At 58.4% G+C, this 57671-nt stretch carries 50 protein-coding genes (1 of these 50 running past the window's edge); 24 read left to right on the top strand and 26 right to left on the bottom strand.

From position 1 onward, the window contains the following. Nucleotides 1–309: 309 nt before the first annotated feature. Nucleotides 310–621 carry an NGG1p interacting factor NIF3 gene (locus ACN1C3_RS29280; protein WP_419119198.1) on the bottom strand — a complete coding sequence of 104 codons (312 nt, stop codon included), beginning with the start codon at nt 619–621 and terminating at the stop codon, nt 310–312. A gap of 9 nt (nt 622–630) precedes the next feature. Continuing rightward, nucleotides 631–4527: a phosphoribosylformylglycinamidine synthase gene (gene purL / locus ACN1C3_RS29285; protein ID WP_419119199.1), complete on the bottom strand. Its 3897-nt coding sequence runs from the start codon at nt 4525–4527 to the stop codon at nt 631–633. Nucleotides 4528–4813: 286 nt separating this feature from the next. On the opposite strand from purL, the gene mltF reads away from it, so the two are divergent. Continuing rightward, entirely contained in the window at nt 4814–6274 is a 1461-nt protein-coding gene (gene mltF, locus ACN1C3_RS29290) for a membrane-bound lytic murein transglycosylase MltF (RefSeq protein WP_419119200.1), read from the top strand. A 125-nt stretch (nt 6275–6399) separates the two neighbouring features. Here the strand turns inward: mltF and pdxJ are convergent, their stop codons facing one another. The 8 genes from pdxJ to lptF form a co-directional block, all read right to left on the bottom strand. Then, nucleotides 6400–7143, bottom strand: coding sequence for a pyridoxine 5'-phosphate synthase (gene pdxJ, locus ACN1C3_RS29295; protein ID WP_419119201.1), 744 nt, complete (start codon nt 7141–7143; stop codon nt 6400–6402). 49 nt (nt 7144–7192) lie between these two features. After that, nucleotides 7193–7882 (bottom strand): DNA repair protein RecO, encoded by a 690-nt coding sequence (recO, locus tag ACN1C3_RS29300; protein WP_419119202.1) that lies wholly within the window; start codon nt 7880–7882, stop codon nt 7193–7195. Nucleotides 7883–8051: 169 nt separating this feature from the next. Next, the gene (era, locus tag ACN1C3_RS29305; protein ID WP_419119203.1) at nt 8052–8954 is read right to left on the bottom strand and encodes a GTPase Era; all 903 of its coding nucleotides are present in this window, start codon (nt 8952–8954) and stop codon (nt 8052–8054) included. Continuing rightward, nucleotides 8947–9636 (bottom strand): ribonuclease III, encoded by a 690-nt coding sequence (rnc, locus tag ACN1C3_RS29310; RefSeq protein WP_419119204.1) that lies wholly within the window; start codon nt 9634–9636, stop codon nt 8947–8949. The genes era and rnc overlap by 8 nt, the downstream gene beginning before the upstream one ends. 229 nt (nt 9637–9865) lie before the next feature. Continuing rightward, nucleotides 9866–10720: a signal peptidase I gene (gene lepB / locus ACN1C3_RS29315; protein WP_419119205.1), complete on the bottom strand. Its 855-nt coding sequence runs from the start codon at nt 10718–10720 to the stop codon at nt 9866–9868. 5 nt (nt 10721–10725) lie between these two features. After that, entirely contained in the window at nt 10726–12525 is a 1800-nt protein-coding gene (lepA, locus tag ACN1C3_RS29320; protein ID WP_419119206.1) for a translation elongation factor 4, read from the bottom strand. A 170-nt stretch (nt 12526–12695) separates the two neighbouring features. Next, nucleotides 12696–13757, bottom strand: a complete 1062-nt coding sequence (gene lptG, locus ACN1C3_RS29325; protein ID WP_419119207.1) for an LPS export ABC transporter permease LptG — start codon at nt 13755–13757, stop codon at nt 12696–12698. Further along, nucleotides 13750–14871 carry an LPS export ABC transporter permease LptF gene (gene lptF, locus ACN1C3_RS29330; RefSeq protein WP_419119208.1) on the bottom strand — a complete coding sequence of 374 codons (1122 nt, stop codon included), beginning with the start codon at nt 14869–14871 and terminating at the stop codon, nt 13750–13752. The genes lptG and lptF overlap by 8 nt, the downstream gene beginning before the upstream one ends. A 324-nt stretch (nt 14872–15195) precedes the next feature. On the opposite strand from lptF, the gene ACN1C3_RS29335 reads away from it, so the two are divergent. From ACN1C3_RS29335 to rlmF, 5 genes are all read left to right on the top strand, one after another. Continuing rightward, nucleotides 15196–16686, top strand: a complete 1491-nt coding sequence (locus ACN1C3_RS29335; RefSeq protein WP_419119209.1) for a leucyl aminopeptidase — start codon at nt 15196–15198, stop codon at nt 16684–16686. 60 nt (nt 16687–16746) lie between these two features. Beyond that, a complete protein-coding gene (locus tag ACN1C3_RS29340) occupies nt 16747–17175 on the top strand; it encodes a DNA polymerase III subunit chi (protein WP_419119210.1) in 429 nt (142 codons plus the stop codon). A gap of 7 nt (nt 17176–17182) precedes the next feature. Next, a complete protein-coding gene (locus ACN1C3_RS29345) occupies nt 17183–17596 on the top strand; it encodes a DNA polymerase III subunit chi (protein ID WP_419119211.1) in 414 nt (137 codons plus the stop codon). Between the two features lie 176 nt (nt 17597–17772). Then, nucleotides 17773–20619, top strand: coding sequence for a valine--tRNA ligase (locus ACN1C3_RS29350; protein ID WP_419119212.1), 2847 nt, complete (start codon nt 17773–17775; stop codon nt 20617–20619). 266 nt (nt 20620–20885) lie between these two features. Then, nucleotides 20886–21908: a 23S rRNA (adenine(1618)-N(6))-methyltransferase RlmF gene (gene rlmF / locus ACN1C3_RS29355; protein ID WP_419119213.1), complete on the top strand. Its 1023-nt coding sequence runs from the start codon at nt 20886–20888 to the stop codon at nt 21906–21908. 102 nt (nt 21909–22010) lie between these two features. On the opposite strand, the gene ACN1C3_RS29360 is transcribed toward rlmF, so the two are convergent. After that, nucleotides 22011–22292, bottom strand: coding sequence for an HU family DNA-binding protein (locus ACN1C3_RS29360; protein ID WP_003440137.1), 282 nt, complete (start codon nt 22290–22292; stop codon nt 22011–22013). A gap of 395 nt (nt 22293–22687) precedes the next feature. Here ACN1C3_RS29360 and yejK point away from each other — a divergent pair, with 395 nt between their 5' ends. Together yejK and ACN1C3_RS29370 are read left to right on the top strand one after the other, a co-directional pair. Next, the gene (gene yejK, locus ACN1C3_RS29365; protein ID WP_419119214.1) at nt 22688–23692 is read left to right on the top strand and encodes a nucleoid-associated protein YejK; all 1005 of its coding nucleotides are present in this window, start codon (nt 22688–22690) and stop codon (nt 23690–23692) included. After that, the gene (locus ACN1C3_RS29370; protein ID WP_419119215.1) at nt 23692–24039 is read left to right on the top strand and encodes a glutaredoxin family protein; all 348 of its coding nucleotides are present in this window, start codon (nt 23692–23694) and stop codon (nt 24037–24039) included. Before yejK ends, ACN1C3_RS29370 begins: the two co-directional genes overlap by 1 nt. Nucleotides 24040–24137: 98 nt before the next feature. Here ACN1C3_RS29370 and ACN1C3_RS29375 read toward each other — a convergent pair whose 3' ends face one another. From ACN1C3_RS29375 to ACN1C3_RS29395, 5 genes are all read right to left on the bottom strand, one after another. Further along, a complete protein-coding gene (locus ACN1C3_RS29375) occupies nt 24138–25073 on the bottom strand; it encodes a glutathione S-transferase family protein (RefSeq protein WP_419119216.1) in 936 nt (311 codons plus the stop codon). An 87-nt stretch (nt 25074–25160) separates the two neighbouring features. Continuing rightward, a complete protein-coding gene (locus tag ACN1C3_RS29380; RefSeq protein WP_419119217.1) occupies nt 25161–25481 on the bottom strand; it encodes a GIY-YIG nuclease family protein in 321 nt (106 codons plus the stop codon). Nucleotides 25482–25533: 52 nt separating this feature from the next. Next, complete coding sequence (locus ACN1C3_RS29385) at nt 25534–26004, bottom strand: nuclear transport factor 2 family protein (RefSeq protein ID WP_419119218.1); 471 nt, start codon at nt 26002–26004, stop codon at nt 25534–25536. A gap of 100 nt (nt 26005–26104) precedes the next feature. Next, nucleotides 26105–27415, bottom strand: coding sequence for a CynX/NimT family MFS transporter (locus ACN1C3_RS29390; protein ID WP_419119219.1), 1311 nt, complete (start codon nt 27413–27415; stop codon nt 26105–26107). Further along, complete coding sequence (locus ACN1C3_RS29395; RefSeq protein WP_419119220.1) at nt 27405–28064, bottom strand: FadR/GntR family transcriptional regulator; 660 nt, start codon at nt 28062–28064, stop codon at nt 27405–27407. Before ACN1C3_RS29395 ends, ACN1C3_RS29390 begins: the two co-directional genes overlap by 11 nt. Before the next feature lie 165 nt (nt 28065–28229). On the opposite strand from ACN1C3_RS29395, the gene ACN1C3_RS29400 reads away from it, so the two are divergent. Next, nucleotides 28230–28541: a type II toxin-antitoxin system MqsR family toxin gene (locus tag ACN1C3_RS29400; protein ID WP_419119221.1), complete on the top strand. Its 312-nt coding sequence runs from the start codon at nt 28230–28232 to the stop codon at nt 28539–28541. Next, nucleotides 28538–29020 (top strand): type II TA system antitoxin MqsA family protein, encoded by a 483-nt coding sequence (locus ACN1C3_RS29405; protein WP_419119222.1) that lies wholly within the window; start codon nt 28538–28540, stop codon nt 29018–29020. The genes ACN1C3_RS29400 and ACN1C3_RS29405 overlap by 4 nt, the downstream gene beginning before the upstream one ends. A gap of 63 nt (nt 29021–29083) precedes the next feature. On the opposite strand, the gene ACN1C3_RS29410 is transcribed toward ACN1C3_RS29405, so the two are convergent. The 4 genes from ACN1C3_RS29410 to ACN1C3_RS29425 form a co-directional block, all read right to left on the bottom strand. After that, nucleotides 29084–29848 (bottom strand): amino acid ABC transporter ATP-binding protein, encoded by a 765-nt coding sequence (locus tag ACN1C3_RS29410; RefSeq protein WP_419119223.1) that lies wholly within the window; start codon nt 29846–29848, stop codon nt 29084–29086. Between the two features lie 28 nt (nt 29849–29876). After that, on the bottom strand, nt 29877–30974 hold the full coding sequence (locus ACN1C3_RS29415) for an amino acid ABC transporter permease (protein WP_419119224.1): 1098 nt from the start codon (nt 30972–30974) through the stop codon (nt 29877–29879). Between the two features lie 10 nt (nt 30975–30984). After that, nucleotides 30985–32166: an amino acid ABC transporter permease gene (locus ACN1C3_RS29420; protein ID WP_419119225.1), complete on the bottom strand. Its 1182-nt coding sequence runs from the start codon at nt 32164–32166 to the stop codon at nt 30985–30987. 65 nt (nt 32167–32231) lie between these two features. Beyond that, nucleotides 32232–33260, bottom strand: coding sequence for an amino acid ABC transporter substrate-binding protein (locus ACN1C3_RS29425; RefSeq protein WP_419119226.1), 1029 nt, complete (start codon nt 33258–33260; stop codon nt 32232–32234). 468 nt (nt 33261–33728) lie between these two features. On the opposite strand from ACN1C3_RS29425, the gene ACN1C3_RS29430 reads away from it, so the two are divergent. From ACN1C3_RS29430 to ACN1C3_RS29450, 5 genes are all read left to right on the top strand, one after another. Beyond that, on the top strand, nt 33729–34385 hold the full coding sequence (locus tag ACN1C3_RS29430) for an alpha/beta hydrolase (RefSeq protein ID WP_419119227.1): 657 nt from the start codon (nt 33729–33731) through the stop codon (nt 34383–34385). 89 nt (nt 34386–34474) lie between these two features. Further along, complete coding sequence (gene rhlB, locus ACN1C3_RS29435) at nt 34475–35962, top strand: ATP-dependent RNA helicase RhlB (RefSeq protein ID WP_419119228.1); 1488 nt, start codon at nt 34475–34477, stop codon at nt 35960–35962. Nucleotides 35963–36091: 129 nt separating this feature from the next. Continuing rightward, nucleotides 36092–37045, top strand: coding sequence for an ornithine cyclodeaminase family protein (locus tag ACN1C3_RS29440; protein WP_419119229.1), 954 nt, complete (start codon nt 36092–36094; stop codon nt 37043–37045). 155 nt (nt 37046–37200) lie between these two features. After that, nucleotides 37201–38328, top strand: coding sequence for an NAD(P)/FAD-dependent oxidoreductase (locus ACN1C3_RS29445; RefSeq protein WP_419119230.1), 1128 nt, complete (start codon nt 37201–37203; stop codon nt 38326–38328). 89 nt (nt 38329–38417) lie between these two features. Then, entirely contained in the window at nt 38418–39044 is a 627-nt protein-coding gene (locus ACN1C3_RS29450; RefSeq protein ID WP_419119231.1) for a helix-turn-helix transcriptional regulator, read from the top strand. 225 nt (nt 39045–39269) lie between these two features. Here the strand turns inward: ACN1C3_RS29450 and ACN1C3_RS29455 are convergent, their stop codons facing one another. The 6 genes from ACN1C3_RS29455 to ACN1C3_RS29480 form a co-directional block, all read right to left on the bottom strand. Then, nucleotides 39270–40046, bottom strand: coding sequence for an ABC transporter substrate-binding protein (locus tag ACN1C3_RS29455; RefSeq protein WP_419119232.1), 777 nt, complete (start codon nt 40044–40046; stop codon nt 39270–39272). 297 nt (nt 40047–40343) lie between these two features. Next, on the bottom strand, nt 40344–40796 hold the full coding sequence (gene moaE, locus ACN1C3_RS29460) for a molybdopterin synthase catalytic subunit MoaE (protein ID WP_419119233.1): 453 nt from the start codon (nt 40794–40796) through the stop codon (nt 40344–40346). Nucleotides 40797–40799: 3 nt separating this feature from the next. Further along, the gene (locus tag ACN1C3_RS29465; protein ID WP_419119234.1) at nt 40800–41042 is read right to left on the bottom strand and encodes a MoaD/ThiS family protein; all 243 of its coding nucleotides are present in this window, start codon (nt 41040–41042) and stop codon (nt 40800–40802) included. Then, nucleotides 41042–41512, bottom strand: a complete 471-nt coding sequence (gene moaC / locus ACN1C3_RS29470) for a cyclic pyranopterin monophosphate synthase MoaC (RefSeq protein WP_419119235.1) — start codon at nt 41510–41512, stop codon at nt 41042–41044. The genes ACN1C3_RS29465 and moaC overlap by 1 nt, the downstream gene beginning before the upstream one ends. Before the next feature lie 232 nt (nt 41513–41744). Beyond that, nucleotides 41745–43139 (bottom strand): PhoH family protein, encoded by a 1395-nt coding sequence (locus ACN1C3_RS29475; protein ID WP_419119236.1) that lies wholly within the window; start codon nt 43137–43139, stop codon nt 41745–41747. A 360-nt stretch (nt 43140–43499) separates the two neighbouring features. After that, a complete protein-coding gene (locus ACN1C3_RS29480; protein WP_419119237.1) occupies nt 43500–44624 on the bottom strand; it encodes a polysaccharide deacetylase family protein in 1125 nt (374 codons plus the stop codon). Between the two features lie 244 nt (nt 44625–44868). Between ACN1C3_RS29480 and yaaA the strand changes: the two genes are divergently transcribed. The 9 genes from yaaA to ACN1C3_RS29525 form a co-directional block, all read left to right on the top strand. Continuing rightward, nucleotides 44869–45648 carry a peroxide stress protein YaaA gene (gene yaaA, locus ACN1C3_RS29485; RefSeq protein WP_419119238.1) on the top strand — a complete coding sequence of 260 codons (780 nt, stop codon included), beginning with the start codon at nt 44869–44871 and terminating at the stop codon, nt 45646–45648. 812 nt (nt 45649–46460) lie between these two features. Continuing rightward, nucleotides 46461–47777 carry a nucleotide sugar dehydrogenase gene (locus ACN1C3_RS29490; protein WP_419119239.1) on the top strand — a complete coding sequence of 439 codons (1317 nt, stop codon included), beginning with the start codon at nt 46461–46463 and terminating at the stop codon, nt 47775–47777. A 194-nt stretch (nt 47778–47971) separates the two neighbouring features. Next, nucleotides 47972–49453 (top strand): mannuronan synthase, encoded by a 1482-nt coding sequence (gene alg8 / locus ACN1C3_RS29495; protein ID WP_419119240.1) that lies wholly within the window; start codon nt 47972–47974, stop codon nt 49451–49453. Between the two features lie 46 nt (nt 49454–49499). Beyond that, nucleotides 49500–50672: a PilZ domain-containing protein gene (locus ACN1C3_RS29500; RefSeq protein WP_419119258.1), complete on the top strand. Its 1173-nt coding sequence runs from the start codon at nt 49500–49502 to the stop codon at nt 50670–50672. Between the two features lie 9 nt (nt 50673–50681). After that, a complete protein-coding gene (gene algK / locus ACN1C3_RS29505; protein WP_419119241.1) occupies nt 50682–52205 on the top strand; it encodes an alginate biosynthesis TPR repeat lipoprotein AlgK in 1524 nt (507 codons plus the stop codon). Continuing rightward, on the top strand, nt 52202–53689 hold the full coding sequence (locus ACN1C3_RS29510; RefSeq protein WP_419119242.1) for an alginate export family protein: 1488 nt from the start codon (nt 52202–52204) through the stop codon (nt 53687–53689). Before algK ends, ACN1C3_RS29510 begins: the two co-directional genes overlap by 4 nt. Nucleotides 53690–53715: 26 nt before the next feature. Continuing rightward, on the top strand, nt 53716–55308 hold the full coding sequence (gene algG / locus ACN1C3_RS29515) for a mannuronan 5-epimerase AlgG (protein ID WP_419119243.1): 1593 nt from the start codon (nt 53716–53718) through the stop codon (nt 55306–55308). A gap of 11 nt (nt 55309–55319) precedes the next feature. Continuing rightward, nucleotides 55320–56768 (top strand): alginate O-acetyltransferase, encoded by a 1449-nt coding sequence (locus ACN1C3_RS29520; protein WP_419119244.1) that lies wholly within the window; start codon nt 55320–55322, stop codon nt 56766–56768. 8 nt (nt 56769–56776) lie between these two features. Continuing rightward, nucleotides 56777–57671: the 5' portion of a mannuronate-specific alginate lyase gene (locus tag ACN1C3_RS29525; RefSeq protein ID WP_419119245.1), read on the top strand. It continues 242 nt past the right edge of the window; 895 of the gene's 1137 nt are visible here — the first part of the coding sequence; its start codon is at nt 56777–56779; its stop codon lies off the right edge, out of view.

Consider the following 57671-nt stretch of genomic DNA (forward strand, 5'->3'; position numbering starts at 1 on the left):
CGGATACATTAGCGCAAGCTCGATTTACCGTTCATCGTTGCTGGGTGGCAGAAGATGGGCTGACCATACATTTGCTTCCTTTGGGCTGGGCCGGCACTCCGGCGTTTGCCAAAGGGAGGCGCCGTAAGGGCGAAACCATAAGTCGCCGTTACCGCAGAAATGGATATGTACACCAGCAAGAGACAGGCCGGCTGTCAGGCCGCCTCGCGAGCAAGCTCGGCTCCTACATTAGATCTGCATACACCCACACAACAAAAAACCCGCTGAACCGGTAAAGGTCAGCGGGTTTTTCATGTGGCACCGATCAGATCAAAAATCTTCCAACCGCCACACTTCATAAGCCGGCGTCTCATAGGGATGGCTCTGCTTAAGCGCCATCACCACCGCGCGGATCAACTCATTGGCCACCACCAGCTCAACCTTCCACTCCTCAACCTGCTCGACCCGACCGGTTTGCCCGAGAAACGGCCGACTGCCATCCAACGGACGAAACTGGCCTTGGCCCAACACCTGCCATGAACACTGATCATAAGCACCGATCCGTCCGCCACCGGCGGCGAATACAGCGCTTTTAACCACCTCAACATGGCTCGCAGGAACAAAAAAGCTGAGCTTGTACATGACTCGACCTTAGTTCACCCACACCCGAGCATTACGGAACATGCGCATCCATGGCGCGTCTTCGTTCCAGTCTTCCGAGCGCCAGGAGTTCTGCACGGCACGGAACACCCGCTCAGGGTGCGGCATCATGATGGTCACGCGACCGTCGCGGCTGGTCAGCCCGGTGATCCCGCGCGGCGAGCCGTTCGGGTTGGCCGGGTATTTTTCAGTGACCTTGCCGTGGTTGTCGACGAAACGCATCGCTACACAACCGGACAGGTCGGCTTCGAGCAGTGCCTCTTCGCTTGCGAATTCGGCATGGCCTTCGCCGTGGGCGATGGCGATCGGCATACGCGAACCGGCCATGCCTTGCAGGAAGATCGAGTTCGACTCCTGCACCTGAACCATCGCCACGCGGGCTTCGAACTGCTCGGAACGGTTACGCACGAAGTGCGGCCAGAACTCGCTGCCCGGGATCAGTTCGTGCAGGTTGGACATCATCTGGCAACCATTGCACACACCGAGGGTGAAGCTGTCGTTACGCTCGAAGAAGCCCTGGAAGGCGTCCCGTGCGCGGCTGTTGAACAGGGCCGACTTGGCCCAGCCTTCGCCGGCACCGAGAACGTCGCCGTAGGAGAATCCACCGCAGGCCACCAGACCTTTGAACTCGTTCAGGTCGACACGACCGGCGAGGATGTCACTCATGTGCACGTCGATCGCGTTGAAGCCGGCACGGTCGAACGCCGCCGCCATTTCCACCTGACCGTTGACGCCCTGCTCACGCAGTACCGCCACCTGAGGACGAATGCCTTTCTTGATGTAGGGCGCCGCGATGTCCTGGTTCACATCGAAGCTGAGTTTGACGCTCAGGCCCGGATTGTCTTCTTCCAACAGTACGTCGAACTCTTGCTCGGCGCACTCCACGTTGTCGCGCAGACGCTGGATCTGGTAGCTGGTTTCAGCCCACTGACGTTGCAGCAAACGACGCTGACCATTGAACACGGTCTCGCCATTGAAGCTGATGCTGATTTCGCCGTTGTTGAGCGGCTGACCGATGACCGAGACGCAGTCGCCCAGACCGGCAGCGCTGAACTGCGCGAGGATGTCCGGCGTGGAGTCCTGGCGAACCTGGATCACAGCACCCAGCTCTTCGTTGAACAGAATCGCCGCGATATCAGCCGAGGTTTCCGCCAGACCGTCAAGGTTCAGGCTCAGACCGCAATGGCCGGCGAAGGCCATTTCCACGGTGCTGGTCAACAGACCACCATCGGAACGGTCGTGGTAAGCCAGCAGATGACCGTCGGCGTTGAGGCCCTGGATCACTGCGAAGAAAGCTTTCAGATCTTCCGGATCATCGACGTCCGGTGCCTGTTTACCGAGCTTGCCGTGAACCTGCGCGAGAATCGATGCTCCCATGCGGTTCTGGCCACGGCCCAGGTCGATCAGGATCAGGTCGGTGGTGCCTTTGTCCATGCGCAGTTGCGGTGTCAGGGTCTGACGGATGTCAGTCACTGGCGCGAAACCGGTCACGATCAACGACAGCGGCGAGGTCACGCTCTTATCAACGCCCTCTTCGCTCCAGCGGGTGGCCATCGACATCGAGTCTTTACCGACCGGGATGGTGATGCCCAGCTCAGGGCACAGCTCCATACCCACGGCTTTGACCGTGTCGTACAAACGGGCGTCTTCGCCTGGGTGACCGGCAGCGGACATCCAGTTGGCCGACAGTTTGATGTCGGAAATTTTCCCGATGCGCGAAGCAGCGATGTTGGTCAGGGTTTCGCCGATGGCCATACGACCGGAGGCCGGAGCGTCCAGCAGTGCCAGCGGAGTACGCTCGCCCATGGCCATGGCTTCGCCGGTGTAGACGTCGAAACTGGTGGCGGTGACGGCAACGTCAGCCACTGGAACCTGCCACGGGCCGACCATCTGATCACGAGCGACGAGACCGGTAATGGTCCGGTCACCGATGGTAATCAGGAAGCTTTTGCTGGCCACGGCCGGGTGATGCAGAACGCGCTCGACGCATTCAGCAATTTCCAGGGTGCTTGGATCGAAGTCATCGCCCAACTCGCTTTCGCGAACGGCCGAACGGTGCATGCGCGGGGCTTTGCCCAGCAGCACTTCGAGTGGCATGTCGACCGGGCTGTTGCCGAAGTGGCTGTCGGTGACCGTCAGTTGCGGCTCGGCAGTGGCTTCGCCGACGACGGCGAACGGGCAACGCTCGCGTTCGCAGATCGCCTTGAAGCGTTCGAAGTCGGCCGGGCCGACGGCCAGAACGTAGCGCTCCTGGGATTCGTTACTCCAGATTTCGTGCGGGGCCATGCCCGGCTCGTCGTTTGGAATGTTGCGCAGTTCGAAACGGCCACCGCGGTCGCCGTCGTTGACCAGTTCCGGGAAGGCGTTGGACAGACCGCCCGCACCCACATCGTGGATAAAGCTGATCGGGTTGTGTTCACCCAACTGCCAGCAACGGTCGATGACTTCCTGGCAGCGGCGTTCCATTTCCGGGTTTTCACGTTGTACCGAAGCGAAGTCCAGGTCCGCCGAGCTAGTGCCGGTGGCCATGGAGGACGCCGCGCCGCCGCCCAGACCGATGAGCATCGCCGGGCCGCCGAGCACGATCAGCTTGGAGCCAACGAGGATTTCGCCTTTCTGTACGTGTTCTTCACGGATGTTGCCCATGCCGCCGGCCAACATGATCGGCTTGTGGTAACCGCGCACTTCATCGCCACGCGGAGTGGTGATGGATTGTTCGAAGGTACGGAAATAACCGGTCAGCGCCGGACGGCCGAATTCGTTGTTGAATGCGGCGCCGCCCAATGGGCCTTCGATCATGATGTCCAGCGCGGTAACGATGCGCTCGGGTTTACCGTATGGCACTTCCCACGGCTGTTCGAAGCCCGGGATTTGCAGGTTGGACACGGTGAAACCGGTCAGGCCAGCCTTCGGCTTGGCGCCGCGACCGGTGGCGCCTTCGTCACGGATCTCGCCACCGGAACCGGTGGATGCGCCGGGGAACGGAGCAATCGCGGTCGGGTGGTTGTGAGTTTCGACTTTCATCAGGATGTGTACCGGCTCCTGCACCGCACCGTACTGGCGGGTTTCAGGGTCCGGGAAGAAACGGCCGGCCACGTTACCGACGATCACCGAAGCGTTGTCCTTGTAAGCCGACAGAACGCCTTCGCTGTGCATCACGTAAGTGTTCTTGATCATGCCGAACAGGCTTTTTTCCTGGCTTTCGCCGTCGATGTCCCAACTGGCGTTGAAGATCTTGTGACGGCAGTGCTCGGAGTTCGCCTGGGCGAACATCATCAGTTCGATGTCGTGGGGGTTGCGCCCCAGACCAACGAATGCGTCCACCAGGTAGTCGATTTCGTCTTCGGCCAAGGCCAGGCCCAACTCGCTGTTGGCTTTTTCCAGTGCAGCGCGACCGCCACCCAGAACGTCGATGGCCGTCAGTGGCTTGGGTTCGGCATGGCTGAACAGGCCGGCGGCTTGTTCCAGGTTGCCCAGCACCAGCTGAGTCATGCGGTCGTGCAGGCAGCTGCTGATCAGCGCGGCTTCAGCATCGCTGAACTCACCCGCTACATAGAAGGCAATACCGCGCTCCAGACGCTGGATTTTCGCCAGGCCGCAGTTACGAGCGATATCGCTGGCCTTGCTCGACCATGGAGAGATGGTGCCGAACCGCGGCAACACCAGAAACAGTCGGCCGGTCGGCTCTTGTACTGGCACGCTTGGGCCGTACTTCAGAAGGCGCGCAAGCACCTGCTGTTCGTCGCCGGTCAGGACGCCGGTGACTTCGGCGAAGTGAGCGAATTCAGCATACAAGCCACTGACAGCCGGAACGCATCGGCTCAGTTGCTCAAGAAGTTTGCTGTGGCGAAAGGCAGAAAGGGCAGGAGCGCCGCGCAGGATCAACATCTTCGGGACAGCCTCGGGAAGGGGTGTGCTTTGAGGCCGTGCATTCTAGCCTAAACCGCCCGCGACGGCACCCGAAACGGCACGCCAGGCTTTGGCCGAACGTCGGACCGTGGTCCAACGCCTGTAACCCATGGACATCAAGGCTAATGTGACGGGTTATTTTAACCGTCACATGAGTGCCACAGAGCCTGTTCTTGACGCTTTCAGCCGGGTTTTTCAATCACTAGCAGACATGCCCTTCGCTGTCGAGATATGGCGGTCGCGGTCCTTTGCGTATACTGCGCAGATGTTTTCCCAAACGGCTTTCCGTCCGCGCTGTGCTAAATGGCTCATCGCAACCGGACTCTTCCTGATGCTCAGTGCCTGTGTTGATAAACCCAGCACACTGGAGCGCGTAAAGGAGGACGGCGTACTGCGGGTGGTCACCCGTAACAGCCCCGCCACCTACTTTCAGGATCGCAACGGCGAAACCGGCTTCGAATACGAGCTGGTGAAACGTTTCGCCGAGGATCTGGGCGTCAAGCTGAAAATCGAAACCGCTGACAACCTCGACGATCTTTTCAGTCAGGTAGGCAAACCCAACGGCCCGGTGCTGGCGGCTGCCGGCCTGGTCAGCAGCGAGAAACGCAAGAAACAAGTCAGGTTCTCCCACACGTACCTGGAAGTGACTCCGCAGATCATCTACCGCAACGGCCAGTCACGCCCGACCAACGCGGCCGACCTGGTGGGCAAGCACATCATGGTGCTCAAGGGCAGCACCCACGCCGAGCAGCTGGCGGCCCTGAAGCTGAAATATCCGGGTATCACATACGAAGAATCCGACGCCGTTGAAGTCGTCGATCTGCTGCGCATGGTCGATGAAGGCCAGATTGATCTGACACTGGTCGACTCCAACGAAGTGGCGATGAACCAGGTCTACTTCCCCAATGTGCGGGTCGCCTTCGATCTGGGTGATGCCAGCAACCAGAGCTGGGCCGTGGCTGCTGGCGACGACAACAGCCTGCTGAACGAGATCAATTCATTTCTCGACAAGGTGCAGACAAATGGCACCTTGCAACGTCTGAAAGACCGCTATTACGGGCATGTGGACGTGCTCGGCTATGTCGGCGCCTATACCTTCGCCCAGCATTTGCAGCAACGCCTGCCCAAGTACGAGAAGCACTTCAAGGCATCGGCCAAGGACGAAAAAGTCGACTGGCGACTGCTCGCCGCCATTGGTTATCAAGAGTCGTTGTGGCAACCGGCAGTCACCTCCAAAACCGGCGTTCGCGGCTTGATGATGCTGACTCAAAACACCGCCCAGGCCATGGGCGTGTCCAACCGCCTGGACGCCAAACAAAGCATCAGTGGCGGGGCCAAGTACCTGGTGTATATGAAGGACCAGTTGGACGAGAAGATCGAAGAGCCGGATCGCACCTGGTTTGCGTTGGCGGCCTACAACGTCGGTAGCGGCCATCTCGATGACGCGCGAAAACTGGCCGAGAAAGAAGGCCTTAATCCGAACAAATGGCTCGATGTGAAGAAGATGCTGCCGCGTCTGGCGCAGAAACAGTGGTACAGCAAGACCCGCTATGGCTATGCCCGTGGCGGTGAGCCAGTACATTTTGTCGCCAACATCCGTCGTTACTACGACATCCTGACCTGGGTCACACAGCCGCAGCTCGAAGGCAATCAGGTGGCCGAAGGCAATCTGCATGTGCCGGGCGTGGACAAGACCAAGCCGACTGAAGAAACACCGCCGCTTTAATCTGGCTAGCCGAGATCAAATGTGGGAGCGGGCTTGCTCGCGATGCAAGCAGCGCGGTTTGTCTGAATAACCGCGGTGATGCTATCGCGAGCAAGCCCGCTCCCACACTGGATCTGTGTTGATTCTCAGGCCTTGGCAGCCGCCAGAATCAACGCCTTCATCTCCGCCACCGCCGACTTGAATCCAACGAACAGCGCATGGGCCACCAGCGCGTGGCCGATGTTCAGTTCGTTGATGCCTTTGATCGCCGCGACCGCTTCGACGTTGTGGTAATGCAGACCGTGACCGGCGTTGACGATCAGGCCTTGGTTCAGACCGAAAGCCACACCATCCGCCACTCGCTGCAACTCTTCTGCGACTTCAGTCGGTGTCTGCGCATCGGCGTAACGGCCGGTGTGCAACTCAATCGCCGGTGCGCCGATCCGCCTGGACGCCTCGATCTGCCGCTCATCGGCATCGATAAACAGTGAGACCTCACAGCCAATTTTGGCCAGGCGCTCTACCGCAGCCTTAATCCGCGCTTCCTGCCCCGCTACATCAAGACCGCCTTCGGTGGTCAGCTCCTGACGGGTTTCCGGGACCAGGCAGATATGCGCCGGGCGGATGCGCTCGGCAAAGGCCATCATCTCTTCGGTGACGCCCATTTCGAAGTTCATGCGGGTTTGCAGCACATCCTTGAGCAGCAGTACGTCACGCTCCTGGATGTGTCGGCGGTCTTCACGCAAATGCACGGTAATCCCGTCAGCGCCCGCCTCCTCCGCATCCAGCGCCGCCTTGACCGGATCGGGATAACGAGTGCCCCGGGCCTGGCGCAGAGTGGCAACGTGGTCAATGTTCACGCCAAGAAGAATGCGATTGCTGGTGGTCACGGAAGCGCTCCTGAATAGATGAAGATTCGGCGCACAGCATACGGGGAGACTACGGCTTGCGAAACAACTCGCGACTGACCAATGGCCTACCACCCAGGTGCACGGCCAACGCTTGGCGCATTAGACGCTTGGCGGCGGCGAGCGCTCCTGGGGCAGTCCAGTCAGCTTGCGCCATGGCCAGCAGCTCGATGCCGTTGAATAAGCCTGGCTGCAGCAAGTAGACCCGCTCAAGCCCCGCATCGACCTGCAAGCGATACAGGCCGTCCGCCGCGATGGGGTCACCATGAATGTCGGTGTCCAGTGCAAAGCCGTAACCGAGATCATCCAGCAGGCGCCATTCGAACGCCCGCAGCAATGGCTCAAGCGGGCGGCCTTCGGCTAAGGCGAGCAAGGTAGCGGCGTAGTGATCGAAAACGGCCGGGTGGGGATCTTCAGCAGGTAACAGGCGAATCAGTAATTCGTTCAGGTAGAGACCGCTGAACAGCGCCTCACCATTGAGCCAATTTGAAACACCGGCGCTTTCCATCCGTCCGACGTTTTTCAACTCACCGCGACCACGAAACTCAACTTCCAGTGACACGAAGGGTCGAGCCAGAGTCCCGGCTTTGCCCCGCGCGCTACGCAACACCGCCCGCAGCCGCCCTTGGGGCGTGAGGAAGTCCACCAGCGCGCTGTTTTCGCGGTACGCCCGGCTGTGCAGTACGTAAGCGGGTTGGCCGATGGGTTGGGTTGGGGACATGGAAGTCGCAGATCTCAATGAAGGAGCGCAGTTCTACAAACAACCCAAAACCAATGTGGGAGCGAGCCTGTTCGCGAAAGCGGTGTGACAGTCAACATCAATGCTGAATGTTACATCCTCTTCGCGAGCAGGCTCGCTCCCACAATGGATCAATGTGCTGCCAGACGATTTACAGGTCGCCGTAGCCCAGCGAACGCAGGGCGCGTTCGTCGTCGGACCAACCGCCTTTGACCTTGACCCACAGGTTGAGCATGATTTTAGAGTCGAACAGCAGCTCCATATCCTTGCGCGCCTCGGTGCCGATGCGCTTGATCCGCTCGCCCTTCTCACCAATGATGATTTTCTTCTGGCCATCGCGCTCGACGAGGATCAAGGCGTGGATATGCAGGGTTTTACCCTGCTGCTTGAACTCTTCGATTTCCACGGTGATCTGGTACGGCAATTCAGCGCCCATCTGACGCATGATTTTCTCGCGCACCAGTTCCGCGGCGAGGAAACGGCTGCTCCGGTCAGTGATCTGGTCTTCCGGGAAGAAGTGATCGTTTTCCGGCAGGTGGTCGGCGATCACACGCTCCAGAGCTTCGAGGTTGTGACCGTGCTGCGCCGAGATAGGCATGATCTGCGCGTTTGGCAGCTGTTCTTGCAACCAGCTCAGGTGCGGCATCAGTTCAGCTTTGTCTTCGATGCGGTCCGTCTTGTTCAACGCCACGATGACCGGGCCTTGAACGTACTGAACACGCTCGAGCACCATCTGGTCTTCGTCGGTCCAGCGAGTGCGGTCGACCACGAAGATCACCACGTCGACGTCTTTCAACGCCGCCGAAGCGGTCTTGTTCATGTAACGGTTAAGCGCCTTTTCACCACCTTTGTGCATGCCAGGGGTGTCGACGTAGACCGCCTGAATGGCGCCTTCAGTCTTGATTCCGAGCATATTGTGGCGAGTGGTCTGCGGCTTGCGCGAAGTGATCGCCAGCTTTTGCCCGAGAATATGGTTCAGCAGCGTGGATTTGCCCACGTTGGGGCGGCCGACAATGGCGACATAGCCACAGCGAGTTACAGTTGAATCAGTCATGGCCATTCTCCACGCCTAGGGCAATCAGTGCTGCGGCGGCCGCTACCTGTTCGGCAATACGACGACTCACACCCTGACCTCGGCTTTTTTCATTCAATAAGGTGATTTCGCATTCGACGAAGAACGTCCGGCAATGCGGCTCACCCTGGATATCCACCACTTCGTAACGCGGCAGGTCACAGGCACGCGACTGCAGGAACTCTTGCAGTCGGGTCTTTGGATCTTTGTTGGTGTCGACCAGCGTCAGGCCTTCAAACTCCGATGTCAGCCAGGCCAGCACGCGTTCGCGCGCCATATCCATGCCTGCATCCAGGTAGATGGCACCAATCAGCGCTTCCAGCGCATCAGCGAGGATTGACTCGCGGCGGAATCCGCCACTCTTCAACTCACCGGAACCCAGGCGCAGGTACTCGCCCAGATCGAAACCACGGGCCAATACGGCCAGGGTTTCGCCTTTCACCAACCGTGCGCGCAAACGCGACAATTGGCCTTCGCGGGCAAGCGGGAAGCGGTCAAACAGCGCTTCACCGGCGACGAAGTTGAGAATGGCATCACCGAGGAATTCCAGGCGTTCATTGTTGCGCCCGGCAAAACTACGGTGAGTCAGGGCCAGGACCATCAGTTCCTGATCCTTGAAGGTATAGCCGAGCTGATGCTCGAGACGGCTTAAAGAGACGCTCACGGTTTACCCACACTGAATTCGTGGTCGACTATCACCATCATAGGTGCGAGGCACCGGTGGCCCTCGACAATTAACGCTGTGTTCAAATCCACATCCTGAATATCGTTGACTGCATGCTTCGGGCGACATCCTTGTAAAGATCACTGACGGCGGTGAAACCCACCGCCGTGAAGCGTTCTACAAGACCCAGAAAAGCATTCGGCGCTGTGTTCAACAGCGCCGTGTGTGATTACTTGATCAGGCCAACCCGCGAAAAATTCGGCAGGTGACTGAGTTTTGGTTCGGGCCAGCTCATCCAGACCGCGAAAGCCTTGCCGACAATATTCTGGTCGGGAACCATGCCTAGCAGATCCTTGGGAATACTTGGGTCATCCCAATAGCGACTATCGTTCGAGTTGTCGCGGTTGTCGCCCATCATGAAGTAATGCCCGGCGGGTACGGTCCACTGATGGTCTGGTGTCGCACGGTAGCGACTCATCTCTTTGCGGATCAGGTGCTCGGCAGCGCCGAGTTTTTCCTTATAGAGTTCTGCACTGCCCAGCGTGCCCGGCTCGGAGCCCACCAATTGTTCGGCGATCGGTTGGCCATTAACGAACAGATGCTTGTCGGCGGTGTAGCGAATCACGTCACCCGGAAGACCAACCACACGCTTGATGTAGTTGACGTTCGGATCGCTTGGGTAGCGGAACACCATCACATCTCCGCGCTGCGGCTCACCGACTTCGATGACTTTCTTGTCGATCACCGGCAAGCGGATCCCGTAAGAAAACTTGCTCACCAGAATGAAGTCGCCGACATCCAGGGTCGGTTTCATCGAGCCCGATGGAATCTGGAACGGTTCCACCAGGAACGAACGCAGCACCAGCACAATGAACAACACCGGAAAGAACGACTTGCCGTATTCAACCAGCAGCGGCTCTTTGTTCAGCTTCTCGACCACGACCACATCAGGCTGGCTGACGCTGCCCTGATAAGTGGCGATGGCTGCACGCCGGCGTGGCGCCAGGAAGAGCAGATCGAGCAACGCCAACAGACCGCAGACGGCGACAGCGATGACCAGCAACAGCGGGAAATTTAGTGACATAGGACCTAACTATCCAACCTGAGCACAGCAAGGAAGGCTTCTTGTGGAATTTCCACGTTACCCACTTGCTTCATGCGTTTTTTACCGGCCTTTTGCTTTTCCAACAGCTTGCGCTTACGGCTAACGTCACCACCGTAGCATTTGGCCAGTACGTTCTTTCTGAGAGCCTTGACGGAGGTCCGCGCAATAATCTGTCCGCCAATGGCGGCCTGGATTGCGACGTCGAACATCTGACGCGGAATCAGTTCTTTCATCTTCTCGGTCAACTGGCGACCTTTGTAGTGCGCATTGTCTTTGTGCACGATCAGCGCCAGGGCGTCGACTTTGTCACCGTTGATCAACACATCCAGCTTCACCAGATTAGCTGATTGATAACGATCGAAATGATAATCCAGCGAAGCATAGCCGCGACTGGTGGACTTCAGACGGTCAAAGAAGTCGAGGACCACTTCGTTCATCGGCAAGTCGTAGGTCACCTGGACCTGAGTACCGAGGAACAACATGTCGTGCTGCACGCCACGCTTTTCGATACACAGGGTAATGACGTTGCCCAGGTGCTCTTGCGGCACAAGAATATTGGCGCGCACGATTGGCTCGCGCATGTCTTCGATGGCCGACAGGTCTGGTAGCTTGGACGGGTTATCGACGTAGATCGTTTCGCCGTTCTTGAGCAACAGCTCGAAAATCACCGTCGGCGCTGTGGTAATCAGGTCCAGGTCGTACTCGCGCTCCAGGCGCTCCTGGATGATTTCCATGTGCAGCATGCCGAGGAACCCGCAACGGAAGCCGAAGCCCAGCGCGTCGGAGCTTTCCGGCGTGTACTGCAAGGAAGAGTCGTTCAGTGTGAGCTTTTGCAGGGCTTCGCGGAAGTCTTCGAAGTCGTCGGAGCTGACCGGGAACAGACCGGCATACACCTGCGGCTGAATGCGTTTGAAGCCTGGCAGCACGTCGACGTCAGGGGTCGAACTCAAGGTCAGGGTGTCACCTACAGGCGCCCCATGAATGTCCTTGATACCCGCGATAATGAAGCCCACTTCACCGGCTTTCAGGTCAACGGTAGCGGTATGTTTCGGGTTGAATACACCGACGCTGTCCACCAGGTGGATCTTGCCGGTGGACTTGACCAGGATCTTGTCGCCCTTCTTCACACAGCCGTGGCGCACGCGTACCAGGGAAACAACGCCCAGGTAGTTGTCGAACCAGGAGTCGATGATCAACGCTTGCAGCGGATCTTCGATGTTACCGGTCGGCGCAGGAATGGTGCGAACCAGACGCTCAAGCACTTCGTCGACGCCCAGACCGGTCTTGGCACTGCACTCGACGGCATCGGTAGCGTCGATGCCGATGATTTTCTCGATTTCGTCCTTCACCCGGTCTGGATCGGCCTGCGGCAGGTCGATCTTGTTCAACACCGGCATGACTTCAAGGCCCTGCTCGATCGCGGTGTAGCAGTTGGCGACCGACTGGGCTTCTACGCCCTGGCCGGCATCGACCACCAGCAACGCACCTTCACACGCCGCCAGCGACCGGCTGACTTCATAGGTGAAGTCGACGTGGCCCGGGGTGTCAATGAAGTTCAGCTGGTACTTGATACCGTCGCGTGCGGTGTAATAGAGGGTGACGCTATGGGCCTTGATGGTGATCCCGCGTTCACGCTCCAGGTCCATGGAGTCCAGAACCTGGGCTTCCATTTCGCGCTCGGCCAGGCCGCCGCACATCTGGATGAAGCGATCGGCCAGAGTCGACTTGCCATGGTCAATGTGGGCGATGATGGAGAAATTGCGGATATGACTCAAATCACTCACGGATCAACACTCAAAAAGGCTGCAGGCATAGCCCGCCGAAAAATAGCCGGGAATTGTACCTGATACACGGCGCAAGCGTCACGTTCACCTGTCACCACCCGTGAACGCAAAACGCCCCGATCTTTCGACAGGGGCGTTTTTTATCCAGCCAGCGCGGGGTAAAACCGCTATCAGCCGGCTCGTCGCAACAACCAGATCCCGGTCAGCGCACAGATACCTGCCGGCACCAACACCGCAAACAACGGCGAGAAACCGAACACCAGGCTCGAAGGCCCCAGCAAATCCTGGACAATCCGGAAGGTGAAGCCCACCAGTACACCGGTAAATACCCGCTGACCGAGAGTCACCGATCGCAACGGACCGAAAATGAACGAAATAGCGATCAGCACCAGCGCAGCAGTCACCAAGGGTTGCAGCGCCTTGACCCAAAATGCCAGCCAGTAACGGCCGTTGTTCAAACCCTGATCAGCCAGATAATGGATGTAGTTCCACAACCCGCTGATGGACAGCGCTTCTGGCTCCATGACCACCGTATTGAGCAGCTGCGGACTCAAAGCCACCTCCCAACGCTCCACAGGAAGCGTCACGACCTCCGTGCTGCCATCATGGAACAGCGTGGTGGACACATCGCTTAACTGCCAATGATCCTTATCGAATTCCGCACGTTTGGCAAAACTCGAAGTGAGCATATGGCGCTGATCGTCGAAGCGATAACGGGTCACGCCGTACAGCACACCATCGGGTTGTACGGAGTTGACGTGAATGAATTCATCACCCTGACGGTGCCACAAACCATGCTTGGCACTTTGCGCGTCACCGCTGCCTTGAGCCAGGGAACGATTGGCCTGCGCGATATTTTCCGTGGTCGGCGCGACGTACTCGCCGACCAGTACGCCCACCAGCATCAGTACCAGCATCGGTTTCATCACCGCCCAGACGATACGACCGATGGACACGCCAGCGGCGCGCATGATGGTCAGTTCGCTGGCACTGGCCAGGTTGCCTAGCCCAATGAGACAGCCAATCAAGGCCGCCATTGGCAACATGTCATAGACACGACGCGGGGCGGTCAGCAACACGAAGCTCAAGACGTCGACCAGCGTATAGGTATCGCTGACGTCGCTCATCTCGTCGATGAAGGCAAACAATGACGCCAGACCGAGAATAACCCCCAACACCCCCACAATGGCCGTGAACACACTGCTACCGATGTAGCGATCCAGCTTATCCACGGGCCATCTCCAGCACACTGCGGCGACTCGCCATTTTCAAGCGCAACGCCTCCCAGTACAGCAACCCCAGACCAATGACCAGGAAGAGTGCGTGAACCCACCACAAGCCCAGTGCCGGCGGGATCTTGCCTTTTTCCAGAGCGCCACGAGCGGCAATCAGGATGGTCAGATAAGCCATATAAAGAAGAACCGCCGGAAGCAACTTGAGGAAACGACCCTGGCGTGGGTTGACCCGAGACAACGGCACCGCCATCAAGGTCACGATGAACACCAGCAGCGGCAAGGAAAGTCGCCATTGCAACTCGGTGCGAGAACGCATGTCGTCCTTGCCCAACAGATTTTTGGTCGGTATCGCATCGCGATCGGTCACTTCGTCACTGACATCCGGCTTGGGCAGTAGCACACCATAGGTGTCGTACTTGATGGCACGGTAGTCGGCCTGCCCCGGATTACCATCGTAGCGATAGCCGTTGTCGAGGATCAGGTAACGATTACCGTCTGCCTTGATTTCCTGACGACCCTTTTCCGCCACCAGCACGGAAATGCCGCGATCCTTGCTTTTGTCAGCGGAAATACGTTTTTCCGAGATGAATACGCCGCCCAGATTGGCACGATCATCAGACAGTTGCTCTGTGTAAGTCACTCGCGTGCCATCACGCAAGGCTTGAAAGCGACCCGGCACCAGGGTGTCGAACTCGGTCATTGCATCCTGCTTGTTGAGCAGCAACTGGAACTGGTTCGCACCTTGCGGCGCCAGGCTCAGACTCAGCCATGCCACCACCAGCGCGACCAGCGTCGCCGGAAACAGGGTCATGACCAGCAAACGCTGCTGGCTCATGCCGGTAGCCGAGAGCACGGTCATTTCGCTTTCAAGGTAGAGGCGACCGTAAGCCAGCAGGATTCCGAGGAACAGCCCCAAAGGCAGAATCAGTTGCAGGAAACCAGGCAGACGAAACCCCATGATCAGGAACAGCGAACCCGGGTCCAGGGCGCCGGAAGCTGCCTGAGCCAGGAACTTGATGAAACGTCCGCTCATGATGATGACCAACAGCACACCGCTGACGGCGCTCAGGGTCAACAGCACTTCTCGGGACAGATAACGGAAGACGATCAAACCAGACACTCCAGGGTTGTCAGGCTCAGGCGGCCAAACAAGCAAACGTATCGAGCCGGCTCGTGGAGCTGAGCCGCCGAAAAAGATGGCGCATTATCCTGTGATTGAACCCGCCTGTCACTGCGCATGCTCAAGCTAGCGCGTAAAGCGGCGAATGTTCGTTCATGGGAGGGTTGTCAGCCTCGGGCGGCGAGGTTCAAACTGGCGGCTTTGTCGCTGGCACCTACCGGCGCCTTTCTTTTTATAAAACAGGCTTTATATAGAGAAGCCAAGCGCACGCGTTTGAGCGATGCGCATTTTGACCATTTATTCAGGGACCCGGACATGGAACTGGTTGTAAAAAGCGTTAGCCCAGAAACGTTGAAGACCGCCACTCTGGTGGTCGCCATCGGCGAAGGCCGCAAGCTCGGCACCGTTGCCAAACAACTCGACGAACTCAGCGGCGGCGCCATCAGCGCAGTCCTCAAGCGCGGCGACCTGGCCGGTAAAGTAGGCCAAAGTCTGCTGCTGCATAGCCTGCCGAATCTCAAAGCCGAACGCGTGCTGCTGGTCGGCATCGGTAACGACGCAGAACTGGGCGATCGCCCGTTCCGCAAAATCATCAGTGGCGTGCTCAATACCCTAAAAGGTCTGGGCGGCAGCGATGCGGTACTGGCCCTGGACGAAGTGGTCGTCAAAGGCCGTGACAGCTATGGCAAGACGCGCCTTCTGGCCGAAACCCTGGTGGACGGCGAATACTTCTTCGACCAGTTCAAGAGCCAGAAAGCCGAACCGCGCGCCCTGAAAAAAATCACCCTGCTGACCATCAAGGCTGCACAAGCCGAAGTCGAACGCGCCGTGACTCACGCGCAGGCCATCGCCACCGGCATGGCGTTCACCCGCGACCTGGGCAACCTGCCGCCGAACATCTGCCACCCGAGCTTCCTCGCCGAACAGGCGAAAAACCTCGGCAAGGCGCACAAAGGCCTGAAAGTCGAGATTCTCGACGAGAAGAAAATCAAAGAATTGGGCATGGGCGCGTTCTACGCCGTAGGCCAGGGCAGCGATCAACCGCCTCGCCTGATCGTCATGAACTACCAGGGCGGCAAGAAATCCGAGAAGCCGTTCGTACTGGTCGGCAAAGGCATCACTTTCGACACCGGCGGCATCAGCCTCAAGCCTGGCGCCGGCATGGACGAGATGAAGTACGACATGGGCGGCTCGGCCAGCGTGTTCGGCACCCTGCATGCCGTGCTCGAACTCAAGCTGCCCATCAATCTGGTGTGCATCCTGGCCTGCGCCGAGAACATGCCGAGCGGCGGCGCAGCCCGGCCGGGTGACATCGTCACCACCATGAGCGGCCAGACCGTGGAAATCCTCAACACCGACGCCGAAGGCCGTCTGGTGCTGTGCGACGCCCTGACCTATGCCGAGCGCTTCAAACCACAAGCGGTCATCGACATCGCCACCCTGACCGGCGCTTGCGTGGTTGCTCTGGGAGCTCATACGTCCGGCCTGCTGGGCAACAGCGACGAGCTGATCGGCCAACTGCTGAGCGCAGGCGTTCAGGCTGATGACCGTGCATGGCAACTGCCGCTGTTCGATGAGTACCAGGAACAGCTGGACAGCCCGTTCGCCGACATGGCCAACATCGGCGGCCCGAAAGCCGGCACCATCACCGCCGCCTGCTTCCTGTCGCGCTTCACCAAGCAATACAACTGGGCGCACCTGGACATCGCCGGGACTGCCTGGACCAGCGGCGGCAAGGACAAGGGCGCCACTGGCCGTCCGGTTCCTTTGCTGACCCAATACCTGCTGGATCGCGCCAAAGCCTGAAACTGAAGACTCTGCGCGGCGTCATCCACGGATGACGCCGCGCAGGCGTCGGGACCTGCAATGACCAAAGTCGACTTTTACATTCTGCCCAGCGCCGATCCTTCCGCGCGCCTGGACTTCGCCTGCAAACTCACCGAAAAAGCCTGGCGCCTTGGGCACCGGGTCTATCTGCATTGCAGCGACGCGGCCCAGCGTGACGATCTCGACGCTCGCTTGTGGAGCTTCAAAGGCGAAAGCTTTGTGCCCCATGGTCCCGCCGAAAGCGAACCGGACGGCTTGATTGTTCTCGGTCTTGGCGAAGACTGTGGACAACATCAGGATCTGCTGGTCAATCTGGACCTGAAAGTCCCGACATTTGCCCAACGCTTCGCCCGTGTGGCAGAAGTCGTGGTCGAAGACCCTACTATTCGTCAGGCCGCGCGGGAGAGTTTCCGTTTCTACCGCGAACAGGGCTATTCTCTGCAAGATCACCGTCTACAGCGACTCTGAGCACCCGATGGACACTCCAAACCCGCAACAAAAGTCCGCGCACCTGCTGGATGACCTTGAGTCGATCCGCCAACTGCTCGGCGATGACAACCTGCAACCACCGCTGCTGACCGAAACGGTTGCCAGCGATGTGCAAATTCCTCTGCTGTCTGACATGGTCGGTGGCAAGAAGCCAGCCGACACCGCCGAACAGGCCGCAGAGCAACCGACACCAGCGCCAGTCGCAGCGCCTGCTCCGGCGCCAGCACCCGCCGTCAACAAAGGTCCCGATGCGCTCTTGCACCTGGACAGCGAACTGCGCGCCGCCGCACTACTGATCATGCAAGACGTGATCGACGACTTCGCTCCGCACATCGAAACCGAAATCAAACGGCGCCTCGACGCGCGGATGGAACGGTTGTTGAGCCAGTATCAGTTCTGACCCCCTACTGCAATTTTTGTGGTGAGGGAGCAAGCACCCTCACCACAAAAGCCCGGCAGCACAAATTTCGCGAAAGTTTTAGTTCGCCCACCGTCACCTCGCTCTACGCCCAACCGAACATCCCCGCTATACTTGCCGGCTTTTCCTGAATAAATGCCAATAGGGTCCCGCCGCGCATGGATAAGACCTACCAGCCGCACGCCATTGAAACTTCCTGGTACAACACCTGGGAGTCCGAGAATTATTTCGCTCCGCAAGGCGCGGGCGATTCCTACACCATCATGATTCCGCCCCCGAACGTCACTGGCAGCCTGCACATGGGCCATGGCTTCAACAACGCAATCATGGATGCGCTGATCCGCTTCCGCCGCATGCAGGGTCGCAACACCCTGTGGCAGCCGGGCACCGACCATGCCGGTATCGCCACGCAAATGCTGGTGGAGCGTCAGCTCGAAGCCCAAGGCCAGAACCGCCATGACCTGGGCCGCGAAAAATTCCTCGAGAAAGTCTGGGAATGGAAGGATCAGTCCGGCGGCAACATCAGCCGCCAGATCCGTCGCCTCGGCTCGTCCGTGGACTGGAGCCGTGAGCGCTTCACCATGGACGACGGTCTTTCGGAAGCCGTAAAAGAAGCCTTTGTGCGCTTGCACGAAGACGGCCTGATCTACCGCGGCAAGCGTCTGGTCAACTGGGATACCAAACTGCACACAGCGATCTCTGACCTCGAAGTGGAAAACCATGACGAGAAAGGCTCCCTGTGGAACCTGCGTTACCCGTTGGCCGACGGTGCCAAGACCGCTGAAGGTCTGGATTACCTGATCGTCGCCACCACTCGCCCGGAAACCATGCTCGGCGACGCCGCTGTCGCGGTGAACCCGGACGATGAGCGTTATAAAGCCCTGATCGGCAAGTTTGTCGACTTGCCGCTGGTTGGCCGTCGCATCCCGATCATCGCCGACGATTACTGCGATCCTGAATTCGGCACCGGCTGCGTGAAAATCACCCCGGCCCACGATTTCAACGATTATGAAGTCGGCAAACGCCACAACCTGCCGCTGCTGAACATTTTCGACAAGAACGCCGATGTATTGCCGGCCGCTCAGGTGTTCAACCTTGACGGCACGCTCAACGAGCAGATCGACGGCACACTGCCCGCCCAATACGCCGGTCTCAACCGCTTCCAGGCACGCAAGGAAATCGTTGCCGACTTCGAAGCTGCGGGCCTGCTGGTCAGCGTCGACGATCACGCCCTGAAAGTGCCGAAAGGCGACCGTTCCGGGACCATCATCGAGCCGTGGCTGACCGACCAGTGGTACGTCTCCACCAAGCCTCTGGCCGAACCTGCGATTGCCGCCGTTGAAGACGGCCGGATTGCCTTCGTGCCCAAGCAGTACGAAAACATGTACTTCTCGTGGATGCGCGATATCCAGGATTGGTGCATCAGCCGTCAGCTGTGGTGGGGCCACCGGATTCCGGCCTGGTACGACGAGTCGGGCAAAGTGTATGTAGGTCGCGACGAAGCTGAAGTGCGTGCCAAAAACAACCTTGGCCCGGACGTAGCGCTGCAACAGGACAACGACGTTCTCGACACCTGGTTCAGCTCAGGCCTGTGGACCTTCTCCACCCTGGGTTGGCCGCAGCAGACCGAGTTCCTGAAGAAGTTCCACTCCACCGACGTTCTGGTGACGGGTTTCGACATCATTTTCTTCTGGGTCGCCCGGATGATCATGCTCACCATGCACCTGGTGAAAAACGAAGACGGCACACCGCAAGTTCCGTTCAAGACCGTCTATGTGCACGGCCTGGTCCGCGATGGCCAGGGCCAGAAGATGTCCAAGTCCAAGGGCAACGTCCTGGACCCGCTGGACATCATCGACGGTATCGAACTCGAAGCACTGGTCGAGAAACGCACCACCGGTCTAATGCAGCCAAAACTGCTGAAGAAAATCGAAAAGCAGACCCGTGATGAGTTTGCTGACGGTATCGCCAGCTACGGCACCGACGCCCTGCGCTTCACGTTCTGCTCGCTGGCCTCCACCGGCCGCGACATCAAGTTCGACATGGGCCGCGTCGAAGGCTATCGCAACTTCTGCAACAAGATCTGGAACGCAGCGCGCTACGTGCTCGATAAAGGCGAGGACTGCGGTCAGAACGGCGAAGAAGTCGAACTGTCCCTGGCCGATCGCTGGATCATTTCGCAGCTGCAGCGCACCGAAGCTGAAGTGACCCGCCAACTCGACCAGTTCCGTTTCGACCTGGCTGCTCAGGCGCTGTACGAGTTCATCTGGAACCAGTATTGCGACTGGTACCTGGAACTGTCCAAACCTGTGCTGTGGGACGAGAACGCGCCGATCGAACGTCAGCGCGGCACTCGTCGCACGCTGGTTCGCGTGCTGGAAGTTGCCCTGCGCCTGGCGCACCCGTTCATGCCGTTTATCACCGAAGAAATCTGGCAGCGCCTGGCGCCGCTGGCCGGTATCGAAGGCAAGACCATCATGCTGCAACCGTGGCCGGTGGCGAACGAAGCGCGCATTGATCCGGCCGCTGAAGACGATATCGAATGGCTCAAGGGCCTGATGCTCGCCACGCGCAACATCCGCGCAGAGATGAATATCGGCCCGGGCAAGCCATTGCAGCTGTTCCTGAGAAACGTCAGCAGCGAAGATCAGCGTCGTCTGACCGAAAACGATGCATTGCTCAAGAAGCTGGCCAAGCTTGAATCGATCACGATTCTCGCCCCAGGCGCCGAAGCACCGCTGTCCGCTACCGCCCTGGTCGGCGAGATGGAAGTGCTGGTGCCAATGGCCGGCCTGATCGACAAGGCAGCCGAACTTGCGCGCCTGGACAAGGAAATCCAGCGCCTGCAAGGCGAAGTACAGCGTGTCGGCGGCAAGCTGTCCAACGCGGCGTTCGTTGACAAGGCTCCGGCCGAAGTCATCGACAAAGAGCGCGCCAAACTGGCCGAAGCCGAACAGGCTCTGGGCAAGCTGGCCGAGCAGCATGCGCGGATTGCCAGTTTGTAACGGCAAATCACAAAGAAAAAAGGGAGGCCCATGTGGCCTCCCTTTTTTTGCCTGCCGCTTTGTCCCAAACACCGAAAAACTAATGTGGGAGCGGGCTTGCTCGCGAAAGCGATGTGCCAGTCGATATCAATGTTGAATATTAAACCGCCTTCGCGAGCAAGCCCGCTCCCACATTTAATCGGTGTTGTCCGCACTTTTGTCATCAATACCGGGCTGATGTGGGACAATACCCGCCACTTTTAGCCATACCCGAATCGATCACGCCCATGAACGCCCCCCGCACACCAAAACCTGCGCGTAAAAAGCCTGAATCCGCGACCCCGGCCAAGGCCGTAGAGCCGCGCGAGAAGGCCAGCCTGCATCCGCGCAATCGCCATCAGGGTCGTTACGACTTCCCGGCGCTGATCAAAACCACGCCTGAACTGGCGCAGTTCGTGATCATCAACCCGTACGGCAAGGAAAGCATCGACTTCGCCAGCCCCGACGCGGTTCGGGTGTTCAACCGGGCGCTGCTCAAGTCGTTCTACGGTATTGCCCATTGGGATATCCCGGCCGACTATCTGTGCCCACCGGTGCCGGGTCGTGCGGACTACGTGCACTTTCTGGCCGATCTGCTGGCCAGTGTCAACGACGGCGAGATCCCTCGTGGCGCGCCGGTCAAGGTGCTCGATATCGGCATGGGCGCCAACTGCGTCTACCCGTTGATCGGCTACAGCGACTACCGCTGGCACTTCCTTGGCTCGGAAATCGACCCGACGGCCGTGGCCGCCGCCAAAGCCATCGTGCAGTCCAACGGGCTAAACAAAGCCATCCAGTTGCGCCTGCAAAGCAATCCCAAGCACATTCTGCTGGGCCTGCTCGAACCCGGCGAACGCTTTGACCTGACCATGTGCAACCCGCCGTTCCACGCCTCGATGGACGAGGCCACCAAGGGCAGCGAGCGTAAATGGCGGGCGCTGGGTCGCGCCGACCCGAAACGCAAACTGCCGGTGCTGAACTTTGGCGGTCAATCGGCAGAACTGTGGTGTGAAGGTGGCGAAGCACGGTTTGTGACGCAACTGATCGCCGAGAGCGCACACTTTCAGCACAAAGTGCTGTGGTTCAGCACCCTGGTTTCGAAAGCCTCAAACCTGCCTGCGATCCAGACGGCGCTGAAAAAGGCCGGCGTACTGGAAAGCCAGGTCGTGGAGATGTCCCAAGGGCAGAAGCAAAGCCGCTTCGTCGCCTGGACCTTCCAGACTAAATCCGAGCAGCAGGTCTGGCGCGAACGTTGGGTTCGCAAGGGCTGAGTCGCGGCTGAAACAGCGATTGCCCCCCAGGTCAATCGCTTGAATCGCAGGCACAAAAAAACCGTGCCCGGAATGTTCCGGAGCACGGTTTTTTACTGCGTCTTACTTGTTAACAGCGTCAGTCAGGCCTTTAGCCACGACCAGCTTGATAACTTTCTTGGCAGCGATTTCGATGGCAGCGCCAGTCGATGGGTTACGGCCAGTACGGGCAGGACGCTCGGTCACTTTCAGTTTGCCAATACCTGGCAGAGTGATTTCGCCGCCATTTTCCAATTGATCAGCAACGATTTGGGCCAGCTGGTCCAGAGCGTTACGCGCGGTGGTTTTAGGCGCGTCGATGGCTTCAGCGATATCAGCGATCAGTTGGTCTTTAGTAATAGCCATTGTGGTGTTCCTTCCCTATCAAATTCATTTGGATTGCAGAGTGCAGTGTCAGCCATCGATCCAGATCTTCAGGATCTGGCCCCCCGGCCACAACCACGACGGATCGGGGTTATAGATACCAAAATCGGGGTTTGGTTCGACCTGACAAATGCTGAATGCACGCTTAACGCCATTACTGCGCGTAAGACGGGGCAAAACTAGCACAGAGACGGGGAAATATCCGCCTCTACCTACCCATTTGGTCAGCTTTATCGCACTAAAACCGTAAAAAATTGCATAACGCCGGTCCGACAGCCTCGAAACGGCCGCCGGACAACGCCAAAACCAGCAGGTGCGGTACACTGGGCACTTTTTTGGGGAGCTCGCCCTCCCCCATCCAACCAGCCGAGAAGCCCATGCCGATCCGTCATTGCATCGTCCACCTGATCGACAAAAAACCCGACGGCACACCTGCAGTTCTCCACGCTCGTGACTCTGAACTGGCTGAGTCTGCGGCCATCGAGAACATGCTCGCCGACCTCAATGAGAGCTACAACGCCAAGCAAGGCAAGGCCTGGGGTTTTTTCCATGCTGAGTCCGGGGCACACCCTTTCAGCGGCTGGCTGAAGGAATACCTCGACGGCGGCAAGGATTTCACCGCCTTTAGCCGTGTCGCAGTCGAACACCTGCAAAAGTTGATGGAAGAATCCAACCTCTCGGTCGGCGGCCACGTGCTGTTTGCTCATTACCAGCAAGGCATGACCGATTACCTGGCCATCGCCCTGTTGCACCACAGCGAAGGCGTAGCGGTGAACGCCGAGCTGGACGTGACCCCGTCCCGCCACCTTGATCTGGGCCAGTTGCACCTGGCAGCGCGAATCAACGTCTCCGAGTGGCAGAACAACAAGCAGTCCAAGCAATACATCTCCTTTATCAAAGGCAAGAACGGCAAAAAGGTCTCGGAGTACTTCCGCGACTTCATCGGCTGCCAGGAAGGTGTCGATGGCCCCGGTGAGACTCGCACACTGCTCAAGGCCTTCAGCGACTTCGTCGAAAGCGAAGACCTGCCGGAAGAGTCCGCACGGGAGAAGACCAAGACCCTGGTGGACTACGCCAGCAGTCAGGCCAAAATGGGCGAGCCGATGGGCCTGGAAGAGTTGTCCGAACTGATCGACGAAGAGCGCCCGAAAGCGTTCTACGACCACATCCGCAACAAGGACTACGGCCTGTCGCCGGAAATCCCGGCAGATAAACGCACCCTCAACCAGTTCCGCCGCTTCACCGGTCGCGCCGAGGGTTTGTCCATCAGCTTCGAAGCGCACCTGCTGGGATCGAAGATCGAATACGACGAAGAAGCCGGCACGCTGATCATCAAGGGCTTGCCGACCCAATTGACCGACCAGCTCAAGCGTCGTAACTGATGTTGAACGGGATGCTGAAGAAATTCCTGCTGATAGTGCTGGTGGTCGTGGTTTACCAGAACTGGGGCAAGATCGAGCGGGTGTTCAACCCTCGAGCGGCCGTGTCCGAGCAGACCCAGACCAATGCCAAGGTCGTGCTCTACGCCACCGACTGGTGTGGCTACTGCAAGCTGACCCGGCGTTTCCTTGACCAGAAAGGCATCCCGTACAAGGAGTTCGACATCGAGAAGAATGCCGAGGCACGCAAAGCCTACGAAGCCCTCGGACGAGGGATTCCGCTGCTGGATGTGAACGGGACGTTGATTCGCGGGTATGACCCGGATGAGATTCTTGCCGCTTTGAAATAACGGTGGGAGCGAGCCTGCTCGCGATTGCAGCAGCACATTCAGCATCAATGTGAATGACACACCGCTATCGCGAGCAGGCTCGCTCCCACATTTGTACGTCAGCGTGCTTCGATGCGAAAGCCAAACCGCGGGAAGTGCACATGCACCACACCGCCCCGTTCATCCTCGCGGCGCAGGATCAGCTCTTCGCTGCCGGCAAACAGCAACTCGCCGGCCACCGGATCAACGCCATAGTCTGTTGCGGCGATTACCACTTGTTGACCAGCCTTGAAGCCATTCGGATCTACGAACTGCTCATCCGGCAAAGCGGCCGGCGTGGCCTGGCGTGCAATCTCCAGAGCCTCGGTCGAACTCATCTCGTTTGACGCTCCATGACCAAAACTCAATACGCGACCAAGCCAGGCAGAGACCGCCGGATATTTGTCGACATAGGGTGCGGTCACCGGCGTGGCTTTGAGAAACCACAATGTGTGCGCCAGGGCAAAGTCGGCAATCGACGGTTCACCGAACAGGAAGTCGCCCTCCTCTCTCTGCAACTGCTGCTCGAACCGCCCCATGATCGTCGGCCATTGATGCTTGGCCAGCTCTGCTGATAATCGGGTAGCACTGCCGCCTGCGAACAAACCGGCACGGTCAGCGACAAAGTATTTGATCTCTTCGGGCGCCATCCTGGAGAAACGCACCGCTATCGATTCCGGCTGAAAAACCAGGCTCACCGCATGCTGGAAAACTACCGAATCAGCCCAGGCAGCGAATGCCGAGACAACCAGTTCCTTTCCTTCCGGGAACAGGGTCGGCGAGGATTTTTCCTGCTCGAGGCGACGGGCGATCAGCGCGGTATCACAGTAGATGTCGGCGCCGACTTGCAGCACCGGGGTCTTGCGATAGCCGCCTGTCAATGCAGTCAGATCCGGCTTTGGCATCACTGGGGAGATATTGACCGAGCGCCAGGACAGCCCCTTGAACCCCAGCAAGAGACGGGCTTTTTCCGCAAAGAGAGACGTGGAGTAATGATGAAGAATCAACTCTGACATGCTGGAGTCCGCCGGACGAGTAGGAACGAGCAGCTTAGCGCGCAAATGGAAAGCAGCCTACCCATCAGCCTGATGGGCGCATATCAGTCAGATTGATAAGTCCTTCGAGGCGCTCGCCACCAGACATTCCTTGGCGCTTTTTTTGAGTTTTTTGATCAAGCGTTCCTGACGCAGGGCTTCACCCTTGTCGCGGCAGACTTCGGTGTAGACCAATGCCACCGCCGGGCTGGAAAGAAAGAAGCGCGCGCCCTTGCCGCTTTGATGGGTCGCGAAACGTCGCACGGGATCATCACTGACCCCGCAATACAGCGAGCCATTGGCCGCGCGAACCAGATAGACGAACCACGGTTTGCTGACCGAGGTCTCTGGTTCGACGCTGATACTGGGGGATTCGACGCTACTGTTCACGTGACGATCAAGGCTTGTGCAAATGAGCGGCGATCTTATCAGAGGTCTGCCATTAACGACTGGTCTGGAACGCCCTCAACCCTTTCAAGGCCTGGGCCCGGACGGCGTTTCTCACCAAGGGTGTCCAGCCCAGCAACAGGCCTTTAGTGCCCAACGCCTGCCGCGACCAGCGCCACAGATCGAAGTGGTCGTGATGCTCGCAGATCTTGCCGTCGCGAAAAACAAAGCGCGCCTGAATATCGTTGACCACAATGTTGCCGGTCTGACTGAGCAGGTAAGTCGCCACCCAATGGGCGCCGCCGGTGCGCTCATCGCTACGGACATTATCGAAGGTCAGGGAGAAGTCCTTGGCCCGAGTGGTCAGCATGCGCCACATGTCGCCGGCATCGCGGCCGCGCAACTCGCCAAACGCAGGGTCACTGAACACCACGTCCTCGGTGTAGCAGGCGCTCATGGCCTCGGCATCCAGCCGCTGGAAAGCTTTATAGAACTCAGTGATCAATGCGCTGTGGGCATCACTCATGGAGAGGCTCCGAAGAATCGAAAGGATGCCTGCACGATAATCTGCAAACGCGGTGAAAACTATCGGCATTCGTGGCAGGAATACCGACAGTGCGTTTGTTTTAGACCTTCTCGCTGACGACGTGAACGTACAGCGAACGCCCGGCGCCGAGGCCGGCCAGGATCGCGGCGATACCCACCCCACCGAAGATCCAGCCCAGCGCCGTCCAGCCGCCAGTCAGGTCATGCACCAGGCCAACCGCGAACGGCCCCATGGAGGCCAGGGTGTAACCGATGCCTTGGGCCATGCCTGACAGATTGGCCGCCACATGAGCATCGCGCGAGCGCAAAACGATCAGGGTCAGCGCCAGGCTGAACGACCCGCCCTGCCCCAGACCAAGCAGAATCGCCCAACCCCACAAGCCTTCGAGCGGCGCATATAAACAGCCAAACAAACCCGCCATCACCAGTGCCATTACCACCACTATTGCCAGACGCTGATCCTTGCCACGGGTTGCCAGCCAAGGTGCAGCCAGCGAACTGGCCAATTGGACGATGACCGAGCCGGACAACACCAGACCCGCCTGCGTCGGCGTCAGGCCACGACCGATCAGGATCGAGGGCAACCAGCCGAAGACGATATACGCCAGCGAGGATTGCAGGCCCATGTACAGAGTCACTTGCCAGGCCAACGGATCACGCAGTAAACCGCGCACTCGATAGGCCACATGGTGCGCACCGTGTTTGTGCCCGACTTGTGGCAACCAGAACACCGCCGCAACCAGCGCAGGCAGGATCCAGAAACCCAGGCCCATGGCCCAGCTGCCCTCGAAATGCTGACTGAGGGGCACCGTCGCCCCCGCAGCCATGGCCGCGCCCAGGCACAGCGCCATCGTATAAACACCGGTCATCGTCCCGGCATGTTTGGCGAAGTCGCGCTTGACGATACCCGGCAGCAACACGCCGATCACACCGATACTGGCACCGGCCAGAATGCTGCCGGCAAACAAGCCGGTCTCACCAAACGAACTGCGCAGAATGATCCCGCAGGCCAAGGTCAGCAGGATGCCCAGCACCACCCGCTCGGCCCCAAAACGCCGCGCCAGAATCGGCGCCAGTGGAGCGAACAGGCCAAGGCAGAGCACCGGCAACGTAGTCAGCAGACCCGCTTGCGCTGCCGACAGGCCAAGGCTTTTGGAGACTTCGCTGAGCAACGGCGCCATGCTCGACAGCGCTGGACGCAGGTTCAATGCGACCAGAATCAATCCCAGTAGCAACAGCCATGGGCGGCGCAGGACGGGATGGCTGTGCTGGACCTGTTCGTCATCGGCCTCGGCATCGATCAGCAGCTCTTCTAACTCCGCCGTGCGTTTAGGCGTTGTGATGTTGCCGGCCTGCGGGCCGGACATGGGGTTCTCGGTTTCAAGGTTCATTGATCAGCTTCCGGCAAATGGCTTTGGCCCGTTCCGGGTCTCGTTTCTCGACGGCGTTAAGCAGTTCGATGTGCAAGTCGAACACCTCCTGGCGCCGCGGTGTGATGCTCAGGGTCTGGCGCAAGTGCGCGCCGACAATGCTGGAAAAGTAGCGGTACAGTTCGCTCAAGGTCGGGTTGTGCGCGGCATCCACCAGGCGTCGGTGAAACACCAGATCGCACGCGATGTAGCTGTCGAGGTCGCCGTGGTAGTGACTGCCACTGACGCCAAGCGCTTCATGCAGCGCTTTGAGGTCTTCATCCGTGCGCCGCAACGCCGCCAGGCCGATGGCCTCGACTTCAAGAATGTGCCGGGTCTCACGGGCCTGCTCATGGGAGCAACGCGACAACGCCTTCATGGTGTCCAGCGGATCGACCACCGCCCGCAGGTAACTGCCGTCGCCCTGGCGAATCTCGATCAGTCCGGAAAACGCCAACACCCGCATGGCCTCACGCACAGTGTTGCGGCTGATGCCCAGCTCGAGCGCCAGCTCTGGTTCGGTGGGTAAACGCTGGCCGACCGTCCAGGTGCCTTCATTGATGCGCAGGCGTAACTGTTCCAGAGCCTGGTCGACCAGAGAACGCTTAATTAATGGAGAAATATCTGACATAGAACTCGCCCTTTCATCCAATCATAGGATGAATTTTCTGACATGTTAGTCAGCTTCGTCCGAGGCGGCAACCGCCTACGGTTAGAGGGCAGGAAAAGGAGCGGGATTTTCGATTGTTAAAATTACCCTTTAAGGGTAATTTTTATTGTAGGGTTGAAGTGTCTTATGGAAAAGAACACACCTCATTACGACCTGGCTGTGGTCAAGGCCGATGTCATGCGGCTTGGTGAGCTCGCATTTACCAGTACCGCAAAAAGCAGCGGCTGGAGACTCGGCTTAACCCTCACAGAGATGCAAGAGGTCATTTTCGGACTGCAAGGAAAGACGCTCTACAAGTCGATGACCACCTATGCCGATCATCGAGTATGGCAAGACGTTTACCACATCAATTCACACGGCCTGGAGATTTACATCAAGGTGACTTATCGCCCCGGCGGAGGCCCTCCGGTAATCTCCTTCAAGGAGAAAGACCTATGAAAACACGGCAATGCTTCACTTGTGGCGCCCCTGAGGGAATGCGCTATTTCAAGGGGCGTAGCGAAACCCTGGAGGTTAAAAACCTCCAACGTCGAGTAGACGATCTCTCTGGATGGGAGTGTCAAGCATGCGGGGAAGTCGAATTCGATCCCAACTGCTCCAGGCGCTATGCGGACGCAGGCGATGAGCTGGTCATCGCTGCCAGACAGATGATCGGTGCCGAAATGAAGCGCATCCGCAGAAAATTGCACCTTTCACAAAAAGAGACGATACAACTGCTGTCCGGTGGCGGGCACAACGCGCTTTCCCGTTACGAGCGGGGCGAAATACTCCCGCCAAAGGCGTTGATGCTGCTGATGCGACTGCTTGATCGTTATCCGCATTTGCTCATCGATGCAAAAACCTTGGGTGAAGGTACGGACCTAAGACAATTCAAAACGACTGTGCATAAAGAGCACGAAACCCTTACGGCTTCCTGAGCACCCAATGCAGGAAAAAATAAACCCGGAACAGGTCCGGGTTTATTCAACGCTTGGGCTGGATCAATGCAGAATCTGGCTCAAGAACAGCTTGGTCCGTTCATTCTGCGGGTTGTCGAAGAAGTCGTTCGGTGCGGCCTGTTCGACGATTTCGCCTTTGTCCATGAAGATCACCCGGTTGGCCACGGTACGGGCGAAGCCCATTTCGTGTGTCACGCAGAGCATGGTCATGCCGTCTTCGGCCAAGCCGATCATGGTGTCCAGAACCTCTTTCACCATCTCCGGATCGAGCGCCGAGGTCGGCTCATCGAACAGCATGATTTTCGGCTTCATGCACAAGGCACGGGCAATCGCCACACGCTGCTGCTGACCGCCGGAAAGCTGCCCCGGGAATTTGTGCGCCTGCTCTGGAATACGCACGCGCTCCAGGTAATGCATGGCTATTTCTTCGGCCTTGCGCTTGGGCAGCTTGCGCACCCACATCGGCGCCAGCGTGCAGTTCTGCAGGATGGTCAGGTGTGGAAACAGGTTGAAGTGCTGGAACACCATGCCGACTTCACGACGGATCGCTTCGATCTGCTTGAGGTCGTTGGTCAGCTCCACGCCATCAACCACGATGCGGCCCTGCTGGTGTTCTTCCAGACGATTAAGGCAACGAATGGTGGTCGATTTACCGGAACCCGACGGGCCGCACAGGACGATACGCTCGCCCTGTTTGACGTTCAGGTTGATGTCTTTCAATACGTGGAACTGGCCGTACCACTTGTTCACGCCCTGCATCTGAATAATGCCTTCAGGGCTCATCGGCTGTTTGATCGCTTCACTCATCACAAAACTTCCTAAATTAGGTAGCGATTTAGCGCTTGTGGCCTGTGTCCAGCTTACGTTCCAAATGCATGGAATAGCGGGACATACCAAAACAGAAAATCCAGAACACCAGGGCTGCGAACACATAGCCTTCGGTGGCCATGCCCAGCCATTTCGGGTCGGCGGCGGCTTGCTTGACGCTGTTGAGCAGGTCGAACAGGCCGATGATGATCACCAGGCTCGTGTCCTTGAACAGCGCAATAAAAGTGTTAACGATGCCCGGAATTACCAGTTTCAAGGCTTGCGGCAGAATCACCAGGCCCATGCTGCGCCAGTAACCGAGACCCATCGCTGCAGCGGCTTCATACTGACCTTTGGGAATCGCTTGCAGGCCACCGCGCACCACCTCGGCCACATAGGCCGACTGGAACAGAATCACCCCGATCAAGGCCCGCAGCAGCTTGTCGAAGTTCATGCCTTCAGGCAGGAACAGCGGCAGCATCACCGAGGACATGAACAGCACGGTGATCAACGGCACCCCACGCCAGAACTCGATAAAGGTCACGCAGACCACACGAATCGCCGGCATGTTCGAGCGGCGACCCAGCGCCAGCACAATCCCCAGTGGCAAGGCACCGGCGATCCCGACAGTGGCGATCACCAGGGTCAGCATCAGGCCGCCCCATTGGCTGGTTGCTATGTTGGTCAGGCCAAAAATACCGCCATGCAGCAGGAAGTAGGCAATGATCGGATAGAGCACCAGAAAGCTCAGGCCGTAAATCGCCTTGTGCCGGACACGCGCGATGAACAATGGCGCCACGCCAATCACTGCCAGCCACACGGTCAGGTCCACACGCCAACGCAAGTCAGTCGGGTAGTAGCCGTACATGAACTGGCCGAAGCGCTGTTGGATGAACACCCAGCAGGCGCCGCCCTTGGTGCAATCGGCTCGGGTAGTGCCGACCCAGTTGGCGTCGAGAATCGCCCAATGGAGGATCGGCGGAACTACCAGATAAATCAGGTAGAACGCGAACAGCGTCAGCAGGGTGTTGATCCAGCTGGAAAACATGTGCGTGCGCATCCACGCCACGATACCGATGCTACTGCTCGGTGCTGGCATGTCAGGTTTGAAAATATGAATCGTCATGTGCGCTTCCTCACCGCTCGATCAGCGCAATGCGCTTGTTGTACCAGTTCATCAGCAGGGAAATGCTGATGCTGATCGCCAGGTACACGCTCATGGTGATGGCGATAACCTCGATCGCCTGCCCGGTCTGGTTCAGCACCGTACCGGCAAACAGCGAGACCATTTCCGGATAACCGATACCGGCGGCCAGCGAGGAGTTCTTCGCCAGGTTCAGGTATTGGCTGGTCAGCGGCGGAATGATCACACGCAACGCTTGCGGGATGATCACCTTACGCAAGGTCGGACCATTGCGCAGGCCCAGGGAACGGGCTGCTTCGGTCTGGCCATGGCTGACCGACTTGATGCCCGAGCGCACGATCTCGGCAATAAATGCCGCCGTGTACACCGTCAGGGCCAGGGTCAAGGCCAGCAGTTCCGGGATCAACACCCAGCCACCGACGAAGTTGAAGCCTTGCAGCTGGGGCATTTCCCAATGCAGAGGAGCGCCGAAGATCAGCGCGCACAACGCAGGAATCACCAGAAACATTGCAAGGCCGGTCCAGAACTTGTGGAACGGCACGCCGGTCGCTTCGAATCGCTTGTTGGCCCAGCGGCACATCAGCACGATGGCGACGATGGCCACCACGACGCTGACCACGAACGGCCAGAAACCGTGGGAGATCAGGGCTGCCGGCATGTTCAAGCCACGACTGCTGACGAAGAAGGTGTCGCCGAAGTTATGACTGTTGCGCGGCCCTGGCATAGTCAGGAACACCGCGAAGTACCAGAACAGAATCTGCAGCAGCGGCGGAATGTTACGGAAGACCTCGACGTAGACGGTCGCCAATTTGCTGATGATCCAGTTCTGCGACAGCCGGGAAACGCCGACGATGAAGCCCAGGATCGTCGCCAGGATGACGCCAATGAAGGTCACCAACAGGGTATTGAGCAGACCGATGACAAACACTCGGGCATAGGTGTCCGATTCGGTGTAGTCGATCAGGTGCTGAGCAATACCGAAACCGGCGCTGCGCTCAAGAAAGCTGAAACCCGAGGTGATGCCCCGGTGCTGAAGGTTGGTCTGCGTGTTATCGAACAGATACCAGCCCATCGAGACCACCGCCACAATGGTGATGATCTGAAATAGCCACGCACGCACTTTTGGATCGCTGAGGCTGAGCCTCTGCTTTGGTGCGCCGATTGAATTTTGCATGAAGTGCCCCAGAAATAATGGAACAGAACATCACCCGGTGGTTGGCCCACCGGGTGATAGAACCATCAGCGCACTGGTGGTGCGTATTGAATGCCGCCGTTGTTCCACAGGGCGTTCAGCCCGCGGTCGATGGCCAGCGGAGTGCTTTTGCCCAGGTTGCGCTCGAACACTTCGCCGTAGTTGCCCACTTGCTTGACGATCTGCACAACCCAGTCTTTGCGTACTTTCAGGTCCTTGCCGTATTCGCCGTCAGTGCCCAACAGACGTGCAACGTCCGGGTTCTTGGTAGCTTTGGCTTCATCTTCGACGTTTTTCTGCGTGATACCCATTTCTTCAGCATTGAGCATGGCGAACAGGGTCCACTTGACGATACTGAACCACTCTTCGTCGCCCTTACGCACGACCGGGCCCAGAGGCTCCTTGGAGATGGTTTCCGGCAGAACGACGTAGTCGCCCGGGGTCGCCAGCTTGCTGCGCTGTGCGTAGAGCTGGGATTTGTCGGAGGTCAGTACGTCGCAACGACCGGATTCCAGCGACTTGGCGCTTTCATCGGAAGTGTCGAAAGTGATCGGGGTGTACTTCAGACCATTACCGCGGAAGAAGTCGGAAACGTTCAGCTCGGTAGTAGTACCGGCTTGAATACAGATGGTTGCACCGTCGAGTTCTTTAGCGCTCTTGACGCCCAGCTTCTTGTTGACCAAAAAGCCGATGCCGTCGTAGTAAGTCACGCCAGCAAACACCAGACCCATGCCCGAATCGCGGGAGCTGGTCCAGGTGGTGTTACGCGACAGCACGTCGATTTCGCCGGATTGCAGCGCGGTGAAACGCTCCTTGGCGTTCAACTGGCTGAATTTGACCTTGGTCGCGTCGCCGAATACGGCAGCGGCCACAGCGCGGCAGACGTCAGCGTCAATCCCAAGGATTTTGCCGGTTGCGTCCGGTACCGAGAAACCCGGCAGACCGTCACTCACGCCACACTGTACGAAGCCTTTTTTCTGCACTGCATCCAGGGTTGCACCCGCCTGAGCGAACCCACTGACACCGAGCACTGCGGCCGCAGTCACGATGGCCAGGGTGGATTTCAACATCTTCATTCAAACCTCCAGTTTTGCTCTTGTTGTGTCGGAGCTTGAGCCTTGCCGCACCCTTATGAGGCGCTGTTGACCCGTATTGGCTTTTTTTAGGGTCAAGCGGCGTAAGACCTTCGCTATGAGTCTAGTAGGAGAAATCCACAGAATGGAAAACTCACTTCTCACCAATCGGCCGAACGGGCTGTAGCCCTTTCATGTTCGCGAAGCCCGTAGCGGCCCTTGGCGAACGTCCATCACCGGATTTTTCTGCTATCCCACAACCGAAGGTAGACTGATAGTGTTACCGCTCGGCGCAGGATTGCTTGCACAGCTTTTCACATAGCAAAGCCCGTACCACACCGGCCGCTAAAGCGTTTCAGCGGCAGGTCAATAGCAAAACGTTCAGCCTTGCGACATATTCTTAACTGATCAACCAGAAGCGCACGCCGACCGAGCACACAATGAGCGCGCGCGCACAATAATGGAGCAGACATGACCCAGACCTTGATTCTTCAGCCCAGCAAGCCCGTTGACGCCTGCGTGATCTGGCTGCACGGCCTGGGCGCCGACCGCTACGATTTCCTGCCAGTGGCCGAAGCGCTACAAGAAAGCCTGCTGACCACTCGCTTTGTTTTGCCCCAGGCGCCGACACGCGCCGTAACCATCAACGGCGGATATGAGATGCCGAGCTGGTACGACATACTGGCCATGAACCCGGCGCGGGCAATCAATCGCGAGCAGCTGGATGAGTCCGCGCAAACGCTCACCACATTGATCGAAGAGCAGCGAGCCAGCGGAGTAGACGCCTCGCGGATTTTTCTTGCCGGTTTTTCCCAGGGTGGCGCGGTGGTTTTGCACACGGCCTTTTTGAAGTGGCAGGGCCCCTTGGGTGGCGTACTTGCCCTCTCCACTTACGCCCCGACATTCAGTGACGAACTGCAGCTATCGGCGAGCCAACAGCGGATTCCGGTGTATTGCCTGCACGGGCACTACGATGAGGTCGTACAAAACGCCATGGGCCGAACCGCCTACGAGCATTTGAAGCGACTTGATGTCACCGTGACATGGCAGGAATACCCAATGGGCCACGAAGTGTTACCCGAAGAAATTCGCGACATTGGCGTGTGGTTGGCTGATCGCTTGCGCTGAAAACGAAACTTCCTGTAGCCGGGTGACCAATGCACTACGCCGCGCCCGATTCTTGCATTACACTGCCCGGCACTTAACCAATTGATGAGATGACCGTGCTCAAAGCACTCAAGAAAATGTTCGGTAAAAGCGAGGCTGAGCAGCTCGCGCCTGGCTCCATTGCACCTTCCCACACGCCCGGCCACCGCACCGACGATCATCAGCCGGGTCGCGCAGTGTCTGGCGCCGCACCTAACAAAGAGCCGGTGAGTACAGCTGTCGCCCAACCTGTTGCGGCGCCTGCCTCAGAGCAACCGCGCAGCGAGACGCCCAAACCTGTGCAACCTCGCCGCGAACGCGCGCCGAAACCGCCAGTCACCCCCTGGAAACTCGAAGACTTCGTCGTCGAACCCCAGGAAGGCAAAACCCGCTTCCACGATTTCAAGCTGTCTCCAGAATTGATGCACGCGATCCAGGACCTGGGTTTCCCGTACTGCACGCCGATCCAGGCGCAAGTGCTGGGCTTCACCCTCAAAGGTATGGACGCCATCGGTCGCGCCCAGACCGGCACCGGCAAAACCGCCGCGTTCCTGATATCGATCATCACCCAGTTGCTGCAAACCCCGCCGCCCAAAGAGCGTTACATGGGTGAGCCACGGGCACTGATCATCGCCCCGACCCGCGAACTGGTCGTCCAGATCGCCAAGGACGCCGCCGACCTGACCAAATACACCGGCCTGAACGTCATGACGTTCGTCGGCGGCATGGACTTCGACAAACAGCTCAAACACCTCGAAGCCCGCCACTGCGACATCCTCGTGGCCACCCCCGGCCGCCTGCTGGACTTCAACCAGCGTGGTGACGTCCACCTCGACATGGTCGAAGTGATGGTGCTCGACGAAGCCGACCGCATGCTCGACATGGGATTCATCCCACAAGTACGCCAGATCATTCGCCAGACCCCGCCGAAAAACGAGCGTCAGACGCTGCTGTTCTCCGCCACCTTCACCGAAGACGTGATGAACCTGGCCAAGCAGTGGACCACCGACCCCGCCATCGTCGAAATCGAATCGATCAACGTCGCCAGTGACATGGTCGAGCAACACATCTATGCCGTCGCCGGCAGCGATAAATACAAGCTGCTCTACAACCTGGTGAACGACAACGGTTGGGAACGGGTGATGGTCTTCGCTAATCGCAAGGATGAAGTGCGGCGCATCGAAGAACGCCTGGTGCGTGACGGCGTCAACGCCGCGCAGCTCTCCGGCGACGTACCGCAGCACAAGCGCATCAAGACCCTGGAAGGCTTTCGCGAAGGCAAGATCCGCGTACTGGTCGCCACCGATGTCGCCGGCCGCGGGATTCACATCGACGGCATCAGCCACGTGATCAACTTCACCCTGCCGGAAATGCCGGACGATTATGTCCACCGCATCGGCCGTACCGGTCGGGCTGGCGCCAGCGGTGTCTCGATCAGCTTTGCCGGTGAGGATGACTCCTACCAGCTACCGTCTATCGAAGCGCTGCTGGGTCGCAAGATCAGTTGCGAAACGCCACCGACGCATCTACTGCGCGCAGTAGAGCGCAAGCGCCCGTAAAACCCGGCGCAACAAAAGAGACGCAGCCCGGAAACGGTCTGCGTTTTTTTTCGCCTGGATATTGCCAGCTAGAACTAAAAGTCCATAATGGACAAATTAGTTTACATCCACCTTCACGGGAGCATCAGCATGTCCAGCACGCCTTATGTGATCGCCAAAGCCCAAGCCCGCCAGCTACTCGAACACGTCGACGTGCCGCAGATTCTGCGCAAGCTGTTCGGTGACCTGGCTGCCGGGCAAGCCGTGCAACCGGCCCAGCAACTGGTGGAATTCCCTCAGGGCGCCGGCGATTTCATCAACTACCTCGGCGTGTTGGCTGAAGACCGCGTGTACGGCGTGAAAACGTCGCCCTACATCGTGCGCAGCGAAGGAGCATTGGTGACGGCCTGGACACTGCTGATGTCGATGGAAACCGGTCAGCCGCTGTTGCTTTGCGACGCTGGCGAACTGACGGTCGCCCGCACCGCCGCCGCCACTGCTGTGGCCATCGATGCTCTGGCTGAACCGACCGCCAAGCGTCTTGCGATCATCGGCAGCGGTCCAGTGGCCCTGGCTCACCTGCGCTATGTGAAGACGCTGCGCGACTGGCAGAGCATCAGCCTCTACTCGCCGGCCCTGGCTGGCAAAAGCCCCGAGGAGCTGACGCCAATCAGCGCCCTTGACCCGCGCCTGCAGATTGTTGCCAGCCGCGAGCAAGCGCTCGAGGACGCCGACGTGATCATGCTTTGCACCTCTTCTGCCGGTCCCGTGATCGACCCGCGCACACTGAGCAAACCGGCACTGATCACCTCGATCAGCACCAACGCGCCACGGGCTCACGAAGTGCCGCCGCAAGCGCTGACTGAAATGCAGGTCTATTGCGACTATCGTCAAACCACCCCAGGTTCAGCTGGAGAAATGTTGATTGCCAGCGAGCAGCACGGCTGGGACAGAAGCGCCATTCGAGGCGACCTGCCGGAGCTGGTCAGCGGGAAAGCACCACGCCCGGACTACGACCGCCATGTATTTTTCCGCTCTATCGGCCTGGGTCTCGAAGACATCGCGCTGGCCAATGCTATCTACCATTTGCAGCGCAATAGCTAACAGCACGGTCTCCTGTGGGAGCGGGCTTGCCCGCGAAGAACGATTACGCGGTTTATCAGAAAAACCGCAGTGACTTTTTCGCGAGCAAGCCCGCTCCCACACAAGCCTCGCACCAGCCTCCAACACCAGCCTTGCGCCACCGCAGGAGAGATTTAATGACCCAGGCAGATTTCATCATCATCGGCGGCGGTATCGCCGGTGCGTCCACCGGTTACTGGCTGTCGCGCCACGCTCGGGTGATTGTGCTGGAGCGTGAATCGCATCCGGCCTATCACTCCACCGGGCGCTCCGCCGCTTTATACACCGCCGCGTATGGCACACCTCAAGTCCGCGCATTGACCCTGGCCAGCCGGGACTTCTTCAATGCGCCTCCGGCCGGTTTCTGCGAGCACCCGCTGCTGACGCCGCGCGGGGAAATGACCGTGGATTTCACCGGTGACCTGCAAGAACTGAATACTCAATACCTGAGCGCCAAAGCCAGCGTGCCGGAGATGCAATTGCTCAGCGCCGATGAAGCCTGCGCGCGGCTGCCGATCCTGCGCCGGGAGAAAGTGCATGGTGCGATTTTCGACCCGAGCGCCAGCGATATCGACACCGACGCCCTGCATCAGGGCTATTTGCGCGGTATCCGACGCAATCAGGGTGAAGTGCATACCGATACTGTCGTCCAGAGCCTGAGCCGTGACGCCCAAGGTCACTGGCAGGTTAAAACCGCCAAACAGACCTTCAGCGCTCCGGTGGTGATCAATGCCGCAGGGGCCTGGGCCGATAAAATCGGCGAGATGGCCGGGGCCAGACCGCTCGGCCTGCAACCCAAGCGTCGTGCGGCGTTTATCTTCGCAGGTCCCGAAGGCGTGGATATCCATGACTGGCCGATGCTGGTCAGTCTCGACGAGTCGTTCTACATGAAACCGGATGCCGGGATGTTCCTCGGCTCCCCGGCCAACGCCGACCCGGTCGAACCCCACGACGTGCAGCCCGAAGAGTTGGACATCGCCATGGGCATTTACCAGATCGAAGAAGCCACCACGCTGACCATTCGCCGTCCGACCCGAACCTGGGCCGGGCTGCGAAGCTTTGTCAGCGACGGCGATCTTCTGTGCGGTTTCGATCAGCAGGTACCAGGCTTGTTCTGGGTCGCGGCCCAGGGCGGTTACGGCATCCAGACCTCGCCCGCCATGGGTCAGGCCAGCGCGGCTCTGGTACGCGGCGAAACCTTGCCTGAGCAACTGACACGCTTTGGTCTGAGCGCCGATATGCTCTCCCCTGCGCGCTTGGGCTAAAGCGCCCCGAGGTGACGCCCCGCCTCGATTGCGGCAAACTCGCAGCGCCCTTTTCGATAGGGCGCTGACGCTGCCTGGAGCAACACCCTATGACACCACCTCGACAAGATCCCACCCTGGATAACTTCCGGGCGATTGCCGACGCCATTGCCACGTTGCTTTACCCCCACGCCGAGGTGGTGCTGCACGATTTGCGCACGCAAAAGATCGACTACATCGCCAACAACCTGTCCAAGCGCGAAATCGGCGACGATGCCGCGCTGGAAGACATGCTCAGCGAAGAGGTCAGCGAACGGAATATTGGTCCCTACGAAAAGCTCAACTGGGACGGTCAGAAAATCCGCAGTCTGAGCAGCGTGCTGCGCGACAGTAACGGCCAGCCACTGGCTGTGCTGTGCATCAACCTGAATATCTCGCTGTTCGAAAATGCCAAAGCGGCGCTGGATTTGTTCCTGTCGCCGAGCAAGCTGATTGCCCAACCGGACTCACTGTTCCGTGACGACTGGCAGGAGCGAATCAATACCTTCCTGCACGCGTGGCTGCGCGAACGCCAGTTGAGCCTCAACCTGCTGACTCGCGAGCATAAACGCGAGCTGGTGCTGGCCCTGCACGCTGAAGGCGCCTTCAAGGGCAAAAGCGCCTCCAACTATGTGGCGAATGTGCTGAATATGGGTCGGGCGACGGTGTACAAGCATTTGAAGGAATTGAAGGGGTGAAGGAGTTGAAGGACTGACCTGTGGGAGCAGCCGGTCGACGCTCGATTGCTCGCGATTGGGGTTTAACATTCAACATTCATGTCGACTGTCCCGCCGCTATCGCGAGCAAGCCCGCTCCCACATTGAATTTTCAGCGTGCCGCCAAATGTGCAGCACAACACATATCTAATGTGGGAGCGGGCTTGCTCGCGATAGCGATGTGTCAGGCGGTACAAATCCCCCTGATCAATCCCCGTAAATATCCGACTTGAAGTACTTGGACTCAATCTTCTGATATTCGCCATTGGCGCGAATGTCGTCGATGGCCTTGTTCAGCTGGCTCACCAGTTCGATATTGCCCTTGCGTACAGCAATCCCGGCGCCCTCACCCACGTATTTCGGGTCTTTGAGTTCCGGGCCGACAAAGGCATAACCGGCGCCACGAGGCATCGACAGGAAGTCGTCCAGCGGAATGCTGTCGGCAAAGATGCCGTCCAGACGCCCGGCCGCCAGGTCCATGTAGATCTCTTCGTTGTTGCTGTAGCGCACCACCTTGATGCCTTTGGGCTCGAAGACCTCTGTGGCGTAACGGTCGGTGGTAGTGGAGCGCTGCACACCGATGGTCTTGCCCTTGAGGCTGGCGTACTGGTCATCGACCACGGCGCCTTTCTTCATCACCAGACGCGACGAAGTGAAGTAGTACTTGTGGGTAAAGTCGACCGAGTTTTTACGCTCTGCAGTGATGGTCATCGAAGACAGTGCGGCATCGATTTTCTTCACCTTCAGGGACGGAATCAGGCCGTCGAACTCGCCCTCGATCCACTCGCACTTGACCTGCATCTGCGCGCACAGCGCATTGCCGATGTCGTAATCGAAGCCGCTGATTTTTCCTTCTTCCGCCTTGAACGCAAACGGCGGATACGCCGCTTCAATGCCAATACGCAGGGTTTTCTCGGCGGCGAACAGACTGCTGCACGCTAACAGACTGAGGGCCAGACCACCGATGAGGGTGAATTTCTTCATGTTCGTTCTCTCGCGGGTTGTTGTTGGTTTTGCAAGACAGAAGGAAAAGTGAAACGTGAAACGCTTTTTTTGTACTTATAATTCCATACTGGACTTTTATGTATTAGTCGTCAATCGACTGTCCACACTTTGCCCTTCCTTTGGTCGCGAGGATGAATTAGGGGTGAGTCAGGAAGATAGAGGGTGTGGCTGATGACTCCTTCGCGGGCAAGCCCGCTCCCACAGGGTTCGCGCATATCCTGTGGGAGCGGGCTTGCCCGCGAAGACGGACTCATAGCCAATAGAGAACGAAGGGGATTACTCTTTCCAGCGCTCCACCGCCGCATGGTCGCTGTCCTTCCCTTCCACCCACCGAGGCCCATCGCTGGTGCTTTCTTTCTTCCAGAACGGCGCGCGGGTTTTCAGGTAGTCCATGACAAAGGCACAAGCGTCGAAGGCCGCCTGGCGGTGGGCGCTGGCAGCGCCAACGAAAACAATCGGCTCGCCTGGTTCCAAAGCGCCGATCCGGTGCAGCACTTCAAGCTTGAGCAGCGGCCAGCGCTGTTCGGCTTCGATCGCGATCTTGCCGAGAGCCTTTTCGGTCATGCCGGGATAGTGCTCTAGAAACATTCCGGCAACGTCGAGCCCATCGTTGAAGTCACGCACGTAACCGACAAAACTCACCACCGCACCGACACCCACATTGGCTGCGTGCATCGCGTTGACTTCGCAGCCTGGGTCGAACGCCGTGGATTGCACGCGAATCGCCATGGTTCAGCCTCCGGTCACGGTGGGAAAGAATGCCACTTCATCGCCGTCGGTCAGTGGTTCGTCGAGTTGGCACAGATCTTCATTACGGGCACACATTAGATTCTGTTCGCTCAGCACCTCGGCACCGTCGCGCTGCGCCAGAAGCACACGCACATCTTCAACCGAGGCGAAATCGCCTTCGACGTTCAGCGAATCCACACCCAGCGCCTCACGGTAGCGGGCAAAAAACTTCACTGTCACTTTCATTATTCGGACACCTGATAGTGGCCGCTCTTGCCGCCCAGCTTCTCCAGCAAGCGCACGCTTTCGATGGTCATGCCACGGTCCACGGCCTTGCACATGTCATAGATAGTCAGCGCGGCGATGCTGGCCGCCGTCAGCGCTTCCATCTCGACACCGGTCTGCCCGGCCAGCTTGCAGCGGGCGACGATGCGCACCGCGTCCTCGCCTTCGGCGCTGAGCTCGACCTTGACGCTGGTGAGCATCAGCGGATGGCACAACGGAATCAAATCGGAGGTTTTCTTCGCCGCCTGAATGCCGGCGATTCGCGCCACGGCGAACACATCACCCTTGGGGTGACCGCCGCTGACAATCATCTGCAGGGTTTCGGGGAGCATGCGCACAAACGCTTCGGCCACGGCTTCACGTGACGTCACGGCTTTTTCGGTGACGTCGACCATATTGGCGCGACCTTGGGAATCGAGATGAGTCAGCACAGGGTTACTCCTGATCAGGAGCGTCGATTGTAAACCTGCGGGTCAATTTTTCGCACGTTTGATTATCGGATCACCACAATCCCCCGTGGGAGCGAGCCTGCTCGCGATGGCGGCGTGACAGTCGACATCAATGCTGAATGTCAGACCGCTATCGCGAGCAGGCTCGCTCCCACAAGGGTTATTCGTCGAGCATAAAAAACCGGGCGGCTTTGGGCCGCCCGGTTCAGAGGTTTTACAGATGAGATTCGGCGTATTCGGCCAGAATCGAACGTGGCACCCCTTGCAGGGTGATGTGCACACCGTTGGGGAAGTCTTTGAAACGTTCAGTCAGGTAGGTCAGCCCGGAACTGGTCGCGGACAGGTAAGGGGTGTCGATCTGCGCCAGGTTGCCCAGGCACACCACTTTGGAACCGGCACCAGCACGGGTGATGATGGTTTTCATCTGGTGCGGGGTGAGGTTCTGGCATTCATCGATCAGGATCAGGCTCTGCTGGAAGCTGCGGCCTCGAATGTAATTGAGGGATTTGAACTGCAACGGCACTTTGCTGAGGATGTAATCCACGCTGCCATGGGTGCTCTCGTCATCCATGTGCAAGGCTTCGAGGTTGTCGGTAATGGCGCCCAGCCAAGGCTCCATTTTTTCCGCTTCGGTACCCGGCAGGAAGCCGATTTCCTGGTCCAGCCCCTGCACGCTACGGGTGGCGATGATGCGCCGGTAGCGCTTGCTGACCATGGTCTGCTCGATGGCGGCGGCCAATGCCAGGATGGTTTTCCCGGAACCGGCAGCACCCGACAGATTGACCAGGTGGATGTCCGGATCGAGCAAGGCGAACAGCGCCAGACTCTGATAGACATCACGCGGTTTCAGACCCCAGGCTTCCTGGTGCATCAGCGGTTCCTGATGCAGGTCCAGAATCAGCAGCACATCAGCCCTGATCTCTTTGATCCAGCCGACAAACCCTTGCTCGTCGATGATGAACTCGTTGATATGCACGGCAGGCAGGTTGTCGATGAGCTGGACCTGATGCCAGGTACGACCGTGATCCTGACGGGTCTCGACCTTGCTGACACGGTCCCAGAACGAACCCGTCATGTTGTGATAACCACGGGACAGCAAAGACACGTCGTCGACCAGTTGGTCGGTACTGTAGTCCTCGGCCGCGATCCCACAGGCTCGCGCTTTGAGGCGCATGTTGATGTCTTTGGTCACCAGTACCAGACGCAGGTCCTTGTCGCGTGCGTGCAGGTCGATCAATTGGTTGATGATGATGTTGTCGTTCAGATTCTCGGGCAACAGGCTGTTGGGCTCTTTGCGTTTGTTCATCAGAATCGACAGCAAGCCTTTTGGCCCACTCTTGCCACGCTGGATAGGTACACCCAGTTCAACGTCTTCCGGGGTCGCATCGCCCAGGGTCTTGTCGATCAGTCGGATCGCCTGCCGACATTCGGCCGCGACGCTGTGAGCCCCGCTCTTGAGCTTGTCGAGCTCCTCAAGGACGATCATCGGGATGGCAACGTGGTGTTCTTCGAAGTTCAGAAGTGCGTTTGGATCGTGAATCAATACGTTGGTATCGAGTACATAAAGGATTGGCTGGTTGGAGGAAGAACTACGTCCGTGATCATCCATACTCGGTCACCTTTGTGGGAGCCAGTCGACGCAATACCGTTACAGTGCTGCGCCTCGAAGTGGCCACCGAATTCACCCCGCAGTCCTCAAAACAACAGGACTCAAGTGAACTGCACACGCTGGGTCTTGGAAGACGCCACCTGTGTTGCAGGTTTCGGCGGTCTGTCTTCGTAATACTCCAAAACCTGTGACAGGAAAAAGCACTTTGACGTTTTTTTGAAGTTTATTTTTCAAAGTGACCAATAGCCCTTGGCGGACGGTCATCACCCCGTTAAAGTCGGAAGTCCGCCTGCATCGAAATCTCGCTGAAAATTTCCCCGTTCTACCTTTCCCCCCAATGATTGCTGGCCTTTTGCCTTTTCAGCGAAAAGCGTCCTGACAATCCTCCCAGCCGATCCCGCTTTGCGCGGTTTGCGTGACCAGCCAGGGCATCGCCGTTTTTACCGCGTCCTGTTTGACATTGAAGTTGATCACCCCTCGTCGCCACAGCAGCATCAGCGTCAATACCCGCTGACCGCTCTCTTGAGCCTTGAGTTTGCCGCCGGCGTCCTGAGGGTCGATGTCCCACAAGGCGACCTGCAATCCCTGAGCCTTGAAAAACCCTTCGCCGTCAGCGCGACGCTGGCCGTAGGGCGGGCGAAACAGCGGCACGTAGTTTTCCGGCAATTTACCCTTCACCAGGTCAATGCTGCGCTCGACCGAGTACTGCCAATCCTGCCAATGACTGTGGGAGCGGTATTCCCAACCCTGCACGCCGACGCACTGCTTTGAATACAAGGCCTGTAAATCAGCCACCGAGTGTTGGGCCAAGCGTGCCTGGATATCGTTTCCCAGTACAAAGAAGGTCCCGTTCATGTTCGACTTGCGCAGGTAATCGGTAAGCCACGCGGTGTTATCCGGCGAGGCTGCGGCGGCGCTGTCGAAGGTCAGCAAAAACAACCGGTCATTGAGCTCATCGCCATTGCGCTCGTAGTCGCCGAAACGATCGATTTCGCTGCTGGTTTGTGGAAACAGAGCGGCCTTGCGCAGTTGCTCGTTCAGATAGCGCTCATGGAAGCTGCGGCTCGGCTCCGCCCAGCGCCTGTAGTAGGAATCGGCCGCGACCTGAAATTTTCCGGCCTGCGCGCGCAGGCTGTCCATGTCTTCGACCAGATAACAGAAGGAGGCGTCCTGATCGCAACTTTGCTGGGCGAAGTTGTAGTTGGTGAGCAAACGCTGCCACATCCGCTGGCGAACGCGATTGATCGACTCCAGATTGATCATCCGCAGCCCCAGTCGCTGCTTTAATGCAGCCTCGTCCAGCGCCTCGCTGGCGAGCAAGGCGCGAGCGAAAGTGAGGATCTCCGCCCGTGACGCCACATCGAACAGGGTTGGGCTGGTCAGCTGCTCAGGCCAGGTGCTGCGGTCCAGCGTGGCGACATCATTAGACGCGGCGATGGCGCCGAGACTGAACAACCAGACCGAGAAAAGAAAAGCGATACGCAATGGGATGTCTCCATAACAAAACCCGCGCGGCACTATAGCTGATCTGGTGAGCGGTTCCCTGTGGGAGCGGGTTTGCCCGCGAAGAACGATGGCGCGTAATGCCTGAGAAAACTGCGGTGTTCGCTTCGCGGGCAAGCCCGCTCCCACAGGACTGCGATCGCCATCGATCCCTCTATAACCTCCATAACTGGAGTCAAATCGGTCAACCCCCTAGAATCCCCCCACGATTTCAGGAGACGACTTCATGCTGATGGTGATTTCCCCAGCCAAGACCCTCGATTACCAAACCCCGCCGGTGACCCAGCGCTTCACCCAGCCGCAGTACCTCGATCACTCTCAGGAATTGATCCTGCAGTTACGCGAGCTGAGCCCGGCGCAGATCAGTGAACTGATGCATGTATCCGACAAGATCGGCGGCCTCAACGCCGCACGTTTCGGTAGCTGGACGCCGGCCTTCACCCAGGCCAACGCCAAACAGGCGTTGCTGGCCTTTAAAGGCGACGTTTATACCGGCATGAATGCCGAAACCTTCAGCGAGGCGGATTTCGATTACGCCCAGCAACACTTGCGCCTGCTGTCTGGCCTATATGGCCTCCTGCGCCCGCTGGACTTGATGCAACCTTATAGGCTGGAGATGGGCACTAAACTGGCCAATGCCCGTGGTAAGGACCTGTACGCCTTCTGGGGCACCCGGATCAGCGAATGGCTGAACGAAGCCTTGGCTGATCAGGGCGATGATGTGCTGCTCAACCTGGCCTCCAACGAATATTTCTCGGCGGTCAAACGCTCGGCCCTGAACGCGCGGATCATTAATACCGAGTTCAAAGACCTGAAAAACGGTCAGTACAAAATCATCAGCTTCTACGCGAAAAAGGCCCGCGGCATGATGAGCCGCTTCGTTATTTCCGGGCGCATCAACGACCCCGCCGCACTCAAGCAATTTGATGCGCAGGGTTACCGCTTCAGTGTTGAACAGTCCAAACCCGACACGCTGGTTTTTCTGCGCGACCACGCCCCCGAATAAAGCGCTCTTTCGGTGCACGTCAGGAATCAGGCACGTGCGCCGAACGGTGATTTCCCTCAGTATTTCCCCGCCCTAAACGTCATTAATTTGGCGTCAAAAATACCTATTATTCTTTTATGACTTTTCTTTCACTCGACATAAGTCATTTTTTTCAGTAGTGGCACTTATTTTTTTTGTGAGTAGTGGCACATACCCATCTAACCCGATTAACTCCCCGTATATACGGGGCCATATGGCAATTGCTATCAATTTGAAAGCAGTGCCATCTTTGGTGATATTTCAAGAAATTTCAACATTCACGAAAGGCCGACTGGAACTATGTTCCCATCCGCCGCTCATACCATCCGTAACGATTATCTTGAGGCGTGCACGAGATAACTTACGCAGGTAATTGGCCATGTAGCGAAGTTGTCATACTTATGCCGATACTGTGACCTCTACTATTGAATGAATGTGAAGGACAGGAGATAACGCACCATAACTATCCCCTACAAGGCCAAGGCCGCGCCCCTATAACTGCGCTCACCTGAGTGCATAACCACTTGATTTTAATTACTTTAAGTCAACTATCGAGTGCGAGACAACCTTTGCACGAATGTCTTCCCAGGGAAGACCGGCTGCATATCAGGGCAGGTCATTACAATAAGGCCACGTTACGCACACCTTGAGTGCATCCTTTAGACACTCGGAACTTAACATGCCTGCACACGGCATTGTGTGCGTCTGCACCGCACACTTGCGAGTGCACTATGACCGTTGAACATCATTAATTCCGGCCATTTAATGGCGTCATAAATACAGAGGTAAATGCGATGCGCATTAGCATATTTGGTTTGGGTTACGTCGGTGCAGTATGTGCCGGTTGCCTGTCTGCACGGGGCCATGAAGTCGTTGGCGTAGATATCTCCAAAGACAAGATCGACCTGATCAACGCCGGCAAATCGCCGATCGTCGAACCGGGCCTGGGCGAGTTGCTGACCCAGGGTATTCAAACCGGTCGTCTGCGCGGCACGACCAATTTCGCCGAAGCCATTCGTGATACCGACCTGTCGATGATCTGCGTCGGTACCCCGAGCAAAAAGAATGGCGATCTGGAACTCAACTACATCGAGTCGGTGTGCCGCGAAATCGGTTTTGTCCTGCGTGACAAGACCACCCGCCACACCATCGTCGTGCGCAGCACCGTGTTGCCAGGCACCGTGAAAAACATCGTGATCCCGATCCTTGAAGACTGCTCCGGCAAGAAAGCCGGCGTCGACTTCGGTGTCGCGGTCAACCCTGAATTCCTGCGTGAAAGCACCGCGATCGCAGACTACGACCTGCCACCGATGACCGTGATCGGTGAGTTCGACAAAGCTTCCGGTGATGTTCTGCAATCGCTGTACGAAGAGCTCGACGCCCCGATCATCCGCAAGGACATCGAAGTCGCCGAGATGATCAAGTACACCTGCAACGTCTGGCATGCGACCAAAGTGACCTTCGCCAACGAGATCGGCAATATTGCCAAAGCGGTCGGCGTCGATGGTCGTGAAGTGATGGAAGTGGTCTGCCAGGACAAGACCCTCAACCTGTCCCAGTACTACATGCGCCCGGGCTTTGCTTTCGGCGGCTCTTGCCTGCCAAAAGACGTCCGCGCCCTGACCTATCGCGCCGGCACCCTGGACGTCGATGCGCCGCTGCTCAACTCGCTGATGCGCAGCAACGTGTCTCAGGTGCAGAACGCCTTCGACATCGTCTCCAGCCACGACAAACGCAAAGTCGCCCTGCTGGGCTTGAGCTTCAAGGCCGGTACCGATGACCTGCGCGAAAGCCCGCTGGTAGAGCTGGCGGAAATGCTGATCGGCAAAGGCTACGACCTGAGCATCTACGACAGCAACGTCGAATACGCCCGCGTTCACGGTGCGAACAAGGACTACATCGAGTCGAAGATCCCTCACGTCTCGTCCTTGCTCAACTCGGACTTTGACGCAGTGATCGGCAACTCCGACGTGATCATCCTCGGCAACCGCGACGAGAAGTTCCGCGCGCTGGCCGAGAACGCCCCCGCCGGCAAACAGGTCGTCGACCTGGTCGGGTTCATGTCTCAAGCCACCAGCGTTAAAGATCGCACCGAAGGCATTTGCTGGTAACACGTCTGTAGGAGCTGTCGAGTGAAACGAGGCTGCGATCTTTCCAGATCCACTTGAGTCCCAAGCGAAATCAAAAGATCGCAGCCTTCGGCAGCTCCTACAGGTTCACCGGTGACATTACAGTTTTCGTGAGCCTGCCTTAACCCCATCGGGCCACCCTACTGGCTCGCCCGAGATCGAGACGGATGCAGATTATGCACAGGCTAAAGCACGGCCTACTTCAGGCCGCAGGTTGGCTGTTTTACCTAAGTTTATTGATGGGCATCGCTGCTGCGTTGCCTACGTCCACATTCGACTCCGAGTCGAAGGACTTCATCTTCCTGGTGGGCGCCGTGGGCATCTGGCGCTACTCCATGGGTGCCACGCACTTTCTGCGCGGCATGCTGTTTCTGTACGTGGTCTACCCGCACCTGCGGCGCAAAGTGCGCAAGCTCGGTAAAGCGGCTGACCCGTCCCACGTGTTCCTGATGGTCACCAGCTTTCGTATCGATGCGCTGACCACCGCTCAGGTCTACAGCTCGGTGATTCGCGAAGCCATGGAATGCGGCTTCCCGACCACCGTGGTCTGTTCACTGGTGGAAATGTCCGATGAGCTGCTGGTGAAAAGCCTTTGGGCAAAAATGAACCCGCCGGCTCATGTGAAGCTCGACTTCGTGCGCATCGCCGGTACCGGCAAACGTGACGGCCTGGCCTTCGGTTTCCGTGCCATCTCCCGCCACCTGCCGGATGACCGTGCAGTGGTTGCGGTGATCGACGGTGACACCGTGCTGGCCCCGGGCGTGGTACGCAAAACCGTGCCGTGGTTCCAGCTGTTCGGCAATGTCGGCGGCCTGACCACCAATGAGTTCTGCGAAGTGCGCGGCGGCTACATCATGAGCGAGTGGCACAAACTGCGCTTCGCCCAACGCCACATCAACATGTGTTCGATGGCGCTGTCCAAGCGCGTGCTGACCATGACCGGGCGCATGTCGGTATTCCGCGCCACCGTGGTCACCGACCCGGACTTCATCGCCGACGTCGAAAGCGACTCGCTGCAACATTGGCGTCTGGGCCGCTTCAAATTCCTCACCGGTGACGATAAGTCCAGCTGGTTCAGCTTGATGCGTCTGGGTTACGACACGTTCTACGTGCCGGACGCAGCGATCAACACCGTTGAGCACCCGCCGGAAAAGAGCTTCATCAAGGCCAGTCGCAAGCTGATGTTCCGCTGGTACGGCAACAACCTGCGGCAGAACTCCCGCGCATTGGGTCTGGGCATGCGACGTCTGGGTTTGTTCACCAGCGTGGTGCTGTTCGACCAACGCGTGTCGATGTGGACCTCGCTGCTCGGACTGACCGTAGCGATCATCGCCAGCTTCAAATACGGCATGGCGTTCATCCTGGTGTACCTGCTGTGGATCGGCATCACGCGGTTGATTCTGACCCTGTTGCTGTCCTGCTCGGGGCACAAGATCGGCCCGGCCTATCCAATGATTCTCTATTACAACCAGATCGTCGGCGCGCTGGTGAAAATCTACGTGTTCTTCCGCCTCGATCAACAGTCCTGGACTCGCCAGGACACCAAACTGACCCGTGATCTCGCCAGCTTTCAACGTTGGTTCAATACCTGGTCGTCTCGGACCATGACCTTCGCCGCCGGCAGCGTGTTCGTCGCCGTGCTGCTGACGATGGTCTGACCTGCCTCGCCTGAATTAACTAGGAACTACATCGATGAACAAGCCAATGAATACCGCTGCAAACGCCAACGTGGTGCATGAATCCGAAGCCCAGCGCCAACACGCACGGGTCAAAATCCCGGCCCGGCTGCGCTTTGTCGACGCCAGCGGCACCCCTCTGATTGCGCGGGTCGAAGACCTTTCCGCCGGTGGCCTGAGCTTCAACGCAGGGCCGCAAAAGGCCCTCACTGTCGGCGAAGTACACCAGGCTCGCCTGCAATTCGTCATCGACAACCTGGGTCTTGCCATGGACGTCGAGCTGATGGTCCGCTCTTACGACCGCCAGACCGGCCGCACCGGTTGCCAGTTCCAGAACCTGGATCAACAAGACATCTCGACCCTGCGTCACTTGATCACCTCGCACCTGAGCGGTGACATCGTCACCATGGGTGAAGTACTCGCCACCCTGCAGCGCGACAACTTCACCAAGGCGCGCAAGGTCAAGGACGGTGGCAGCGGCATGACCGCCTTCGGTCGCCTGCGTGCAATGACCTTCAGCTTTGCAATTTTCCTCGTTGGCCTCGTAGCCTTCGGTTTCATCTTCAAGTCGGTGTACGGCATGTACTTCGTCAGCCACGCCCAGGCCGGTCTGGTCAGCGTGTCCGGCATGAATGTCACCATGCCCCGCGACGGTACGGTGCAAAGCCTGATCAAACCTGACGGCATCGCCGCCAAAGGCGCACCACTGGCGACCTTCAGCACCAGCATGCTCGACGTGCTCAAGGGTCATCTGGACGAAGACCAGTTGCAACCGGCCAAGGTTGAAGAACTGTTCGGCAAGCAAATGACCGGCACCATGACCTCGCCATGCGATTGCACCGTGGCCCAGCAATTGGTCGCCGACGGCCAGTACGCCAGCAAAGGTGACGTGATCTTCGAACTGGTCCCGAAGGGCAGCGAAGCCAACGTTGAAGCACGCTTCTCCTATCGCCAGTTCGGCGACGTGCGTCCGGGTACGTCGGTGAACTTCCAGATTGCCGGCGAAGACCAGATTCGCACCGGCAAGATCGTCAGCAGCACCAGCCTGAAAAGCAGCGATCTGTCGTCCGACATCCGCGTGCAAATCAAGCCTGATGCACCGCTGGACAGCTCCTTCGCCGGTCGCCCAGCGGAAGTGACCAGCAATCGCGGTCCATCCCTGAGCTGGCTGATCAACAAAGCCATGGCCGCTGGTCTTTAAGCGGAGGACATGCCTGTGACGACTCCACCAATCCTCAGAACACCGCAAACCCTGTGGGAGCGAGCTTGCTCGCGATGGGATCAGCGAGATCTGTCTGATGCACCGAGCCGCCTGCATCGCGAGCAAGTCGGATCGCCGCACCGTCGCTCCCACACGGGTTATGTGTTCTGCACATTAGCTTTGGCCATCAGCCTGGCCGGTTGCGCCGGTCTGCCCGACCAGCGTCTGGCCAATGAAGCCCTCAAGCGCGGCGACACGGCAATGGCGGCGCAAAATTACAAGCAGCTGGCGAACCTGGGCTACAGCGAAGCACAGGTCGGTCTGGCTGATATCCAGGTGGAGACCCGCGACCCGGTTCAGATGAAACAGGCCGAAGCGACTTACCGCGCGGCCGTCGACACCTCGCCACGGGCTCAGGCTCGTCTGGGGCGTCTGCTGGTGGCCAAACCCGGCGCAACCGAAGCCGAACAGCACGAAGCCGAAGGCCTGTTGAAAAAAGCCTTCGCCAATGGTGAAGGCAACACCCTGATCCCGCTGGCGATGCTCTACCTGCAATACCCCCACAGTTTCCCGAACGTCAACGCCCAGCAAGAAATCAGCAAATGGCGCGCTGCCGGTTACCCCGAAGCCGGCCTGGCACAAGTGCTGCTCTATCGCACCCAAGGCACCTACGACCAGCATCTGGGCGAGGTCGAAAGCATCTGCAAAGCGGCGCTCAAGACCACCGACATCTGCTATGTCGAACTGGCCACCGTCTACCAGAAACGCGCCCAGCCTGAGAAACAGGCTGAGCTGCTCAAGCAGCTGCAAGCCGCCCACAGCCTTGGCACGGTTTCCGCTCAACGGGTGGACAGCGTCGCTCGCGTTCTCGGCGATGCCACGCTCGGCAAGACTGACGAAAAAACCGCGCAGACCATGCTCGAACAAATCGCTCCCGGCTACCCCGCCTCATGGGTCAGCCTGGCGCAATTGCTCTACGACTTCCCCGAGTTGGGCGACGTCGACAAGATGATGAAGTATCTGGATAACGGCCGCGCTGCTGACCAGCCGCGGGCCGAACTGCTGCTGGGCAAGCTCTACTACGAAGGCAAATGGGTGCCGGCCGACGCCAAACAGGCTGAAGCGCATTTCCAGAAAGCCCTCGGCAAAGAAGTCGCCGCCGATTACTACCTCGGCCAGATCTACCGCCGTGGTTACCTCGGCAAGGTCTATCCGCAGAAGGCCCTGGATCACCTGTTGACCGCTGCCCGCAACGGCCAGAACAGTGCTGACTTCGCCATCGCCCAGCTGTTTTCCCAAGGCAAGGGCACCAAGCCCGACCCGGTCAATGCCTATGTCTTCAGCCAACTGGCCAAGGCCCAGGACACCCCGCAAGCCAATGAGCTTGCACAAACACTCGAAGCCCAACTGCCGCCTGCTCAGCACGCTGAGGCCCAGCGCCGCTTGCAACAAGAACAGGCCATGCGTGGCGCCTTGAGCAAGAACCCGCAAGAACTGCACGCCCTGCAAGAAGACGGCGAGGAATCCCTATGAAGTTGAATCCATTCGTTCAGGCCGGCATTGGCCTGACATTCGCACTGTTGTGGTCTTGCCCGACATTGGCAGCCCTGACCGACACCAAAAACTATGGCCTGGAAGTGAAAGCCACCGGCGAATCGGAAGCTGACACTGATCTGGGCACCCGTCCCGGAGGCGACGTCAACGGTATCGGCCTCGACCTGCGCCCGTGGGTCTATGGCGAAAGCGGCAACTGGAGCGCCTATGCCATGGGCCAGGCCGTGACATCGACCGACATCGTCGAGACCGACACCCTGCAACAGTCTGATAGCAGCGGCACGCAGAGCAACAGTGACAATGGTCGCACCAGTAAAAAGAATTACCTGGCGATGCGCGAGTTCTGGGTCGGCTACAGCGGCCTGACGCCCTACCCCGGCGAGCAACTGAAACTCGGTCGCCAACGCCTGCACAACGACGACGGCCAATGGCGCGACACCAACATCGAAGCCCTGAACTGGACCTTCGACACCACCTTGCTGCGGGCCAACGTCGGCGTCGCCGAACGCTTCAGCGAATACCGTACCGACCTCACCGAGCTGGCGCCCAAGGACAAGGATCGCCTGCATATCTACGGCGATGTCTCCACCCAGTGGACACCCGGCAATTGGGTCGGCGTGCGCGCTCATCACACTCACGATGACGGCAAGCTCGACTTTCCCGTGCCCGGTGAAGCGCCCGACTCGCTCGACAAGAAACAGAACGGCGACCTGACCTGGATCGGTCTGGAAGCCAACAGCGATGCTTACAACTATCGCAACACCAACACCGTCAATTACTGGGGCAGCGTTACGGGCCTGAGCGGTAAACGCGACACCGTCAACCCGCTGACCGCCCAAGGCACCCCTCCGGTCGACGCCAAAAACAGCGCCAGCGTCAACGGCTGGGCCACCGACCTGGGTATCCGCCTGCGTCTCGATCCGAACTGGCAAGTCGGTGGGGCCTACGCCCGTGCCAGTGCCGATTACGAGCAGAACGGTCTGGAAAGCAACCGCTCGAACTACACCGGTACTCGCTCGCGGGTTCACCGTTTCGGCGAAGCGTTCCGCGGCGAAATGAGCAACATGCAGACCGCCACTCTGTTCGGCTCCTGGATGCTGCGCGATGACTATGACGCCAGCCTGATCTACCACAAGTTCTGGCGCGTCGATGGCAGCAAGCCGATCGGCAACAACGGTATCAACGCTGTCGAAAACACCACTGACAACACCACCGATGCTGTGATCTCCAGCACATCGCTGCCGCTCGCAGACGGCAAGACAGACCTGGGTCAGGAAATGGACCTGGTGGTCACCAAGTACTTCAAGCAAGGCCTGCTGCCGGCCGCGTTGAGCCAGTCCATCGATGAACCTTCGGCACTGGTGCGTTTGCGCGGCGGTGTGTTCAAGCCCGGCGACGCTTATGGCAAAGAAGTCGACTCGTACATGCATCGCGCCTTTATCGATGTCATCTGGAAGTTCTGATGAGAGCTGCCAAGGGAGTGCGTGAGATGAACAGTCAAGCCATCAAGGGCTCGATCAGCCTGTTGGCCGGCGCGCTGCTGCTGGCCAGCACGACCGCGTTCGCCAGCGTCGAACCCGGTGTTTCAAACGACCAGAGCAAACCGGCGACTGTGGCCAAGGGACTGCATCAGGCAAAAACTTACACCGTCACCAGCGCACCGATCGCCTCACTGGAACTGGCCAAACCGAAACTGCCAGACATCTCCGGCTACACCGCCGAAGCGGCTGCGGCAAAAATCGTGCGCAGCAAACCCGGCAAGGTCAGCGTGCGGCGAATGATGCAGGAAGACGCGCTGAAGGACTTCATCGGCGGCGATAACAAGATGGCCGAATGGGTGGTGCGTCAGCATGGTATTCCCCAGGCGATCTTTATCGACGACGGTTACATGAACCTCAAGGACCTGACCAAGCACTTGCCCAAGCAGTACATCAGCGAGACTTCGCCCGGTGTGTTCCTGGCCAAATTGCCGATCGTGGTCGGCCGTAAAGGCATCCTCGAAATCGACAAACAGACCCAAGAGCTGCGCCTGTCCCAGGAAGCCGGTTCGTTCATGGTCAACGATGGTCAGCTGTTCGTGCGTGACACCAAAATCACCGGCTGGCGCGAAAAGGAAAACGGCCCGGCGACCTTCCAGTCACCGAAAGAATTCCGTCCGTTCCTGTTGGCCTGGGGGGGTACCGAGACCTACATCGTCAACAGCAAAATGGCCAGCTTCGGTTACTCCAACAGTAAGTCCTACGGTGTGAGTATTTCCCAATACACGCCGAACATGGCCAAGGTGCTCAAGCGCCCGGAACCCACCGGCTGGATCATCGGCTCAGAGTTCTCGGACATGTGGTACGGGTTCTACTGCTATGAGACCCGCGACTTTGTGGTCAAGGGCAATACCTACCACGACAACATCGTCTACGGCATCGATCCCCATGACCGTTCCCACGGTCTGATCATTGCTGATAACACGGTGCACGGGACCAAAAAAAAGCACGGGATCATCATTTCCCGTGAGGTCAACGACAGCTTCATCTTCAATAACCGCAGCTACGACAACAACCTGTCGGGCCTGGTGATCGACCGTAACAGCGTCAACAACCTGATCGCCTACAACGAGATCTACAAGAACCACACCGACGGCATCACGCTCTACGAGAGCGCTAACAACCTGCTGTGGGGCAACAGGGTGATCAGCAACCGACGTCACGGCATCCGCGTTCGTAACAGCGTGAATATTCGCCTCTACGAAAACCTCGCCATGAACAATGGCCTGACCGGTGTCTACGGCCACATCAAGGACCTCACCGACACTGATCGTGACATCAAGCTCGACCCGTTCGATGCCCAGGTCTCGCTGATCGTGGTCGGTGGCGAACTGGCCGCCAACGGCAGCGGGCCGTTGTCCATCGACTCGCCGCTCAGCGTCGAGTTGTACCGGGTATCGATGCTCGCTCCGACCAAATCCAGCGGCATCAGCTTCTCGGGGATTCTCGGCGAGCGCCAGGATGAAATTCTCGACCTGCTGGTGCGCCAGCAGAAAGCCGTGCTCATCGACCCTGTCGAACGCCAGACCGAAATGCGGGACTGAGGATGACCTTTATGCACCCACACATGATCAAACTACTCAGCCTCTCGGGCCTGACCGTGGCCATTCTTGCCGCCAGCGGCGGCGCACGTGCCGACGACGCCCAGAAGCCGAACTTCAGCGCCGAACCATGCTGCAACCTGTGCCCCGAAGCCCACGACGCGAAGAACTACACCACTCGCTATCAGCAGAACTTCACCACGCTGATACAAGCCCAGGGCGACTGGCTGTTCCGGACTCAGGAAGATTTGCGCACCGAGTTCGACACCTCGCCTGCAGGCTACAGACGCATGAAAGAACTGCACGACGCGTTCAAAAGCAAAGGCGTGGAACTGGTGGTGGTTTACCAACCGACCCGTGGCCTGGTGAACCGCAACAAACTGAACCCGGAAGACAAAGCCAAATTCGATTTCGACAAAGCGCTGAGCAACTACAAAACCATGCTCGGGCGTTTCGCCGCCATGGGTTATGTGGTGCCAGATCTGTCGCCGTTGACCAATGAGCAATTGGGCGACGAACTGCCGGCCCACGATTTCTACTTCCGCGGTGACCAGCACTGGACCCCTTACGGCGCCCAGCGCACAGCGAAAATCGTCGGCGAAAAAATCAAGCAAATCCCGGCCTTCGCTGATATTCCCAAGCGTGAATTCGAGTCCCATAAGTCAGGTCGCATGGGCAAGACCGGAACGTTGCACAACATGGCGGGTCAACTCTGTGGCACTAGCTACGCGATCCAGTACATGGATCAGTTCACCACCGAGCCAAAAGGCGAGGCGGCGGACGGTGATCTGTTCGGTGAATCCGGGAATCCGGAAATTACCTTGGTCGGCACCAGCCACAGCGGCAAGAACTACAACTTCGCCGGCTTCCTGGAAGAAGCCATCGGCGCTGACATCCTCAACGTCGCCTTCCCCGGCGGTGGTCTGGAAGGCTCGATGCTGCAGTACCTGGGCAGCGAAGAGTTCCAGAAAAAACCACCGAAGATTCTTATCTGGGAATTCTCACCCCTGTATCGCCTCGATCAGGAAACCATTTACCGGCAGATGATGGCGCTACTCGACAACGGTTGCGAAGGCAAAGATGCACAGATGACCGGCAGCGCCACCCTCAAGACCGGCAAGAACGAGCTGATGGTCAACAGTAAAAACATGGACCTGCGCAACAGCAGTCATCAGGTCGACATCCGCTTCGCCGACCCATCGGTGAAAACCTTGCACGCCACCCTCTGGTACATGAACGGTCGCCACGAGGACATCAAGATCGACAAACCGACAACATCCGACACCGACGGGCGTTTCGCCTTTGAACTGCGCACTGACGAAGACTGGGCCTCGCAAAATCTGTTGGCCGTTGAAGTCGAGGGCCCGGAAGCCGGCGCCGCTGCGCAGAAAGTCGAAGCAAAAGTATGCAAACGCAACGTTTTCCCAGGCGCTGAGCAACGTACCGCTCAGACCGGGCAATGAGGTTACCTATGCACGCTAGAACTCGAACACTGACAATGAAAAAACTGCTGGCGCCGACCCTGCTGGGCCTGGCCATTTTCGCAGGCACCGCACAGGCCGCAGCGCCATTGCGCCCGCCTCAGGGTTACTTCGCGCCGATAGAAAAAATCAAGACCGGTGAAAACGCCGAGGGCTGCGACACGATGCCCGCGCCGTACACCCAGAAACTGCAATTTCGCAGCAAATACGAAGGCTCCGACAAGTCCCGTTCGACCCTCAACGAGGCGTCGGAAAAAGCCTTCCGCGATGCCACCGCCGACATCACCAAACTGGAGCGTGGCACCAGCAAACGGGTGATGCAGTTCATGCGTGACGGTCGTCCGGAACAGCTCGAGTGCACCCTGAGCTGGCTGACCGCCTGGGCCAAAGCCGATGCGCTGATGTCCAAGGACTTCAACCATACCGGCAAGTCCATGCGCAAATGGGCGTTGGGTAGCATGGCTTCGTCCTACATCCGCTTGAAGTTCTCCGACTCGCACCCGTTGGCGACCCACCAGCAAGAGTCGCAATTGATCGAAGCCTGGTTCAGCAAAATGGCCGACCAGGTAGTCAGCGATTGGGACAACCTGCCGCTGGAACAAACCAACAACCACTCGTACTGGGCTGCGTGGTCAGTCATGGCCACCGCCGTGGCAACCGATCGTCGTGACCTGTTCGACTGGTCAGTGAAGGAATACAAAGTCGGCGCCAATCAAATCGACGCTCAGGGCTTCTTGCCGAATGAGCTGAAGCGCCAGCAACGGGCCCTCGCCTACCACAACTATGCCCTGCCGCCGCTGGCGATGATCGCCAGTTTCGCTCAGGTCAACGGTGTGGACTTGCGTCCGGAAAACAACGGTGCCCTGAAACGTCTGGGTGACCGAG

This window comes from Pseudomonas sp. H11T01 (genome assembly GCF_048515765.1).
GTDB lineage: Bacteria > Pseudomonadota > Gammaproteobacteria > Pseudomonadales > Pseudomonadaceae > Aquipseudomonas.

What these genes read in the sequence shown, in the direction of transcription:
- ACN1C3_RS29280 (WP_419119198.1), bottom strand. Translation starts at nt 621, where the DNA reads ATGTACAAGCTCAGCTTTTTTGTTCCTGCGAGCCATGTTGAGGTGGTT.
- purL (WP_419119199.1), bottom strand. Translation starts at nt 4,527, where the DNA reads ATGTTGATCCTGCGCGGCGCTCCTGCCCTTTCTGCCTTTCGCCACAGC.
- mltF (WP_419119200.1), top strand. Translation starts at nt 4,814, where the DNA reads ATGTTTTCCCAAACGGCTTTCCGTCCGCGCTGTGCTAAATGGCTCATC.
- recO (WP_419119202.1), bottom strand. Translation starts at nt 7,882, where the DNA reads ATGTCCCCAACCCAACCCATCGGCCAACCCGCTTACGTACTGCACAGC.
- era (WP_419119203.1), bottom strand. Translation starts at nt 8,954, where the DNA reads ATGACTGATTCAACTGTAACTCGCTGTGGCTATGTCGCCATTGTCGGC.
- lepB (WP_419119205.1), bottom strand. Translation starts at nt 10,720, where the DNA reads ATGTCACTAAATTTCCCGCTGTTGCTGGTCATCGCTGTCGCCGTCTGC.
- ACN1C3_RS29335 (WP_419119209.1), top strand. Translation starts at nt 15,196, where the DNA reads ATGGAACTGGTTGTAAAAAGCGTTAGCCCAGAAACGTTGAAGACCGCC.
- ACN1C3_RS29340 (WP_419119210.1), top strand. Translation starts at nt 16,747, where the DNA reads ATGACCAAAGTCGACTTTTACATTCTGCCCAGCGCCGATCCTTCCGCG.
- ACN1C3_RS29345 (WP_419119211.1), top strand. Translation starts at nt 17,183, where the DNA reads ATGGACACTCCAAACCCGCAACAAAAGTCCGCGCACCTGCTGGATGAC.
- ACN1C3_RS29350 (WP_419119212.1), top strand. Translation starts at nt 17,773, where the DNA reads ATGGATAAGACCTACCAGCCGCACGCCATTGAAACTTCCTGGTACAAC.
- rlmF (WP_419119213.1), top strand. Translation starts at nt 20,886, where the DNA reads ATGAACGCCCCCCGCACACCAAAACCTGCGCGTAAAAAGCCTGAATCC.
- ACN1C3_RS29360 (WP_003440137.1), bottom strand. Translation starts at nt 22,292, where the DNA reads ATGGCTATTACTAAAGACCAACTGATCGCTGATATCGCTGAAGCCATC.
- yejK (WP_419119214.1), top strand. Translation starts at nt 22,688, where the DNA reads ATGCCGATCCGTCATTGCATCGTCCACCTGATCGACAAAAAACCCGAC.
- ACN1C3_RS29370 (WP_419119215.1), top strand. Translation starts at nt 23,692, where the DNA reads ATGTTGAACGGGATGCTGAAGAAATTCCTGCTGATAGTGCTGGTGGTC.
- ACN1C3_RS29375 (WP_419119216.1), bottom strand. Translation starts at nt 25,073, where the DNA reads ATGTCAGAGTTGATTCTTCATCATTACTCCACGTCTCTCTTTGCGGAA.
- ACN1C3_RS29385 (WP_419119218.1), bottom strand. Translation starts at nt 26,004, where the DNA reads ATGAGTGATGCCCACAGCGCATTGATCACTGAGTTCTATAAAGCTTTC.
- ACN1C3_RS29390 (WP_419119219.1), bottom strand. Translation starts at nt 27,415, where the DNA reads ATGAACCTTGAAACCGAGAACCCCATGTCCGGCCCGCAGGCCGGCAAC.
- ACN1C3_RS29395 (WP_419119220.1), bottom strand. Translation starts at nt 28,064, where the DNA reads ATGTCAGATATTTCTCCATTAATTAAGCGTTCTCTGGTCGACCAGGCT.
- ACN1C3_RS29400 (WP_419119221.1), top strand. Translation starts at nt 28,230, where the DNA reads ATGGAAAAGAACACACCTCATTACGACCTGGCTGTGGTCAAGGCCGAT.
- ACN1C3_RS29405 (WP_419119222.1), top strand. Translation starts at nt 28,538, where the DNA reads ATGAAAACACGGCAATGCTTCACTTGTGGCGCCCCTGAGGGAATGCGC.
- ACN1C3_RS29410 (WP_419119223.1), bottom strand. Translation starts at nt 29,848, where the DNA reads ATGAGTGAAGCGATCAAACAGCCGATGAGCCCTGAAGGCATTATTCAG.
- ACN1C3_RS29415 (WP_419119224.1), bottom strand. Translation starts at nt 30,974, where the DNA reads ATGACGATTCATATTTTCAAACCTGACATGCCAGCACCGAGCAGTAGC.
- ACN1C3_RS29420 (WP_419119225.1), bottom strand. Translation starts at nt 32,166, where the DNA reads ATGCAAAATTCAATCGGCGCACCAAAGCAGAGGCTCAGCCTCAGCGAT.
- ACN1C3_RS29425 (WP_419119226.1), bottom strand. Translation starts at nt 33,260, where the DNA reads ATGAAGATGTTGAAATCCACCCTGGCCATCGTGACTGCGGCCGCAGTG.
- ACN1C3_RS29430 (WP_419119227.1), top strand. Translation starts at nt 33,729, where the DNA reads ATGACCCAGACCTTGATTCTTCAGCCCAGCAAGCCCGTTGACGCCTGC.
- rhlB (WP_419119228.1), top strand. Translation starts at nt 34,475, where the DNA reads ATGACCGTGCTCAAAGCACTCAAGAAAATGTTCGGTAAAAGCGAGGCT.
- ACN1C3_RS29440 (WP_419119229.1), top strand. Translation starts at nt 36,092, where the DNA reads ATGTCCAGCACGCCTTATGTGATCGCCAAAGCCCAAGCCCGCCAGCTA.
- ACN1C3_RS29445 (WP_419119230.1), top strand. Translation starts at nt 37,201, where the DNA reads ATGACCCAGGCAGATTTCATCATCATCGGCGGCGGTATCGCCGGTGCG.
- ACN1C3_RS29450 (WP_419119231.1), top strand. Translation starts at nt 38,418, where the DNA reads ATGACACCACCTCGACAAGATCCCACCCTGGATAACTTCCGGGCGATT.
- ACN1C3_RS29455 (WP_419119232.1), bottom strand. Translation starts at nt 40,046, where the DNA reads ATGAAGAAATTCACCCTCATCGGTGGTCTGGCCCTCAGTCTGTTAGCG.
- moaE (WP_419119233.1), bottom strand. Translation starts at nt 40,796, where the DNA reads ATGGCGATTCGCGTGCAATCCACGGCGTTCGACCCAGGCTGCGAAGTC.
- ACN1C3_RS29465 (WP_419119234.1), bottom strand. Translation starts at nt 41,042, where the DNA reads ATGAAAGTGACAGTGAAGTTTTTTGCCCGCTACCGTGAGGCGCTGGGT.
- ACN1C3_RS29475 (WP_419119236.1), bottom strand. Translation starts at nt 43,139, where the DNA reads ATGGATGATCACGGACGTAGTTCTTCCTCCAACCAGCCAATCCTTTAT.
- yaaA (WP_419119238.1), top strand. Translation starts at nt 44,869, where the DNA reads ATGCTGATGGTGATTTCCCCAGCCAAGACCCTCGATTACCAAACCCCG.
- ACN1C3_RS29490 (WP_419119239.1), top strand. Translation starts at nt 46,461, where the DNA reads ATGCGCATTAGCATATTTGGTTTGGGTTACGTCGGTGCAGTATGTGCC.
- alg8 (WP_419119240.1), top strand. Translation starts at nt 47,972, where the DNA reads ATGCACAGGCTAAAGCACGGCCTACTTCAGGCCGCAGGTTGGCTGTTT.
- ACN1C3_RS29500 (WP_419119258.1), top strand. Translation starts at nt 49,500, where the DNA reads ATGAATACCGCTGCAAACGCCAACGTGGTGCATGAATCCGAAGCCCAG.
- algK (WP_419119241.1), top strand. Translation starts at nt 50,682, where the DNA reads ATGCCTGTGACGACTCCACCAATCCTCAGAACACCGCAAACCCTGTGG.
- ACN1C3_RS29510 (WP_419119242.1), top strand. Translation starts at nt 52,202, where the DNA reads ATGAAGTTGAATCCATTCGTTCAGGCCGGCATTGGCCTGACATTCGCA.
- algG (WP_419119243.1), top strand. Translation starts at nt 53,716, where the DNA reads ATGAACAGTCAAGCCATCAAGGGCTCGATCAGCCTGTTGGCCGGCGCG.
- ACN1C3_RS29520 (WP_419119244.1), top strand. Translation starts at nt 55,320, where the DNA reads ATGCACCCACACATGATCAAACTACTCAGCCTCTCGGGCCTGACCGTG.